This window comes from Salinisphaera orenii subsp. halophila YIM 95161 (assembly GCF_003732545.1).
Taxonomy (GTDB): domain Bacteria; phylum Pseudomonadota; class Gammaproteobacteria; order Nevskiales; family Salinisphaeraceae; genus Salinisphaera; species Salinisphaera orenii_A.
In genome coordinates, this window is the sequence record NZ_AYKF01000099.1 from 56,341 (window position 1) to 113,328 (window position 56,988).

The window sequence follows — 56,988 nt, forward strand, 5'->3', positions numbered from 1 at the left end:
GGCTCGCCCCAGTAGTGCCCAAGGAAGCCAGAGGCCACACCGCGCGGCGGCCAGCGCGTGGCTTGCCCTGGCTCGCGCCAGCACGTGCGCAGATTCGCCGCCGTGCTGCCGCCTCGCGCATACGTCCGACACCACGCAGCCAGCGCTCGGGAGTCGAGAAGGGCAATAATCAGAGCAAGTTGGCGCGGCCATTGACCACTCGCAACCGTTACGGGGTGGCAAGTGTTGCGAGGTCTTGTCGCGGCGTGTTCCCTGCTAACTTCAAATCGGAAAAATAGAGGAAGACACGCCATGGCAGCAGACACCATCATCGACCGCGACACGTTCGAAGCAGAAGACGGCGTCCAGTTCAGCGGCACCATTGACGAAGACGGCCACGTCGTCATCGACGTAGACGACCCCGACAACGAGGTCGACAACCGGGTCCGGCTATTCGCTGACGACCTCGGCGGACTCGTGGCGATGCTGCAGCGGTTCCAGCAGACAAGCCAACGCGATGCGGGCTGACAACCAGCGTGGGCCTACCGTGCCCCAACTTTGGGGACATCGCGCCTTCGTGCTCGGCTAGGTCGCTGCGCCTAAATCCCGGCACGGCCACCGGCCCGAGCTTGAGCCGTCCGGCCGCTGGTGGTCCAACGGGCGCGCATGCGCTGGTCGACAGCAGGTTGGCGGGTGGCGTGCTAGGGCGGGGCGGACACCGGCGAGGTGTCTCCCCCTGCTGCGGTGAGAACTCAGGCAGATACCAAGGTCCAGCCTGCAGACATCTGCAGGTGTGCTGTGGTCTGTCCCTTGGCTGGCCTGAGTGTTCGGCCATGGTGGTGGGTCTCCCTGTCGGGGTGACCCCCTCGACAGCGTGAAGACTGCAGGCCGGCCACGGCTCGCCATAGGTTCAGCCAAGGTATAACCATTGGTATAAACCTAGGTTGAAACCCTAGGGAGAAGTCTGCGGTGCCCCCCAAACCCCCCACGGCTCGCGGCCATGAGACGCTTGGGAGACACCGACAGCGATAAGTCTGTCTGCGTCTGCCCCCCCAGCAGTGGTGTCGGGATTGCTAGCCCGCGCTGGCATACGCGAGGCGCGTTGGGTTGTCGCCTCTGTATACCTAATGGGTGGGTTTCAAGTGCCGGCGGCAGATTCGGCGTACGGGCGCCGCGAACAAAGGCCCCGAAACGGCCGACCCGGTAGGGAACCCCATCCCCGGCCATTCGCGGCGATTGTGGCGCGCATGCAGCTCGCCTGTGCCTGTCTACGAGCTGGTCTCCGGCTGGGTCTCGGCCTCGACACGGCCGACCGTACCGACACCACATCCCAGTTCCCGGGCTACTTTTTTCTTGCCCCAGCCTTTAGCCCTCAGTTCGCGTATCCGCTCTTTCGTGTCCTCGGCGACGGCCGGCCGGCCTAGCTGCTTGCCTTTCGCCCGGGCACGGTCTAGGCCGGCGTTGACGCGCTCTCGAATCATCGAACGCTCGAACTCGGCGAACAACCCGAACATCTGGAACATTGCGCGACCTGCCGGCGTCGTGGTGTCGACGCCTTGGCGGTGGAGATAGAGGCCGCACCCGGTCGCGTGAAGTTCGGCCATGAAGTTGCTGAGGTCTTGCGTGGAGCGGCCGAGCCGGTCGACAGACCATGCGGCAACCATGCTTATCTTGCGCCGCACCGCATCCTTAAGCATCCGGTCGAACTCGGGGCGTTCGTCGCGCCCTTTGCCGCCGCTAATCCCGGCGTCGACATACTCGCCCACCACCGTCCAGCCTGCAGCGTCGGCGACCTCTCGCAACTCGTCCAGCTGATTCTCGCAGCTCTGGCCGTCCGTACTGACGCGAGCGTAGAGCGCAACCTTTTGCGTCTTGTTCGTCATGGCGTGGTGTCTCCCTTCCGTCGATGCAAAGGGGACGGTACGGGCGGAACCGGTACCGAGTCAAGTGGTTTCGGAACCTCTCCAAATGGCTGGTACCGGTCCAGATGAATCAGTGACCTATGGAGCTCGTCGACAGAGGGTTTTCGGTACCCAGGTTCAAAGAGCCCGCAGAGCGTGAGTACTCGGAGACAGCTGGCCGGGGTTCTCGCTGGCCAACAGCGGCATGCCCACCATCGCAGTGCGGCTTGCTACCGGATTACGGGTACACACGCAGCAGGCAGTAGGGATACCGCTGGCCACTCACAGCATCGGCGCGGACCAGACCTCGCAGGGCACCCGATTGCTCCCCAGCCAGCCACGCCGCAGCAACATCGGCATCGACTATGAACCGACGCGAATGTGGCGGGCAGTGGGGGTGCCCGGGGTCGGCGTCGGTCGCCGCCAAAGCATCGGCGAGGGATGACACGCGGGCCGAACCCCCACCCCCGTTAGCCGATCGACATAACCGGGGGTGCGGATATGGATTCGCCCGGGGCGCACGGGGGAACGCGCGCAATCCCTATATATTAAATACCCGCGCGGAAATCTGCGGTATACATTTCCGGGCTAATTCTCCGCGTCCGACCGGCCGATACCGGCCCGCTCGTACTGCTCCGCCCAGGCTCGAGCTGCCTCGGCCGGGTTGGAGAAGTCGGGCAGCTCCGGCTGCTCGGCCTTGGCCGCGTCCTGCTGTTCATGCCACGGCGTGGCCTCGCCGGACTCCAGAGCCCGAAGCCGCCGGATGACAGCCATGCGGAGCTGAACCTTGTAACCGGTAACCAGACACATGACGTGGTCGTGGTCGAGGATGAAGTGTGGCTGCTCTTTGTTCTGGGTGTTTCGGTGGACTGCTGAAAAATCAGCACTCCGTTTCCCAAGTCCTGTCAGCATCTTACGAATGTCGGCCATGACGTGCTTGTGTTCCTTACCAGTCAGCTCGGCAATCTCCAAGCTGGACATGGTCAGGTCTTCGGTCGCGTTGTTGAGGGTCTCGGGATTGCTCAGCTGGCAAAGCCCGATTTAGTCCAGACGTCGTCGACCGCAGACGCGATATCGTGAAATATTGATCCGCTCATAGGCGGGCAGCCTTCGGAATAGCCCGAACCGTTTACGTTCAACAAGGTTTGATTCTCTCGCGTATCCACAAGATCGGCCGAGATATGGTCGAACTTATACCCGCCACCGAAACAACGCTCAGACCAGTTCAGAGGCGCCGAGCCTTCGATAACCAGCACATATCTAGTCGATGCAGCATGGAACTGCTCGACACTCCCGGGCCGCTTAGCCCGTGTCACATCCGACGTGGACGCCCATCGCTTCACCGTGAACCCGCGCTTCGCTAATAGCTGCTGAATCTCGACGACCCAAGGCGCGTCCGGCGCGTCTAACGACAGCACCTTCGGCTGGCTAATTGGGTCATTGGTTAGGCGTGTCACTTGCCCGCTCGCACAGGCAGTCAACGCGGCGAGTGCCGTAAGCGCTAAGAGGAGCGTGCCCCTATGAATCCCCATGTCATCCCCCTGTTATTCGAGGGCGCACGATGACCGCTCAAGACATATCTGACAACAGCCACGCTCGGCAGCTGTGCCTACGTTGTAACGTTCGTGATGTTTACTTTGGCACAGTTGCTTGGTACAAAACCGTGGTACATCACCGATAACCTACTTGTCACGTCAGACACTTATGGCTTGTTGGTGCCAAGGAAACCGAGTCCCTCCGGCGGCACCAAATGGAATCCCGCTCGACCCCGCAATCGGCCTAAAGCCCTTAGCCCGGGCTCCAGTCCTTTTCGGCGCTTCCGTATACCGATGAGAATTCCCGTGATGTTTCCCGTCGTCCGGGTTCATCACGTCGACGGATCACGTCATCGCACGGATCGATGATCTCGATGTCACTGGATCGCGCTCGGCCGGCGGCGAGGGTGCCCGAACCGACCGTGACAAAGACACCGGACGGTTCGGGCATACGCCATGCCATGGCCGGAGCTCGCTACTCCGACGCGCGCCAGGCCGAGATCAGTTCGCGCTCGTCATCCGTCATCTTCGTCGCGTTGCCGAGCGGCATGTTGCCGCTGTCCACGGCCTTTTTGATCTGGGACGCGTGTTTCAGGATACCGCGCCTGTCTTCGAGCACGATGCCCGCCGGCGGGGCACTGAACCCGGCGTAGGAGGGCGACTCCGCGTGGCAGGCGGTGCAGCGCGTCTGAACCACCTGCTTCACCGCCTCGAACGAAGGCTCGGCCGCGTCGTCGGACGCCGTCTGCTCGCTGTTGTCGGTGCGGTCGTCTTCAGGGGCGTGCCACGAACCGGCCGGAGCGGCCAGAGCGAACGCGAGCGCGACGAGCACGACGCCCGCCACCGGGTAGAGCGGCTGCACGTGACCGGCGTGCATGGAAACGAAGAACTGCCGGATGAGCGCACCCGCCACGATGAACACGGCGATGATCACCCAGGAATAGGCATGGGTGTAGAGAAAGGCGTAGTGGTTGCTGAGCATGAGCAGCACCACGGGCAGCGTGAAATAGGTGTTGTGGACCGAGCGCTGCTTGCCGCGCTTGCCGTCGAGTGGATCAGGGGTCTCACCGGCGGTCATGGCCGCGACCATGCGACGCTGGCCGGGGATGATCCAGAAATAGACGTTCGCGGCCATCGCGGTCGCCATGACCGCGCCGACGAGCAGAAACGCGGCGCGCCCCGCGAAGATGTGTGTCGCCAGATAGGCCACAATCAGCATGAGCACGGCCACGGCGGCGCCCAGCAGCCCGTCGCGGTTCATCGTTGGACTGATGCGCTTGCAGAGTTCGTTGTAGACGACCCATCCGAGCAGCAGGAAGACGAGTGCGGCAAGGTTGGCCTGCCAGCCGCTCATCTGTGCGGCCCAGCCCCAGGCGCTGTCGTCGTTGACGAGATAGATCTCGGGCCGTGTCAGGTAGAGCAGGCCGAACAGGGCGAAACCCGACAGCCAGGTTGTATACGCCTTCAGATAGGACCAGTGCAGCTCGTCCGGCAGCTTCGCCAGTGCCGTGGCGTATTTCTGGTTGTGGTAGAAGCCGCCGCCGTGCACGGCCCACATCTCGCCGAAGACGCCCTGGTGCCGGTCGTCCGCGGCGGCCGGTTTCTTCAGGCCGTTGTCCAGCATGACGAAATAGAAGGACTCGCCGATCCACGCGATCGCGGCGATCACGTGAAGCCAGCGCAGCAGCATGTTTCCGAATTCGATCAGATACGCGTCCATGACATCTCTTTCTGATGCCGCGGCACGGTGATCGCCCGGATCGGGATGCCGCGGCAATTGTTGGTTGGTTTCAACTTGGAGAAAGACCGGGTCGACTGGGGGTCGATCCGGTGGCCTGGCTGCGTCACCGCGTACCGCTCGTGGTGCGACTTACGTGCCAGTTGGATGGGTCGGATCCCGGCCCGGCGTCCTCGCGCCGGTGCCGTGTCGGGATACTAAATGGTCTTTGGTTTGGATACAAACCGGCCGAATTGCTGTTGTAACTTTACGACTGAGGCCGTTCGGCACAGGGGCCGGCATCGGCCTGAGCCGGCAACCGCGCCGCCGTTTGGTCAGAACGAGTAGCTCAGTTTCAGCCGGTTTTCCCAGAAGTCGTGTGGCTGCCCGGGCTGGCTCTGGTAGGCCATGAAGTCGGCGATGCTGAGCCCCGAAAGCGCACCGTCGAACTGGTAGATGCCGTAGATCAGATACTCGGACTGATCGATCGAGCCGGCGCCCGCGGCCGGCGTGAGATCCATGTACGAGTAGCGCGCGCCGAGTACGGTATCGGCCAGCGGCGCCCCCTTGATTTCGGCGGCGTAGGCGTCACCCGAGCCGAGATCCTGCGTGCTGGTCAGAAACGGCTGGGCGAACAGGGGGCCGGAGGCTTCGTTATGCGCGTAGGGCGTCACCAGCGCACCGTTGAGATAGGTATCCGGTTCGCTGGGGATCGCGTCGTAGTTCAGTGTCGCGGTCAGCGAGCCGTGTTCGAGGCCGAGCTGAGCGCCGTAGGTGCGATGATCGACCTCGCCGACCAGGGCGCGCCCGTCCTCGGTCTCGCGGATGTACTGGAGGCCGAGAAACGGCCTCCAGTCACCCTCGGCTTCGGAAATCCGGCCTTCGGTGTAGAACATCCGGGCGTAGTCCTTGTACTCGAAGTACCAGGCCTGCCCGGCGAACTCGGCGGGCCCCGCCGTCACGGTGTCGCCTGCACCCACGGCCCAGAAGCCGTCGGTGCGGGCCTCGGTATTCGGTGCGAAGGGTTCGAACTCGCGGTTGTAGTTGGTGGTCTTGCCGAAGGAGTCGCTGATCCGGGACTTGTAGCGAAACATGCGCATCGCGGTCAGAAACCGCGTGTCATCGCCCCAGCGCGCGGACACGCCCTGATAGAGCTGGGGAATGATCCGGTAATCGTAGGTCGCCGTGAACGGCGCATCGAGGGCCTGGTTGCCGGCGCGGACACGAAAGTCACGGCCCCGCCACTGAACATAGGCTTCGCCCAGCGTCGACAGATCCGGCCCGAGGTCGCGGTTGCGCTCCGCGGGGTCGCCGGCGTGGTCGATGCCGCGCTGGGCATAGGCGCTCACACGCAGGGAAAAGCCGTGCAGCGACGCGCTGGTGAATCCCAGGTGGCCGCCGACCGTGGCGGTCTTCCGGTCCACGTCCTCGGCGAAGAAGGCGTTGCGATTGGTGAAGTAAAGCAGGCGAAGTTCGCCGTCAAAATCCCCCTGCGTGAACATCTTGCGCAGCGACTGCGGATCGTCGGTGTGCTCGGTCGAGGCCTCTTTCGCCGGCGCCGTCTCGTCGGCTCTCGCATTCTGTGCGGGCTTGTCGGCCCGCGTCGAGTTGGCGGTCTCCGCCGCATGTGCCGCGCCGAGCGTGCCCGTCGCGATCAGGAGCGCGAGCGTATACGCCAGCTCGCGCAGCGGCATGCCGGCGTTGCATCGGGCTCGATCGCCGCCGCGGCGATACACGGGTGTTCGTTCAAGAATCATGGCGCCCTCAATGGCCGAAATGAATGTGCTGGCCACGGCCCGCCTCGAGGGCCCGTGCCGCGACGCGTCGGGCCACCGCCAGGTCCTGCAGACCGACGCCCGTGCCGTCGAATACGGTGATGTCGCCGGCGGCGGTTCGGCCCGCGCACTGGCCGGTGACCACGTCGCCCAACGCCTGGATGCGCTCCACGGCAAGCTGGCCGGCATCCACCGCGTGCTGGCATTCACCCAGGCCTACCGCCTGGGCGACCTCGTCGGTGAAGACCCGGGCCTGCTGGAGGATCAGCGGATCGATCTCCTGCTTGCCCGCCGTGTCGGTGCCCATGCAGGCCAGGTGCGTGCCCGGGCCGACGTGCTCGGCCATCAGCAGCGGCTCGTGACACGATGTGATGGTCACGATCACGTCCGCCTCGTGGCCGAGGCGATGCAGCGGCGGTGTCTCGAAAGCCAGGCCGAGCGCCTCGGCCACCGCGGCCAGCTCGGTGAGCCGGCCCGGGGTACGATTCCAGGCCACAACCCGCTCGAAACGGCGCTGGGCTGCGGCCGCGCGCAGTTGATAGACGGCCTGATGGCCGGCCCCCACGATGCCGAGGGTGTCGGCGTCCGTCCGGGCCAGATGCCGTATGGAAACGGCGCAGGCGGCGGCGGTGCGCATCGCGGTCAGATGGTTGCCCGACACCATCGCGGTCGGGCGGCCGGTATCCGGATCGAAGAGAAACACGCTCGACTGATGGTTGGTCAGCCCGTGTTCGGCGTTGTGCGGCCAGTAGCCGCCGGCCTTGAGTCCGAGCGTCGCGCCCGCGCTGTCGAACCCGGACTTGAAGCCGTAGAGCGCGTCCGCATGGCCCAGCGCCTCCCGCACCACGGGGAAGTTGCGCGCCTGGCCACGCGCCATGGCGGCGAACGTCTCCTCGACGGCGTGAAACGCCTGTTGTGCGTCCAGCAGGTCGCCGGCGGTCTGTTCATCGATGATCAGCATGATCTACGGCTCCGCTCAGAGGCACATGCCGCGGGCGGTGACCGGCAGCAGGCGTTCCACCACGCGGCCGCGCACCCCGACATACCAGTCGTGAATATTCACCGTCGGGTCGCAGTGGCCCGGCACCAGGCGCAGCTTGTCGCCCAGCCGCAGCACGTTGTCCGGGTCCCGGATCACGCCGTGCTCGTCGGAGGCGCCGATGTATTCGATATCGTCGCGACCGAAAACCACGGCCGGCCCGGAATCCACGCTCTGGGCCTTCAGGCCGGCGTCGCAGATGGCCTTGTCGGCCTTGGTCTTGCTCATGACCGTGGTGTAGAGGAACAGACTGTTCTCGAAGTCGTCGATCGGCCGGCCGTCGGCCATGGCGATGCGCTGGTAGTCGGCGTCCATGAAGATGTACGAGCCGCACTGGAGTTCGTTATAGACGCCGCTGCCGCCTTCGAATGCGTAGGTGCCGGTACCGGCGCCGCCGACGATGTCGCAGGCGAGTCCGGCCTGCTCCAGGCGCTCGACGGTGTCCCGCGTCCGCGCGATCGCCTCGTCGATGCGCGCCCGCCGTTCGTTGAAGTCGTGCACGTGCTGCGCCTTGCCCTCGTAGGCTTGCAGGCCGGCGAATGCCAGATGCGGTGCGGCATCGATCCGCTCGGCCAGGGCCGCGGCCGGCGCCCCCGGGGCGACACCGCAGCGACCGGCGCCGACATCGATCTCCACCAGCACTTCCAGCCTCGCGTCGTAGCGTGCGGCGGCGGCTGCCAGCGCGTCGACGTTCGCGGGGTCATCGGCACAGACCAGTACGCGCGCCTGCCGGGCCATGGCCGCCAGGCGTTCGATCATGTGCGGATTGACCACTTCGTTGGATACGAGCACGTCGCGTACGCCGCCGTGCACGAGGGCCTCGGCCTCGCTGACTTTCTGACAGCACACGCCGACGGCACCCGCCGCCATCTGGTCGTGGGCGATATCGGCGGATTTATGGGTCTTGGCGTGCGCCCGGTGGCGCAGGTCGTGGTCGCGAATGAAGCGCGCCATGCGCTGGATGTTGCGTTCGTAGGCGTCGAGATCGATGAGCAGGCAGGGCGTATCGATAGCCTCGATGCCTGCGCCGACGTCGGCGGGGATGTTCACGGGCATGAGATCTCCTCGTATGCAGTGGTTTTTCTTGTGATGGAAGCGGGTGCTAGACGGGCTGCGTCCACGGCAGCTTGTCGAGATCGACGTTGCCGCCGGTCAGCACCACGCCGACACGCCGGCCGGCGAATACGCTCGGGTTGTTGAGGATGGCGGCCACCGCCACCGCGCTGGACGGTTCGACGACGATCTTCATGCGCTGCCAGATCAGACGCATGGCGTCCACGATGTCGGTCTCGCTGGCGAGGAGGATGTCGGCGACATGGCGATGGACGAAGTGCCAGGTCAGCGGTCGCAGCGATACCCGTAATCCGTCGGCGACGGTATCCGGCGCGTCGTCCTCGATGATTCGGCCCGCCCGTAGCGAGCGCCAGGCGTCGTCGGCCTGTTCGGGCTCGGCGGCGAAGACCCGCGTCTCCGGGGTGAGGGCGGCGCAGGTCAGTGACGTACCGCTGATCATGCCGCCACCGCCGATCGGTGCGACCACGGCGTCGAGCTCGCCGGCCTGCTCGAGCAGTTCGCGGGCACAGGTGCCCTGGCCGGCGATCACGCGGGCATCGTTGTAGGGATGCACGAAACTCGCGCCCGATCGCGATACGATCGATTCCAGGGTGCGCTCGCGTGCCTCGAGGCTTGGTTCGCAGATCACGATTTCGCCGCCGTAGCCACGGACGGCATCCATCTTGGCTTTCGGCGCCGTGCGTGGCATGACCACGGTGCAGGGAATGCCCCGGCAGGCCGCCGCACGCGACAGCGACAGGGCGTGATTGCCGCTCGAATGCGTCGCCACGCCTCGGGCGGCCGCGGCCTCATCGAGGCTGAACACGGCGTTGGTCGCCCCGCGCGCCTTGAAGGCACCGGCCTTCTGAAAGTTCTCGCATTTGAAGAACAGCTCGGCGCCGCTCATGCGATCGAGCGTCGCGCTGGTCAGCACCGGCGTCCGGTGAATCCAGTCAGCGATCCGCCTGTGTGCGGCCTGGACATCGTCATGGGTCGGTGCGGCGTCGGCGTTGGCGGCGCCGCGGGCCAGAGGCGAATCCATCACGCCACCTCCCGCTTCCAGCGATTGCGGGTCGCGCTGTAGTAGCGCTGGGCCGCGGCGACGCCCGAGCCGAGCGTCACCGGGTAGCCGAGATTGACCATCGCCATTTCCGCGGTGGCCAGCCCCGACAGCGCCATGACGTCGGTCATGTCGCCCAGGTGGCCGATGCGAAAGACCTTGCCCGCGACTTCGCCCAGGCCCGCGCCGAACGACACGCCGTAGTGCTCGTAGGCGTGGTGCACGAGCGCGTTCGAATCGAAGCCGCGCGGCACCCGAATCGCCGTGACGGTGTCGGAGTAGAGCGCGGGGCGCCGGGCGCACAGGCTCAGGCCCCAGGCGTCGACCGCCCGGCGTACGCCCTCGGCGATGCGATGGTGCCGCGAGAACACGCGCGGCAGCCCCTCGTCCAGCAGCAGCGAGACGCTCTCCGCCAGCCCGTTGATCAGGCCCACCGGCGGGGTATAGGGGAAACTGCCGGCGCGGTTGGCCTCGCGCATCGCCTCCACGTCGAAATAGGCCCGCGGACAGCGGGCGTCGCGGCAGGCGGCGATCGCGCGCGGGCTGAACGCCAGGATCGCGAGCCCTGCACCGAGCATGAAGCCTTTCTGCGACCCCGTGACGGCGACGTCCACGCCCCACTCATCCATGCGGAAGTCCATGCTCGCGATCGAGCTCACGCCGTCGACGAACAGCAGGGCCGGGTGGTCGGCCTTCTCCAGCGCGGCCCGCACGGCGGCGATGTCGCTGGTGACGCCGGTGGCGGTCTCGTTGTGGCAGGCCAGAACGGCCTTGATCCGATGATCGCTATCCGCAGCCAGAATCCGTGCGTATTCGTCGACGGGCACGCCTTCACCCCACTGGCCCTCGACGGCGTGGACATACAGGCCCTGCCGGCGGCACAGGTCGATCCATCGCTGCGAGAACATCCCGTGCCGGGCCGCGAGCACCTCGTCACCCGGCGACAGCGTGTTCGTCACCGCCGTCTCCCAGCCGCCGGTCCCGGTGGCGGGGAATAGCAGCACCTCGCCGAGCTGCGTGCCGAACACCGTCTTCAGATCCTCCAGCAACGGCAGGAAGCGACGGGCGAAATCCGGGGCCCGATGGTCCACGGTCTGCGTGTCCATCGCGTGTCGAAGGCGATCCGGCATGTTCGTCGGCCCCGGGATGAATACGGGATTCTGGGTGCGCATCGGTTCTCCTCGCGTTGTTTTGTTCAACTCTAGAGCCGATGCGATATGTATTCAATCAAATGCTACAATTTGGTACAAATCGAGCGGAAAAATACAAATGTCTGATTTCATGGAAAAACCGCCGACACATGCCGTGCTCGGGCCACGCGCGCGAAAAATTCGGCGGACCAAGACAGGCATCGAACGGCAGCGGCATGAGTGATAGGCCTCCAGCGCGCGCCCGCGGTCGCCCCCGTGCGCAACCCGCGAGCGATACGGGGGCTGTCCGGATCAAGGCCCTGGATCGAGGACTGGCCCTGTTAGAGCGGGTGGCCGAAGAGGGCGCGGCGACGTTGAAGGTGCTCGCGGCGGCCTCGGACATGGCACCGTCGACGGCGCATCGCGTTCTGGAAACGCTGCGCGGCCGTGGCCTGGTCGATTTCGACGCCGCAGCACAGACATGGTCGATCGGGGTCGAGGCCTTCTGCATCGGCCATGCCTATGCGCGCCGCAGCGACTACCTCGAGGCCGGCCGTCAGGCCATGCGGGAACTGACCGACCAGACGGGTGAGACCAGCAACATCGCGGTGATAGAACGGCACGACGTCGTCCACGTCTCGCAGGTCGAGACGCGGGCCCCGATCCGCGCCTTTCTCCCGCCCGGTACACGGGGGCTGCCCCAGGCGTCCGGCATCGGCAAGGCGCTGCTGGCCCATATGCCACCGGAACGTGCGGAACGGATGCTCGGCGACCAACCCTGGCCGCGTTTCACGGCCAACACGATCACCAGCGCTTCAGCGCTTCACGCCGCGCTGGACGGCATCCGCAGGCGGGGTTGGGCCGTCGACGACGAGGAACGGCATCCGGGCATGCGATGCATTGCCGCGCCGATCTTCAATGTCTTCGAAGAGGCGATCGCGGGGCTATCGGTCTCCGGACCGACGGCGCGCATCGACGATGCGGCCATCGAACCGCTGGGCCACGCCGTACATGCGGCGGCCGCGCGCGTCACCGCGCATATCGGCGGCCGGCGCCCGTCTTCTGGTTGATGCGCGTCCCGTCGTTTCATTGATAGGATACAAAAAAGCGCTTTTATTGATACAACGTGGCCGCTTCCGTAATCTGAACCGCGTGGACGCGTAACAGGAGCATCGCAGATGGCAGGAACGAAACGAACCCGTGCCGCGCCGGTCGATCACGCCGCAGCGCTGGAGGGCGAGAGCGGCGGCTCGACCGATCAGGGCATCTATCGCGCCATTGCGGATGCGATATTCGAGCAGCGACTGCCTTCCGGCACCAAGCTCCCGGAAGACAATCTCGGCGAGATCTTTTCCGTGAGCCGGACGGTGGTGCGCAAGGCGCTCTTCCGTCTGGCCAGCGAGAAGCTCGTGGATATTCGCCCCAACCGCGGCGCGATGGTCGCGAGCCCCAGCGTCGAAGAGGCGCGTGAAGTCTTCGCCGCCCGGCGCGTCATCGAGGCCGCCAGCGTCGAGGCCGCGGTGCCGCGCATGACGCCGGAGCATCGCGATCGCCTGGCGCGTCTGGTGGACAAGGATCACGCCGCGCATCAGGACAGCGCGCGCCGCAACTGGATCCGCTATTCCGGCGCCTTTCATCTCGAGATCGCCGACATCGCGGGCAATCAGGTGCTCAAGTCGTTCCTCAAGGAGCTGATCGGACGCACCTCGTTGATCATCGGGCTGTACGAGCCGATGCAGCGCACGGCCTGCACGCACGACGAACACGCCGAGTTGCTGGATATTCTCACCGGCAGCGATGTGGAGGCCGCGGTGACCGCGATGGTCGATCATCTGCGCGCCTGCGAACAGCGGCTGGGGCTGGAGCAGCGCAATCGCGAGATCGATCTGCGCGAGATCTTTTCCACGGATCTCGACAGCACCGCCTGAGGCATGCCGACGGGCGGTTCGCCCCGCATCGGCTTGCCTTTTTTCGTCGCGCGGCGCTCGGAATGCGGCCTAGAGGACGCCTCTGCCGGAACCGCGCGATCCGATGGGCCGGAAACGCCATCGGCCCGGGGTCGTTGCCGATCCCGCGGCCGGCCTGCGAGCGGTCCCGCACTGACACGATTTTTCACGACACATGAGTACGTCCGAAACCTGTGCGAGCGCCGCGCGTCGGGGCGGACTATCGACGAGGAGCACCAGCGATGAATACCGACGACAGGATTTCGCCCGACTACCCGCGCGACATGGTCGGTTACGGCGCGCATCCGCCGGACCCGCGATGGCCGGGCGGGGCGCGCCTGGCCGTCCAGTTCGTGATCAACTACGAGGAGGGCGCGGAGAACAACATCCTCCACGGCGACGCCGCCTCCGAGAGCTTCCTGTCCGAGATGGTCGGAACCGACGCCCGCGAGGGCGTGCGCCACATGAGCATGGAATGGCTCTATGAATACGGCAGCCGTGCGGGGTTCTGGCGGCTGTACCGGCTGTTCACCGAGCGCGGCCTGCCCGCCACCGTGTTCGCGGTCGGCATGGCGCTGGAGCGCAACCCGGAGGCCGCACGCGCCATGGTGGCGGCGGATTTCGAGATCGCCGCGCACGGCTGGCGCTGGATCGACTACCAGTATGTCGACGAAGCGACCGAGCGCGACCATGTCCGGCTGGCGGTCGAATCGATCGAGCGCATGACCGGGCAGCGGCCGGTCGGCTGGTACACCGGCCGTTGCGGCCCGAACACGCGGCGGCTCGTCGCCGAGCACGGCGGCTTTCTCTACGACGCCGACTCCTACGCCGACGATCTGCCGTACTGGGAGCGGGTCGACGGCGCGCCGCAACTGATCGTGCCCTATACGCTCGACGTCAACGACATGCGCTTCGTCGCGCCCCAGGGATTCAACTCGGGCGACCAGTTCTACGCTTATCTGAAGGACACGTTCGACACGCTCTATGCCGAGGGCGAGACCGCGCCCAAGATGATGTCGGTCGGGCTGCACGGGCGCGTGGCCGGCCATCCCGGCCGAGCCGCCGCGCTCGCGCGTTTTCTCGATTACGTGCGGTCACACGCGGGCGTGTGGATCGCCCGACGCGACCAGATCGCGCGCCATTGGCGCGCGGAGCATCCCTACGCCGGTTGATCGAGGGGAAACGCCGGGCCGGCGAGGGCCTCCAGCCGGAAACGGGCGATGCGGTGGATTTCGTCCAGCGCGCGCCGGCGCTCGACCTCGGGTGTGTTTTCGAGACGCTGGGCCATCGCCTGGAGGATGTCCTCCCGCGTCAGTCCCTTGACCGCGACGACGAAAGGAAAGCCGAAGGTCTCGGTATAGGCCGTATTCAGCGACTGCAGTCGATCGTATTCGGCCGGAGTGCAGGCATCGAGCCCGGCGCCGGCCTGTTCGCGAGCCGACTCGGGGGTCAGCTCGCCCGCGAGTCCGGCACGCCCGCCGAGATCGGGATGGGCGCGAATCAGGCGCAGCTGGGCCTCGGTATCCGCGGCTTCGACTTCAGCGGCCAGTGCACCGGCAAGGGCGTCGACGGCGTCGTGCTCGCGGCCCAGGCCGCGCTGCCATGTGCGGCGCGCCACCCAGGGTGAATGTTCGTAGATCGCGCCGAAATGCGCGACGAAACACGCTTCATCCATGGTGCTGGGCGCCTGAATGGCGCCGGGCGTCGGCTGCGTCATGCGAAATCTCCCTGGTTTTGCGGATCGGCGACACAGTGTGTGCCGCCAATATGTATCCAATTTGATATACGATTGTATCTCATCGATCGTTTGACGTGTATTCATAAACGCGATACGACTTGTAACGAATATTCCGCTCCCGTTGTGCGAATCCGTGTCGGGCGGATCCAACACGAGCATCGACGGACGCGCAGAAGAGACCTCAACAATGAACAGCCGGGCCGAAACGCATGTAATCGAGGCGGAGCCGCTCACGGCATCGGCATTCGCGCCCTATGGCGACGTGATCGAGACGGCCGGCCACGAGGCGGTGCCGATGAATCAGGGCTGGGCGCGGCGGTATCACGATCTGGCGGATGTCGATGTCACCGATCGACAGGGCCGGGTTCAGATCAGCCTCGCGCATGTGCAGGCGGAAGAGTCACCGGTGGCACTACGCCTGCTGGAGCGGCATCCGCTGGGCAGTCAGATCTTCATGCCGCTGTCGGGCCACCCGTTTCTGGTCGTGGTCGCGGGTGGACGGGAGGCGCCGCCGCGCGATGCCCTGCGCGCTTTCGTGGGCGGCTACGGCCAGGGCGTGAACTACCACAAGGGCATCTGGCATCACCCCATGATCGCGCTCGAAGCCGACGCCGACTTTCTGATCGTGGATCGTCAGGGCCCCGGCGCGAACTGCGAGGAGATCCCCATCCCGGACGGCCCCGTCGAGATCCATCGGGCGGTACGGCCGTGACCCGCGGCCCGCGCGCAATGGGCCTGGTTTTCAGACCGCGAGGTCGTTCGGACCGGCGGATCGGCCGCCTGGCGGCGGGCCGCGCGGCGACTCGCAGCCGTCGCCCCCCGCCCGCCGGCGCATGCCCCCGGTGGATTGTCCGGAGCCACGCATGCGCATTCTCGTAGTCAACGTGAACACCACCGAGTCGATGACCGGCGCGATCGGACGGCAGGCGGCCGCGGTCGCGGCCCCCGGCACCGACATCGTGCCGCTCACCCCGGATTTCGGCGCGGAGTCGGTGGAAGGCAACTACGAAAGCCACCTGGCGGCGGTCGCGGTCATGGAGGCGGTGCGGGCCTTTCGCGAACCGTTCGATGCGGTGATCCAGGCGGGTTACGGCGAACACGGTCGAGAAGGGCTGCAGGAACTGCTCGACGTGCCGGTGGTGGATATCACCGAAGCGGCCGCCAGCACGGCCCAGTTTCTCGGCCGTCGCTATTCGGTCGTGACCACCCTGGAACGCGCGGTGCCGCTGATCGAGGATCGCCTCACGCTCGCGGGCCTGGCGGCCCGCTGTGCCTCGGTACGCGCGACCGGCCTGGGGGTGCTCGAACTGGAACGCGATCCCGCCGCGGCGCTCGAGGCCATTGTCGCCTGCTGCGAGGACGTCGTCGCTCGGGATCGTGCCGAGGTGGTCTGTCTCGGCTGCGCCGGCATGGCGGATCTGCAGGCGCGGGTGGTCGCGCGCGTCGGCGTCCCCGTGGTCGACGGCGTCGCCGCCGCGGTGACCGTGGCGGAGTCGCTTGTCCGGCTGGGTCTGCGCACGTCCAAGGCAGGCGCCTTTGCGCCGCCGCGCCCAAAACACTTCAAGAATTGGCCGCCGGGACGTCCGGCGTCCAGGAACTGACCGCCACGTGCCCGTACACGAAGAAATAGAGGGCCTGCGGTCCCGACGATCGGCCGCGTGTATGGCGGTCGATCACGACAAGACACGCGAGGAGGAGAGCTGATGTCATCGAAGCGATCGGACGCACCGCCGAACGAGGCCGCCTGCGCCGCCGACCAGAAACTGCCCCTGCACGAACTCGTTCTGACGGGGCTGCAGCATGTGCTCGTCATGTACGCCGGCTCGGTTGCCGTGGCGCTCATCGTCGGCTATGCCCTGGAACTGCCGCGCAGCGAGATCTCCTATCTGATCATGGCGGATCTGCTCTGCGCGGGCGTGGGCACGCTGATCCAGTCGCTCGGTGTCTCGATGGTCGGTATCCGCATGCCGGTGGTCATGGGCTCGAGCTTCGTGACCGTTGGGCCGATGGTGGCCATGGCCTCGGGCGGCCAGATCGGCATCGCCGGCATCTTCGGCGCCACGTTCGCTTCGGGGGTGTTCGGCCTGCTGCTGGTGCCTTACTTCACGCGTCTGCTGAAGTTCTTCCCGCCGCTGGTCACGGGCACGGTCATCACCTCGATCGGTCTGTCGCTGCTGCCGGTCGGGATCAAGTGGGCGGGCGGCGGCGCCAATGCCGAGAACTTCGGGGCGCCGATCCATCTCGGCCTGGCGCTGTTCGTGCTCGCCGTGATCCTGCTGATCAACCGCTTCGGTCGCGGCATGTGGGTCAATGTCTCCGTGCTGCTCGGGCTCGGCATCGGCTATATCGCCGCGGCGCTGCTGGGGCAGGTGGATCTCGCGGGGCTCGATGGCCGCAACTGGATGGAGGTGGTGACACCGCTGCATTTCGGCATGCTCGAATTCCCGATCTCCGGCGTGCTGGCCATGTGCATCATCATGGTGGTGACGCTGGTGGAATCCACCGGCATGTTCCTGGCGCTCGGCGAAATGGTGGGCAAACCGGTCGATCGACGCCGGCTCAGCCGCGGCCTCTACGGCGACGGGGCGGCCACGCTCATATCCGGCGTGTTCAACGGCTTTCCGCATACGTCGTTCTCGCAGAACATCGGGCTCGTCGGCATGACCGGCGTCACCAGCCGCTATGTCACCGTCGTCTCGGGTGTCATCCTGCTGCTGCTGAGCCTGTTCCCCAAGGCGGCGTTCGTCGTCGCCTCGATACCCAAGCCCGTGCTGGGCGGCGCCGGCCTGGTGATGTTCGGCATGGTGGCCGCGGCCGGTCTGAACATCCTCAGCAAGACCGATCTGTCGCAGCGGAACAACCAGCTCGTGATCGCGGTGTCGCTCGGTTGCGGGATGATCCCGCTGGCGGCCCCCGACTTCTTCGCCGCGCTGCCGCAGTGGACCGCGCCGATCGTGCACAGCGGCATCCTTCTGACATCCGTGGCGGCCGTGATCACCAACCGCGCGCTCAACGGCCGCACCGACGACATCGACGCGGCCGCGGAACGCGCCGAACTCGAATCCGCGGCCGAGGACCAGGCCGAAGCCACGACGCCGGAACACGGCTCGCCGGGCCCCCGTTGATGCCGCCAAACACTGCACAGGAGTCTTGATCGATGGGTTATCTCACGACGCACGTACTCGATACCGCCAACGGCTGCCCGGGGGCGGGTATCGACCTCACGCTGCGGCGTCTCGCGCCCGGCGACGCCGCCGTGCTCGTCGAACGCACGACCAACGCCGACGGCCGTTGCGACGCGCCCCTGCTCGAGGGCGCCGAATTCACCGCCGGCCGCTACGAACTGATCTTGCGGGTCGGCGCCTACTTCGCGCAGCGGCGGGAGGCGCTCGACGATCCCGCGTTTCTCGACGAGATCGTCATTCGTTTCGGCATCGCCCACGAAGATGAGCATTACCACGTGCCGCTGCTGGTCTCGCCCTACGGCTACAGCACCTATCGTGGCAGCTAGTATTTCCGACCGCGAGAACGACTTATGGCAACGACGCTGATCCGCAACGCCTCGGTGATCGCCACCTGCGACCACGCCGACCGGCTGTTCCATGACGCCGACATCCGCATCCGCGACAATCGCATCGAGGCGATCGGTGCGGATGTCGCGGGCGAGGGCCCGTTCGACGAGGTGATCGACGCGAGCGGCCATATCCTGATTCCGGGCATGGTCAACACGCATCATCATTTCTATCAGACGCTGACCCGCAATCTGCCGGCGGGCCAGGACAGCAATCTCTTCAACTGGCTGGTCGCCCATTACCCGATCTGGGCACGCATGGACGGGCGCGCGATCGAGATCGCGACCCGTGTGGCGATCGCCGAACTGATGCTCTCGGGATGCACCACGGCCGCGGATCACACCTATATCTGGCCCAACGGCGCACGCATCGACGATCAGATCGCCGCCGCGGCGGAGATGGGGTTTCGCTTTCATGCCTCGCGCGGGTCGATGTCGGTGGGCGAGAGCGCCGGCGGGCTGCCTCCGGACCACGCGGTCGAGGATGAACACTTCATTCTCGAGGACTCGCAGCGCGTGATCGAGACCCATCACGACGACCGCGACGGCGCGATGACGCGGATCGTGCTGGCGCCGTGCTCGCCGTTCTCGGTGTCGACGGATCTCATGCGCGAGACCGCGCGTCTGGGCCGCTCCTACGGCGTGCACATGCACACCCACCTGGCCGAAACCCGCGACGAGGAAGACTACTGCCGCGCCCAGTTCGGGCAGACGCCGGTGGAATACGCGGAGGCCAACGACTGGGTCGGCGACGACGTCTGGTTCGCGCACATGGTGCATCCGCATGCCGCCGAGATCGATCGGCTGGGGGCCCATCGCTGCGGCGTCGCCCATTGCCCGAGCTCCAACATGCGTCTGGCCTCCGGCATCGCACCGATCAAGGCCCTGCAGCAGGCCGGTGCCCGGGTCGGGCTGGGCGTCGACGGCTCGGCGTCCAACGATTCCTCGCACATGCTCAGCGAAGCGCGCCAGGCGATGCTGCTGCAGCGCCTGGCCAATGGCCCGGACGCGCTCTCGGCCCGCGATACGCTGCGGCTGGCCACGCGCGGCGGCGCCGAAGTGCTCGGACGCGGCGATATCGGGCAGCTCGCGCCGGGCATGGCCGCCGACATCGTCGGCTATCGGCTGGACAGTCTGCCGCTGGCCGGCGGCGCCGTTCACGATCCGTTGGCCGCGCTTGTCTTCTGCCTGCCGCCGCGCGTGGATCTCAGTCTCATCAACGGCCGGCTGCGCGTGCATCGGGGTGAACTGCTGGGCGTGGATCTGCCGGCGCTCGTACGCGAACACAACGCCATCGCGACACGGCTGGTCGACGGCTAGACGCAAGCGCAGGAGATGTTTTCAGTGAATCAGGACAGACAGCCCGCAACGACCATCGGAGGGCCGAACCGATGACGACCTTCGACGCTTCCCGCAGACGATTCCTCAAGCGATCGGTGATCGCCGGGGTGAGTGTCTACGTGGCCAACCTCGGCAGTCCGGCGTTCGCCTCTCTGTTCGAGGACAAGGTGCTGGCGCCGACCGACGACGTCTGGCGCGCGGGCGAGGGCATGCGGTTCCGCCTGGACGGCATCGCCAAGGTGACCGGCTCCAAGGTATTCGCGCGCGACATTCGCGCCCGCGACATGCCGCACTGGCCCGATCAGCAGTCCCACGCCTTCATTCTGCGCGCGACGCGCTGCGACGCCCGCTTCACGGGCATCGACCTGTCGGCCCTGGAAGACGCCGGCCTCGAACCCGACCGCGTGGTCACGGCACAGGACATGGCGCGCGACGGCATCGAGGTGCCGGTGTTCTACGGCGCGCCGTTCTTCCTTTCGGAAGGCGAGACGGCCGACTATCTGGGCTATCCGGTCGCGATGCTGATCTACCACGATTTCGTGCGCTACCGCCTGGCCAAGAACCGCATTCGCGCCGCCGATGAGGCGGTCGTCTACGGCGAGGCCACCGGCTACCCGGAAAAATCGCCCTACGGTGCCTTCCGCTATATCCGCGTGGGCGGCGAGGACGGCTATGCGCCGGACGTGTTCTCGGCCCTGCAGGAGACGGTGCTGTACCCGGACTTTCGCAAGCGTCACCCGGTATGGCCCGAGGCGCTGGAGAACGGCAAGGACGGCGAGCGCGCCATGCATCATGCGCAGCAGCTGGCCGATCAGCTCGATTCGCCGGACGAGGACATCTTCGTCTTTGACGGTGAGTATCAAACGCCCTACATCGACCATTTCGCCATGGAGGCGGACAACACCAACGCCTGGCACGACCCGGACACGCACGACGTACATCTGGTCTGCGGCAGCCAGTCCCCGGCGGACATGGTCAAGCGCATGACGCCGATGCTGTCGGATTCCGGCTTCGAGTCGCCACGCTTTTTCCTGCACCCGACCTACACGGTCGGTTACGGCTCGAAGGACAACACGATCTTTCCCTACTACGGCCTGATCGCCGCGCTCTACGGCGACGGCCGCCCGGTGCGGCTGGCCAACGACCGTTTCGAACAGTTCCAGTCCACGATGAAGCGACATCCGTTCACGATCCGCAATCGGCTGGCGGTCGAGCGCGACAGCGGCCGGTTCCGCGTCTTCAAGCAGGAACTGACCGCCAACGGCGGCGGCCGGGCGAATTTCTCCAACTCGGTGGCGTTCGTCGGCACCACGGCCGCGCAGGGCATCTACTACATGCCGAGCAGCGATCTCATCGCCAAGGCGGCGTATTCGCGCATGCCCGAGGCCGGCTCCATGCGCGGCTACGGCACGATCCAGACCATGGCGGCGACCGAACTCATGGTCGACGAGATCGCGGCCGCCATCGGCAAGGATCCGATGGCGCTGCGGCGCGCGAACGTCTTCAAGTCGGGCATGAAGAACACCCAGGGGGCGATTCCCGCCGGTCACCTGCGCGGCGACGAGATTCTCGAGCGCGCCGAAAAGCACCCGATCTGGCGTGAGCGTGAGACGCGCAAGCGCGAATACGAGGCCGCCCACCCGCAGCATCGTTACGGCGTGGGCTTCGCCTGCGTTCAGAAGGACTTCGGACACGGCGCCGAGGGCGTGTTCTCGGAGGTGCGGCTGCGGCCCGACGGCCGAATCGAGATCCGCAACACCGGTGCGGAAATGGGCACCGGCTATTCCACCAGTCAGGCGGCCGTGGTTTCGGCCTGGCTGGGTCGCGCGGCGGACGTAGTGCAGACGGCCCAGACCGACTGGTCCGATCTCGCGATGTTCGAGACCGCCAGTCCGTACACGATCAGTCAGTCAGAGCAGGACGAGGCGGCCCGGGATCCGCGCTGGACGCCGCAGCTGATCCAGGCGTCGAGCGCGAGCAACTCCGCCTATTATCTGTCGTTTCCGACCATCGAAGCCGCGCGGGTGATATTCCGCCACGCGCTCTGGCCGGAAGCCGAGGCCTACTGGCGCCGCGGCATCGGCGGCGGCCAGGCGCGACCCTATGTCCTGCGCGAGGCCGACGCGCGCTGGGAGAACGGCAAGCTGACGGCCAACGGCATGGAACCGCTGTCACTGGCGTTTCTGGCCGAGCGCGCCCACGCCGCCGGCCGCGTGACCGGCGTGATGGCGCACGCCTTCAACCGCTGGGCCTGGTCGCGAGCGGATTTCGATATCGACGGCACGAGCGACAATCTGCCGCTCGACGGACTGGCGGTGCAGTACGGCCGCGGCGCCGGACCCGACAAGAAAGCCGCGATGGACACCGCGCGCGGCTTTCATCGGCTCGAGCGGCGCAACGTCGACTATCCGTCGACCCAGCGCAACAACGCCGGGGTGACCTATTACAGCGCCTGCGGAACGCTGGTCGAACTGGCGGTTCACACCGGCACCGGCGAGGTGAGCCTGCTCGACCACCACTCGTTTCTCGAGTGCGGCAATCCGATCGTGGAGGAGCTGGTCCACGGCCAGCTCGAAGGCGGGCTGGCCATGGGTATCGGCCACGCGCTGTACGAGGACATGCCGCTCTACGAGGACGGGCCGGGCAACGGCACCTGGAACATCAATCGCTACCACATCCCGCGCGCCAGCGAAGTCGCGGTATGGAAGCAGACGGCCGAGATTCTGCCGGCGCTGTCGCGTACCGACCCGCCGAAGGGCATCGCGGAGGTGGTGATGATCCCCGTCGCCGGCGCCATCGGCAACGCCGTGGCGCACGCCATCAATCATCATTTTCATCGGCTGCCGATCACGCCCGAGCGTATCCGGGAGGTTCTGTGAGCGAACGCGATCGTATTCCCAGCACACCGCTGCACGTCACCATCAACGGCCGCCGCCAACCCGTGGAGGACGTGCCCAACGAACTGATGATGCTCGATTACCTGCACGAGTATCGCAACCTCACGGGGACACGCTATGGCTGCGGCATCGGCCTGTGCCGCGCCTGCACGGTGATCGTCGATCATGAGGACGGCACCAGCGAGGAACGGCGCACCTGCATCACGGGCGCGCATTTCTTCGAAGGCAAGTCCATCCGCACGGTCGAGGGCCACGCCGAGCGCGATGAGGACGGCGAAATCGCTTCGCTGTCGGAAGTCCAGCAGCAGTTTCTCGAGCATTTCTCGTTTCAGTGCAGCTATTGCGCTCCGGGTTTCGTCAACGCCGCGACCGTGCTCGTGGAACGGCTGCAGCGCGAACCCGTCGCGCGCGAGGCGCTCGAAGACACGATCAGCGACGCGCTCGAGGATCACCTGTGCCGCTGTACCGGCTATGTGCGCTACTACCGCGCCGTGCGCGACGCCGTGCTCGCCACCCCCGGTACCATCAAGGAGGGCTAATCATGCGACGCGTACTGCTTATGGCCGGGTTGCTGGTCGCCGCCACGGGCGTCGCGCGAGCCGCCGACCCCGGTGCCGACACGGACCGCGTCGAGCGCGGACGCTATCTCGCCCGGGCCGCCGACTGCGCGGCCTGCCACACGAGCGAGGGCGGCACGCCCTATGCGGGCGGGCATCCGATCGAGACGCCCTTCGGCACGGTCTACGGCACCAACATCACGCCCGACGACGACTATGGCATCGGCGATTATTCCGCCGACGATTTCCATCGCGCGCTCACCGAGGGCGAGCTCCCGGACGGCACCCAGCTCTATCCGGCCATGCCGTACACCGATTACCACGGGATCAGCCGCGCCGACTCGGACGCGCTCTACGCCTATTTCATGAGTCTCGACCCGGTGCACCAGCAGTCCACGCAGACGGATCTTGCCTGGCCGTTCTCCATGCGCTGGACGCTCAATGCCTGGAACTGGCTGTTCGCCCCGGACGATTCGGATGACTCGGACGAGTCGACCGCCGATCGCGGGCGATATCTCGTCGACACCCTCGGCCACTGCGGCGCCTGCCATACGCCGCGCAACGCCTTCGGCGCGGTCGAATCCGACCACCGACTCGAGGGCGCGGTGATCGGCGGCTACGAAGCGCCCGCGCTCACCCCGGATGCGCTGGCCGGCCGCGGCTGGACGGCGTCCGATCTGACGCGTTTTCTGCGCGATGGCCGCAGCCCGCAGGGCAGCATGTACAGCGAGATGTATCCGGTGTTCCACCACAGCACCCGCTACCTCCGCGAGGACGACCTGAGCGCCATGACCCATGCGCTGCTGGGCGACGACCCGCCGGAGCCCACGCCGCTGGCCGCCAAGTCGTCGACCACGGACGGGCAGGGCGCGCAGCTCTATCTCGACAACTGCGCCGGCTGCCACGGCAGCGACGGGCGCGGCGTGGCCCGGGTGGCCAGCGCCATGCCCGGCAACACCACGCTGCGACTGGACAGCCCGCGCAATCTGGTCAAGGTCATCCACGAGGGCATCGAGGCGCGTTCCTTCGGCACCTTCGAACGCGTACAGGCCATGCCGGGCTTCGCGGACGACATGGATGCCGATCAGATCGCCGCGCTGGCCACCTGGCTGCGGCAGCGATGGGGCGGACACGACGACACGGTCGATACGGCCGCGGTGGAGGACATCATCGGCGCGAGCAGCGACTGAAGCGATTCGGAGAAGACCGTGCCCGGGATCGCAGAACACTGCGGCGTCCGCCGGCCCGGGCCACCCGGCGCGCGATGTTCGGTCGAGCGGAAGCGGCGCGGGGCGGCCGGACGTCCCCGCTACAGGGTGCCTAGTCGTCCGCCCCCTTGGCCGCTCTCGGCCCGAGCGGGGTCGTCGCTGCCACCGGCGGCCTCCCACGGCGGCACCGGGGTGAACACATCGACCAGGAAGTCCACGAAGGCACGCACCTTGGTCGACAGATGCCGCCGGTGCGGATAGAGAATATAAAAGGCGGAATAGTCGTGGCGATAGTCCGGTAGCACGGGCACCAGTCGTCCGGCTTCGATGTCCGGTGCGACCAGCCAGGTCGACAGCCGCGCCACGCCCAGGCCGGCCAGCGCCGCGCCGTAGAGCCCATCCACCGTATTCGCTCGGAAATTACCGTGCACGCGCAGCACGCGGTGCCCCTGGTCGGCGTCCTCGAACGCCCAGTCGTTGAACTCGTCGAGCGCGGACAGAGTAAGGCAGTTGTGCGCGCGCAGATCCTCCGGCCGCTGCGGCATGCCGTGATGCCGGATGTAACGCGGTGCCGCACAGATGATGCGTCGGTTGACGCACAGCTTGCGCGCGACGATATCGGGATCGTCCACCTGTTCCCGCCACTGGACGGCGACATCGATGCCGTCCTCGACCAGGTCGACGTGGCGGTCCGTCAGCTCGCATTCGATCGACAGTGCTGGATGACGGCGCATGAAGGCGTCGATGCGCGGCAGGATCTCCACGCGTCCGAACGACACCGTGGCGGCAATCCGCAACGTGCCGCGCGGCTCGGCGTTGAGCGCGGTGGTGGCCGCTTCGGCGTCGGCGATCTCGTCGAGTATCCGTATGCAGCGCTCGTGATAGGCGCGGCCGGCTTCGGTGAGCGTGACCCGACGCGTCGAGCGATAGAACAGCTGCACGCCCAGCGATTCCTCCAGTCGCGCGATCTGCTTGCTCACGGCCGACGGCGACATTTCAAGCGCCCGGGCACCGGCCGAAAAACCACGCGCCTCGACCACGCGCGCGAACACGGTCATCGCGATCAGCTTATCCAACCGATTCTCTCCGCTTGTGCCGTGCGCGCAAAAGCGCGTTTCCCGCCAGCCCGATGATGGCGCGCGCCTTTCGTCCTATCGTAACGGCGTCAGATACGTCGTTCACGATTCAAGAGGAGACAGCGCATGTTGTTCAATAACGCCTTCGACCCGGCACGGGACACGACTCGGCCGGAGCGCACACCCCCGGTCCGCGGTGTGCCGACGATATTCGATCCCGCGGGCGCGACCCGCGAGCCGTCCCGGACCGCGTCGCGCGCCGATACCGAGCTCGCACGCTTTGTCGGCCGGTACGGCCCGTTCGCGCGCTATATTCCGTAGGACACGACGCATCGGCGGATGCGGCTCAGCGGTGGAGCGTCATGTGTCGGTTCACATCCTTGTACAGGAGATAGCGAAACGGGCCGGGGCCGCCGGCGTAGCAGGCCTGGGGGCAGAAGGCGCGTAGCCAGAGATAGTCGCCGGCCTCGACTTCCACCCAGTCCTGATTGAGGTGGTAGACGGCCTTGCCCTCCAGTACATAGAGGCCGTGCTCCATGACGTGCGTTTCGGCGAAGGGAATGACGCCGCCGGGCCGGAGCGTGACGATGTTCACGTGCATGTCGTGGCGCAGATCCTGGGGATCAACGAAGCGCGTGGTGGCCCAGACGCCACCGCAGTCCGGCATCTCGATGGGTTCGATATCGTTCTCGTTGGTCACGAACGCCGGCGGCGTATCGATGCCCGGAACGGCCTCGTAGGCCTTTCGTATCCAGTGGAAGCGCACCGCCGCATCACCGCGGTTGGACGCCCGCCACGGGCTGCCCGGCGGGATGAAGGCGTAGCCGCCTGCCGCCATCGTATGCGTGCCGTCCGCCAGTTCGAGCGTGAGCGTCCCGTCGACGACGAACAGCACGGCTTCCGCCGTCGGGTCGGGCTCTGGGTGGTCGCTGCCGCCGCCGGGGGCGACCTCCATGAGGTACTGCGAGAACGTCTCGGAGAAGCCGGACATCGGCCGTGAGAGCACCCAGAGGCGGGTGTCGCGCCAGAAGGGTAGCGCGCTCGTGACGATGTCGGTGAGCACCCCGCCGGGAATGACCGCGTAGGCGGGGGTGAACACGGCTCGGTCCGTGAGCTTGTTCGTCTGCGGTGGCAGCCCACCGGGTGCGGCGTAGTAGCGGGACGTACTCATAATCGACAAGGCCAAAGAGATCTACGCGTGATTGTATCCAATATAGGCTCCGAATGTGCCGGAAAATGGCTGTCGGGGGTGATTTTCGGATGTGGTCAGTAGCTCGCTCGATGACAACGCCCGGGGCTGTGGCCGGGAAGCGCCGCGATCGATAGAGTGGCTGCAGTAATCAGATCGCCTGCGAGACCACGACGATGGCTCTTCAATTAACGCGCTTGGCGCTGCTCGCCTTCCTCGTTCTGGGCGCGAGTGCGGCGAACGCCCAGCCGCAACGCGACCACTACGATCGCGTCGCACCGGCCGACAAGCAGTTCGCCGACGTCGTGCTGGATCTCGAACAGGCCATTGGCGACGAGAATTTCGCGATCGTCGGGCGTAACGATATCGGGGACGCCGTTCGCCGGCGCGGCCATGCCGATTTTCCGGATGCCGTGATCGTACAGTTCTGCAATCTCGAATACGCACGCCAAGTGATCGAGATCGACCCGTCGTACATGCTTTACATGCCGTGTCGCGTGGTCGCCTTCGAACAGGACGGTCGGGTTCATGCCGCGAGCCTGCTGCTGCCGACGGAAACCGAACGCGCGGCATTCAACGAGCTGGCCACAACGATCAATGCCGCTATCCGGCGTATCGTCGATTTCGCCGTTGTACCGCTCGTGCCCTCCAAGTAGTGTCATGCTCCGGCTGCGGTAAGCGCGATCCTATTCGACCTGCCGGCCGCATGCAGCGGGGACCGCGGGCGATGCGGCCCAGACGTGCGGGTCCGCTATCGGTCCGGTTTCGAAACATTTTCAGTCGGCACGGTTCACGATCACGGCGATAACGTCATGCAGGCTGTCGGCCGTTCAGTAGACCGACGTGCGTTCAGCGTGCGTCGGTCTGCTCGCCGGTTTGCGATGTCGCCGTCGTCTCGGCGGCGGCCCGGGCCCGCTGTCGTGAGTGATAGTTCTCGAGCAGGGCGTGCTCGACGAGATACAGGCCGGAAGCGCGCCAGGACTTGTCGGTATTGCTGCGCATGTCGACCGAGCCGCCGCCGACGGATTCACCGGTTTCGACATCGTAGAGGGTGGCGTTGATGTTGAGAATGAGGTTGCTGACCTTCTGTACCCAGCCGGTCATCACGAGATCCGCGTCCGCCGCCTTGCCCAGATCGATCTGACAGCCGTTGCATTCGTACAGATATCGATAGGAGCTAGCAGCCTCCTTGATCTTCTCCGAGATGGAATCCGGGTCGACGAGCTCGAACTCGTCGCGATCGCCGAGCGAGCGACGCAGAATGTCTGCGGTGCGCCGCAGGCGTGCGACGTCGGCATCGAGCGGGCCATGATTCATTTCGCCCTGGAGACTGCTGTCGACCATGTCGAAGGGCAGGATCAGCAGTCGCTCGGGCGGCTGATCCGCGCCTTCATCACCGGACGCCGCCGAGGCGAACGGGGCGGCCATCACTGCGACCAGAAGCAAGACGGCTGCCACGCCGTTCATGCGGTGACGGTCAGCGACGCGCCGACGGAGACGATCACTGAGCGCTGTCGTCATCCTTCTGCCCCCGGTTCTCGTCATGCGACACGGAGGCAAGCGAGAGCCGTTCCACCAGCGGCCCGCCATTCTCGGTGGGCGAGGGCATCTCGCTGCGCATCTCGAGCACGCCGCCGGGCACCGCATCGGAGAGCGTGAACACATAAAGCTTCTGGACCTGGTCGTCGAGTTGGCCACGATGTTCCTCCTCGCCGGCGAAGGGCTTGAGGCGGATGCGCTCCACGGCGATCTTCTGGCCGTCGTACTCGGCCTGTTCCTCGGTCACCTGGGCGCTGTTCTCCAGCGCCGTCTTGACCCGACGCTGCAGGTAGCGCCAGCTCCCGCCGCTGCGTTCGGCGATGGACGAGACGTCGTTCTGGAGGAACATCATGATGACGGGGTTGCCGGTTGCGGCGTCGACGTTCGGCGTATAGCGATGGCGGTCGCCCGTCAGAAAGCTGGTTTCGACCTTCTTGCCATGCTCGTCGCCTTCAGCGACCTTCAATTCGACCTCATCAGTGAAGTCGTTTTCCGGACTGCCGGTGCGCTCGAACGTGTACTCGAGTCGCGCCGGCGTCTGCAGACCGACGAAGTGGTCCGTCATGAACAGCAGTTGGTTGGCCTTGGAGAACTCGTCCTTGTTCGTATCCGCTGCGGCCAGCGGTGCGCCCGCCGCCAGCACGGCGGAGGCGATACACAGACACAGCAGGCGGCCGTTGCCACGCATCAGGCGTTCAATCATCGTCGTCCTCCATGGGTTGGCGATCCTCCTCGCGGAGCGGGACCAGCGGCACGCCGTAGTCCTCGAGGATCGAAATGATTTCTTCCCGGTTGTCGTCGATCAGGCTCTGGACCTTTTCGAGCCAGGCATCGTTGCCGTAGCGCACGCCCATGGATACGGGGAAATCGAACTGGCTGCCGTCCGCCCGGGTAAAGGGCACCACGGTGATATCGGCATCCACCTGTTTGGCGTAGTAGCCGGCAATCGGCCCCCAGATCACGGCGATGTCGATATCGTCACCGACGAGATCGTCGGTGATCATGTCGCCGGGATCGGAATCGTAGCCGCCGGACTGTGCCCGGTAACTCACGATCTGGTCGATAAAGCCGTTCTCGATAAGCCAGTTGGCGGCCGGCGAGCCGGTGAACGCGCCGATGCGCAGCGACTCGAGCTGGTCCTCGGGCAGGTCGAGAAGATCGTCCGGCGCCTCGACGGAATCGAGACCGTGATCCTCGCGGAAGGCCATGACGTAGGTGGAACGGTAGTAGGGCCGCGTGGCCTTACCCACGTCGAAACCGCTGCCGATGCTGATGACCAGATCACAGGCGTAACGATTCTCCTCGGAGATCCAGCGCTTGAGCGTATTGCGGCCGAAGCCCATCTGCTCGGCGGCCCAGGCATATTCGACCGGCACATCGAGCTTTTCGCCGAATAGGGCGGCGATCTTGTTCTCGAAGCCTTCGCGTTCTTCGTTCGAGAACGGCATGTTGCTGGGATCCGCACAGACCCGCAGCGTCTCGCTGGCCGGATTCTGGGCGTCATCGTTCTGCGCGAAAGCGTGGGTGGCGACCAGGAGGCCGGCCACCCCCACGCTGGTGGCCAGTACGGCGCGTAGCCTTCGCGAGATGTTTGTCTTGGGGCGTGTCATGTGTCGGTTTCCTCCTCGTGCGCGGCCTGCGCGGTCTGCGGCTGCCACGTCTTGTCGAACGTATTGTCCTTGTTGTCGTGCACCCGGACACTAATGGGACCGGATGCGCCGCGTCGGGCATCGAATTCCAGCGCGGGGTTTTCGCTGAGCGAGAACGTCATCGAAGCGTCAAGCACCAACGCGTCGCCTTTCCGGATGGTGATGGCATCGACGAAATGGGCGGGCCAGACATGGCGTGTGAGCTGATCCATCTGCAAGCCGGTGATGTTCGGATGCCGGATCAGCAGCTGCGAGCGGGCGGCATCGCCGGCGTTCCGGCGGACCTGCCGGAGCCGCATCTCACCCATGTGCTTGAGCGCCTCCGTGGGGTCGGAGCCGATCGGTGCGGAGCAGCCGCCGGCGGCCCGCACGTAGTGCTTGACCATGTAGAGCGAGTCCTCTCCGGTATCCACGAGCACGCGCACATAGGTGTAGGTATTGACCCGAACGCGCGTGCCGATCGTCGCGGACGCCGCGGCGGGCCCGAAACGAAATTCCGCCGACATGGGCACGGGGTTGTTATCGATCACCAGCCAGAGCCGTTCGATGGATGGCCGGTCCGTATCGGCCCGCTTGTCGGTGATGGTGATGGGCACCACCGCAGCATCCTCGGCCTGATCCGGCGCATCGAGCGCGATCACGTCGCTGCCGTCCACGATTGGACGATCGCCGAAATGCTCGTCGCGGAGCGCTTTCCAGGCGACCTCCGCGCGGTCGGTCGAACGAATATTGGATTGCGCCGTGCTCGGGCCGGCATGCAGCGTCAGGGCGGCTGCGAGACAGGTGGCCATGATGCCGATCGTCAGCATCAGCCGATTCCTTCCGTGCCGATCTCGAGAGTTCATCACTGCCACTCCAGTTCGGTATAGGCGGCGGTCACGTTGCGCGGGTGGTACTGGTCGAACAGCCGCCAGTCGTCACGTTCCTCACGAGCCGCGTTTGCGACCGCATAGTCAATGCCGTAACCGTCGTCGATCGCTTTGCGAACATCGCGACGCAGATGACTCAGGTAGCGTTTTTCGGGGCCGAGCATCCGTTTCAGATCGTGACCGAGCGGGCCATGGCCGGGTATTATCGTGTCGACGTTCTCGCGATCCTCGAGCGCGGCGATGACATCGAGCCAGCCGGTGAGGCTGCCGTCGATGGACGGTACACGATCCACGAACAGCAGGTCACCGAGCCACAGCGTACCGGTCTTCGAGTCGAATACGGTCAGATCGTTGTCAGTGTGGGCACGCTGATGCGCCGTGAGGGTGAGCGTTCGGTCACCGAGCCGGATCGTTGCCTGGTCCGCAATCATTCGGTCGGGTTCGACGATCCAGCTCTCGTCCGCGTCGACGCCGATGTGATTGGCCGCGGAATCGAGATAGGACGACGCGCGTGCGGACAGAGCCCGCCAGTAGCCCTCGGCTGCGATGAACCGCGTGTCGCCGTCGGCGAAGGCACGATTGCCGAGCACGTGATCCGGGTGCATGTGCGTGTTGATCACATAGCACACCGGGCGATTCGTCTCCCGCTCTACCGCCGCTTTGAGACGACGGCCGATCGTGGGCGTGCCGCCGGTATCGATCACGGCAACACATCGCGTGCCCACGACGAAACCGATGTTGGCGATATCGCCGCGATTGTGTCGATCCGCATCGGCCTGTGCGCCCTCATGCACGTAGACGCCGGAAGCCCGCTCGCTTACGGCGAGGGCGGCCTTGGCGCTGTCATCGGCAAAGGCCGCCGACAGCGCCACCACAGCGCCCGAAAGCACTACGACGGCCAGTCGCCAGACCCGCATCTCGCACTAACCGTTGCCTTCCAGCGGCTCGGGACGCCCGGCCGGAAGTTCGCCGTCGGAGCGCGCGCGCAGAAATGCCCAGATCTGCTGGAGATTGTTCATCACATCCTTGTTCTCGGACCAGGCGGGCATGACGCTGTACTGGCCCGTCGTGGAATCCATACGGGTCACGCCGCCGGCCACCGCCGCAGTGAAACGACCCTGGTTCATGTCCTTGAGGCGCTGGACGAGACTGGGCGCGAAGGTGCTGCCCTCGGCGTTCTGGCCGTGGCACTGCGAACAGTGGCTGCCGAACTTCTCGTAACCCGTCATGACATCCTCGCCGACCTTGCAGTCCCTGCCGTCGGCACATTCGACGACATAGAGCTGGCCGTCGTCCTTTCCGGATTCGGATGCGTTGTCGGCGGATGAGTCGTCAGTCGAAGCGCTTTTCTCGTCGGAGTCCGACGACGTGCTCGTGTCCTCGCCCGAGGCATCGTCGCCCGAATCGTCTGACGGGTTGTACTCCGCACCCATGTTGCTGTAATCGTTGACGACCGGCTCGTCATCCTGTGCAAGCACGATGGTCGTGGCGAACGGCAGCGCCATTGCAAGAGCGATCGCCGCTATCGCCTGGCCATTCTTGATCATTCTCTATCTCCTCTTTGGCACGGGCCGCCTGCAGCAGCCAATAAAAAGCCCGTACCCGCCGACCAGATGGTACGGCGAGTACGGGCTGGTACGACACTTAAGTCATACGACGAGGCGTCTTAATTGGACGCGACCTCGTCGTCGCTGTCGGACTCCGTCTTCTCGACCACGGAATCGGGCAGGGCGAAGACCGTCATCACGCCACCCAGCTGGGTGTAGTTCTTGAGGTCCTTGTAGCCGCCCACGGCACCCAGACCCGCGTTCGGATCGGTCAGGCCGGCGGCCATGCCGATGCCGGCCCAGCCGCCGATACCCGAGAGCACGCCGATGTACTGCTTGCCCTTGTACTTCCAGGTATTGACGTTGCCGATGATGCCCGACGGCGTCTTGAAGCTGTACAGCTCCTCACCCGTCTTGGCGTCGACCGCCTTCAGGTAGCCTTCAAGCGTGCCGTAGAAGACGACGTCGCCCGCCGTGGCCAGGGCACCGCTCCAGACCGAGAAGCGCTCCGGAACGGACCACTTGATCTTGCCGGTGGTGGCGTCATAGGCGATGAATGTGCCCATGCGGTTTTCCATCGGCTCCTTGACGGGGTTCGTGATGTCGTTCGGCCCCGGATACATGGCGACCGTGGCGCCCACGTAGGGCTGGCCCGCGGTGTAGTCGACCTTGGTCGGCTCGTAGTCCATGCACACGTGGTTCGTCGGCACGTAGAACAGACCGGTCTTTGGCGAGTAGGATGCCGGCTGCTGGTCCTTGGAACCCAGCGCGGCCGGGCAGATGTTCTCGACGTTCTCGCCGACCTTGCCGCTCGTGGAGTACTCGTCCACCACCTGCGGGCGGCCCGTCTTCATGTCGACCTTGGTGGCCCAGTTGACCGCCGGATCGTACTTCTCGGCGACAAGCAGCTCGCCGTTGGTGCGGTCCTGCGTGTAGGCGAAACCGTTGCGATCGAAGTGAACAACCAGCTTGCGCATCTCGCCGTCGATCTCCTGGTCGACCAGGATCTTCTCGTTGACGCCGTCATAGTCCCATTCGTCATGGGGCGTCATCTGATAGAGCCACTTGGCCTCGCCGGTGTCCGGATCGCGGGCGAAGATCGTCATCGAGTACTTGTTGTCGCCCGGACGCTGGGTCGGGTTCCAGGTGCCGGGGTTACCGGTGCCGTAGTACACGAGGTCGAGTTCCGGATCGTAGGTCATCCAGCCCCAGGTGGTGCCGCCACCGATCTTCCACTGGTCACCTTCCCAACTCTTGAGGCTTGTGTCCTTGCCGACCGGCTCCTGCGTGATGCCGTTGATCGTGTTTTCGGGGTCGATCATCATCGAGTCGTCGGGGCCGGTGCTGTAGGCGCGCCAGGCCATTTTGCCGTCATCGATGTTGTAGGCCGTCAGGTGGCCCCGAACGCCGAACTCACCACCCGAAATGCCGGTCAGGACCTTGTCCTTGATCACCAGCGGCGCGTTCGTGGCGGTCTCGCCCTTGCTCGGGTCGCCGTTCTTGCTCTTCCACTGAACCTTGCCGTCGTCCGCGTTGAGCGCGACGAGCGTGGTATCGGCCTGCTGCAGGAAGATCTTGCCGTCGCCGTAGGCGAGGCCGCGGTTGACGGTGTCGCAGCACATCACGGGGATGACCTGCGGGTTCTGCGTCGGCTCGTACTTCCACTTGATCGCGTGCGACTCGAGGTCGATCGCGAAGACCTTGTTCGGGAACGGCGTGTGGATATAGAGCGTGTCGCCCTTGACCAGCGGGCCACCTTCATGACCGCGGAGCACGCCCGTGGAGAAGGTCCACGCGGGCGCGAGATCGCCGGCGTTCTCGGCGGTGATCTGGTCCAGCTCGCTGTAGCGTTGGCCGTTGTACTGGCCACTCCACATGAGCCAGTTCGACGAATCCTTCTGCATCTCGACCAGGTTCGTGCTGCCGGAGTCGCTCTTGTCGGAGCTCTCCTTGTCGCCGTTGTCCTGGGCGAGGACTGTTGAGGAAGCCATCAGCGCAGACACGGCGAATGCCGTGGTCGTCGCGCGGAGTGCCCCCTTGACTGGATTAAATTTCACGACGTTTCTCCTCCGTCTCATGTTCGAAGGGCGGATGCCCATCGTTGTCGATGACCGTGGCGGTCATCCCTTTGGGTTTTCGAACGCGATGTCCGGTCAACCCCTCACGCTCTTCGATAGCACGCGTCCTATTTACCGTCAATTGGGAACGACGGCGTCGGTCATGAGACACGTGCCCAGAATGCTGCCGCGAATCCGCTCCAACAACCGGGAAATCTTCCCGATCGCAGCGTGCCTGCGGCTTGCGGGTGACGATCCCAGCTCGGTGTGTCGAGCGGGCGCTGTCGACCGTCACATCGGCGCCGCTCCAGGGTCGCAGTGGCGTCTCCGAAGCGAAATGCGCGTTGCGCTGCAGCAAAAAAATGCCTTCAGAACGAACGCTCTGCCTGCCGGCTCGGCGAGGCGCTACATCGAATCTGCTCGCGTTCACTCACCGTCTCCCGAGCCACTGTCTGTCTGTTCGGTGTCGATGAGACAGCGGTCCGCGGCTTCGCTCTTGATCTTTTCGAAATCCGCTCGACTCCCACGCGCCAGGTCGCCTTCGCGCAGGACTTCCGGCCGCTCGCCACCGGCCTGCGCGCCGCGTGTGTAGGTATCCAGCGTGACGTAGTCGTCGTAGCTCAGGTTGTCCGCGATGTAGTCGATGCTGCAGGAGCATTTGTACAGCGTGTCGTAGTTCTCGCCGCCGAGCTGCTGCATGCAGCCGAAGACGTATTCGACGCGTGCCTGTGTCGGATAATTGTGCTCCGGCAACTCGGCAGTGACACCCACGGCGGGCACGATCAACGCGCCCAGCAGCGCAGCCTTGCGTATCTTCATCTGGTTCTCCTCCGGTGCTCGTTCAACCGATCTACAGGTCGTGATGTCGCCGGTAACAATGCTCGCGACGTCACGTGCGTGCAAAGCGGTCGAAACGCTGCGATCGGCAGTTTTATCGCTTATCGACACTACGCGCCAGTGAAGCCGCGGGATTCGCGCGGACGTGCATTACGACTAAAGTCTATGCAATAAAAATCAGATCATTATCGCTTTCGGCGCGGATTCCACATGAACTGCGCAGTCGATTACGCCCGCCGGCTGGTGATTCGGGAGACGAATCGGTCCGGGTCTGCAGCATCAATTGCTTCGCGGCGCGTTTTCGCCCCGCTCGAAACGATCATCGCGCATGTTCGCCGCCAAACGAGCCCGGTTTCAATAATTTAGATTAAATATAAATATTAACGTTTTGTTTTTGTTATTTATTTCAGTTATGGGTCGTCTTCCCGCCCCATAGACAGCTTGTAGCCGGCGACTTGCACCGTTTGGATCGTCGGCCCATCGACGATCGATTGAAGCGTTTGACGCAGACGGTGAATATGGCCGCGCAGCGCGGCGTCCGACCGGGGCGGATCGTCCTGCCAGACACGGTGCTCGATCTCGTCGCGTGTGACCTTCCGCGGATAGGCACGGGCGAGCATCTCCAGAATACGAAAGCCGATGGGCGAGAGCTCGACCGCTCGGCTTCCGCAATGAACCATTCGGTGGTCGACATCCATGCGAAGCGGGCCGGCAACGACTTCCCGTGACAGCGCACGGCGCCGATACACCAGGGTCTGGAGGGAGCGGCGGAGTTCGCGCAGGGAGAAGGGGGCGTCGAGGCATTCGTCCGCACCGGCCGCAAACCCCTCGTCCGATGCGCGATGCGCATCGGCGTTGCCGTGGCCCAGCTGCAGGATCGGCACCGGGTCGTCGAGACGTGCGTGCAGATCGCGATAGAAATCGACGCGTCGGGCCCGCGACAGCCTGGCATTCAGGACGATGGCGTCGTACTGGTTGATCTCGCAGAGCCTCAGGCCAAGCCGGCCGTCGTAGGCGAAGTCCGGCTCGTCGCCGGCCTGCTCCAGATAGGCGCCGATCCGGACGGCGAGCGCATCGTTGTCTTCGACGATCAGGACATGCATTGCAGGACGCTTTCGACAGACCCTGATTCGGGCATCAGGTTGTCGGACAACGCAAATCCCGACAGGTTTAACGTCTCGCCGTGGTCCTGTATCCGTGGCCAAAAAAAGGCGGCCCGGAGGCCGCCTCGAAGGACGCGTGCAGTGCTGTCGCCTCAGGTCACCATCAGCTTGTCGAGCGTTATCGGCAGCTCCCGGATCCGCTTGCCGGTGGCGTGGTGCACGGCGTTGGCCACCGCGGCGGCGAGGCCGGTGATGCCGATCTCGCCGATGCCGCGGGCACCGAACTCGTTGAAGGCATAGTCCGGATGATCGAGCAGGATCACGTCGACCTCCTCCGGCTGGTCCGCGTGCACCGGCACGAGATACTCGGCGTAGTTGTTGTTCACCGGCCGACCGCTGCGCGAGTCGTACTCGGTGTTCTCGAACAGCGCCATGCCGATGCCCATCGCGATCGCGCCTTCCACCTGGTTGGCCGCGGTGGTCTGGTTGATGACCTGGCCCACGTCGATGGCGCTGACCACGCGCGAGACCCGCAGGTTGGAGATGCCCGGATCCCAGCGGATCTCGACGAAGTGTGCGCCGAACGACCGAAAGGAATACTCGTCGTTGGTCGCGGCCGGGGTGTGCGCCTCACCGTCGGCGTTGGCGAGCTTGAGCTGGTTGAGCACCTCGGCATAGTCCACCGATTTGCCGTTGCCGTCGGAAAGCGTGCCGTCGGCGAAGGTCAGCGTATCGGCCTCACTGCCTGAGAACGCGCCGCCGTCACCCGTGGCGTAGGTCTTGAGGGCATCGATGGCGTTGCGTGCGGCCTGTGCGATCGCCGGCAGGGTCGTTGCGGTGGCCCAGGAGCCGCCGGAGACCGGGCCGGACGGATAGCTCGAGTCGCCCAGTTCGACCTCGATGCGGTCGAGCGGCAGGCCGGTGATGTCGCTGACCGCCTGCGCCACGATGGTATACGTGCCGGTGCCGATGTCCTGGGTGGCACAGGAGGCGAAGGCAGTCCCGTCGGCCCGCAGGGATACGCGGGCGTCGCAATCCATCTTCAGGGCCTCCCAGTTGCAGGCGGCCATGCCCCAGCCGATGATCTCGTCGCTGTCGCGCATCGACCCCGGCTCCGGCGTTCGCTTCGACCAGCCGAATTTCTCGGCGCCGCGGTCGAAGGCTTCCATGAGATGAATGCTCGAGAACGGCAGATCGAGGCTCTCGTCGGTTTCGGTGTAGTTCGCGCGCCGGAATTCCAGCGGGTCCATGTCGATCGCCTCGGCCATCTCGTCCATCGCCGATTCCAGCGCGAACAGACCGGGGGCCGCGCCGGGCGCGCGCATGGAGGTCGGCGTGCCGTGATTGGCCGGGAGCGTGGCGTGGCTCACCCGCAGGTTGGGGCAGGCGTAGAGACTCTTGGTGCAGCTGCCGGTCTTCTCGACGTAAGTGTTGACCATGGAGGTCGTGTTGATGCCGTCGTGGCTCAGCGCCTGCAGCTTGCCGTTGGCGTCGGTGGCCAGCCGCAGCGTCTGGTGCGTGGGCGGCCGGTGGCCGGTCGTGGTGAACATCTCCTCGCGCGGGACGACCAGCTGCACCGGCCGCCCGACTTCGCGGGCCGCGGCCGCGGCGGCGACCGCGTGCGGCCAGATCCAGAGCTTGCTGCCGAAGCCGGAACCGATGAACGGTGACCGCACATCGACACGCTCCGGCGGGATGCCGAATACCTTGGCCATCACGTTGCGGGCGAAAACCACGCCCTGCGAGGCCTCGTAGAGCACGAGGTCGCCCTTGTCCCAGTACGCCGTGCTCGCGTGCATCTCCATGGGATTGTGGGTCTCCATGGGCGTGACGTAGGTGGACTCGATCCGGTGCGGCGCATCGCTCCATGCGCTGTCCGGATCGCCCCGGGTATGGCCGCTGTCGGCGTGCGGTGTCGGCTCGCCGCGTTCCATGGCCTGAGCGAGCGTGGCGATGGCCTCGTCCTCCTCGTAGTCCACCCGAACCCGGTAGGAGGCGTCGCGTGCGTTCGCGAAGGTGTCGGCGACGACCAGCGCCACGAACTGGCCCGGGTAGTGCACCTTGGCGTCCTCGAACGGCAGGCGGGTCTCGTCGACCTTGTTCTCCTGCTTGAACGTGCTGGGCGTCCGGTACAGGCTCGGAAAGTGATCGTGATGAAATATGTCGATGACGCCGGGCATGGCCCGCGCCTCGGACAGGTCGATGCCGGTGATCCGGCCGCTGGCCACGGTGCTGAACACGCCGTAGGCATGGGCCATGTTCGGCAGGTGATGGTCGGCCGCATAGGGCGCATCGCCGCGGAGCTTCTTCGGACCGTCGATACGCGATCTCGACGCGCCGATGATCTTGCCGTGCTTGTAGTCACTCATGTACTGACTCCTTCGCTCAGGCCGTGACCGTGGTCAGGCTGCGTACGATCGCCTGCTGGCCGAGCGGGATCTTGAATGCGTTGTGTTCGTAGGCCTTGGCATCTTCGAAGGCGAGCTCGGCCGCCTGTTGAAAGCTGGCCTGTTCGGCGGATTTGCCGATCAGCGACCGTTCGGCCCGCTGCGCCCGCCACGGCTTGGTGCCCACCCCGCCGAGCGCGATGCGCGCGTCGCGAATGGTGCCGCCTTCTGTTGCGATGACCACACCGCTCGAGGCCAGGGCGAACTGATACGACGCCCGGTCGCGCAGCTTGAGATAGTGCGAGCGATTGCCCTCGATGGGCGCGTCCAGTACGACGTGCGTGATCAGCTCGTCGGCTTCGAGCGCATGCTCCTTGTCCGGCGAATCGCCCGGCAGCAGATGAAAATCGAGGAAATCGATCTCGCGCTCGCCGTTCGGACCCGATACAAGCACGGTTGCGCCGATCGCGGCCATGGCCACGCACATGTCCGAGGGATGACTGGCGATGCACTGGTCGCTGGTGCCGAGCACGGCGTGCACGCTGCGGTTGAGGCCGCCGATCGCGGCACAGCCCGAGCCCGGTTCGCGCTTGTTACAGGCCGACACGCCGTCGCGGAAGTACGGACAGCGCACCCGCTGCATCACGTTGCCGCCGGTGGTCGCCTTGTTGCGCAGCGACGTGGAGGCGCCCGCCAACAGGGCTTCGGAGAGCACGCGATAGTTTTCGGTCACGATCGGGTGATGGGCGAGATCGGTGTTGGTCACCATCGCCCCGATCTTGAGCCGGCCGTCGTCGAGTCTTTCGACGTCGTAGAGCGGTAACGATCGCACGTCGACGATCCGTTCCGGCTGCATGACGTCGAGCTTGACGAGATCGAGCAGAGTGGTGCCGCCGGCCACGAAGGACGACGATTGACCGCTATGGGCGGCCACCGCCGCGTCCACACTGTCCGCGCGTTGGTAGGCAAAATTTCTCATGTCCTGCTCCTAGACCTTGCCGCGGGCCGACTGCACCGCCGACAGGATGTTCTTGTAGGCGCCGCAGCGGCAGATGTTGCCGCTCATGGCTTCGCGCACCGCGGCATCGTCGCTGCCGATGTGCTTGCTCTTGAGCACATAGTCGGCGGTCATCATCTGACCGGAAGTGCAGTAGCCGCACTGATAGGCATCGTGCTCGAGAAAGGCCTGCTGGAGCGGCCCCAACTCGCCGTCGTTACGGGACAGGCCCTCGACCGTGGTGATGTCGTCGCCCTCGTGCATGACCGCCAGGCTCAGGCAGGAATTGATGACGGTGCCGTTAACCTGCACGTTGCAGGCACCGCACTGGCCGTGGTCACAGCCCTTCTTGGTACCGGTCAGCTGCAGCTCGTCCCGAATCGCGTCCAGCAGTATCACGTTCGGTGCGACGTCGATCTGCTTGGCCTGGCCGTTGATCCTGAACGACACGCGGGTGGTGTCTTCAGCCGGGGCGTCGGCGGCCTCGGTTTCGGGCGCGCCCTCGTCGGCCCAGGCGTTCCCCAGGCCGGCGCCGGTGGTCGCCGCGGCCAGACTCGACATTCCGACGCTCTTCATGAAGCGCCGACGGGAGGGGGAGTGCGTCAACTCGTCGCGTTCGGGGCGATCGCCCCCCCGGCCGCGACTGTCGTTATCGTCTGCCATCGTCTTCTCCGTTGCTCGGCCTGCGACCGATGCGTCACTCGGTGGAACGCGCGTTGTCGCCGCGCTGTATGAATAGCCTATACGATCGCCGGCGTGCTTTGTTTTGGCTCTGACTATCGTGACGATTTGTGACCGCGCCGTGACGCCGAAACGAATCGGCGCAGCGCCCCGGGCGTGTCGATATCTCGTACGGCCTCGATGCCGGCTTCGAATGTGCGCCGGCGATGCGCGGGTACCCGTCGAATGATCGGCTGCGCCCCCCGATCGCCCGCAAGATCGGACAATTGGGCCAGCAGACGCTGCGACAGATAGACCGGATGGCCCGGCACGCCATCATGCCGGGGGCGCGCGACATCCACGCCGGGACGGCAATGGGCCAGCAGACGCCGGATCAGCCGCCGATCCAGGCCGGGCGTGTCCGCGAGACAGACCAGGGTGCCACCGCAGTGGGGCGGCAGTGCCGACAGACCCGCGCGCAGCGACGACGCCATGCCCTCGCGGTAGGCCGCGTTCGACACGATGCGCAGCCGCCCCGAATGCGCGACGTGCCGACGCGCGATTCGGGCCACACGCCGACCATCGGCGCCGACCACCACCACGATGGGCCGTACCGGGGCGGCGGCGAGAACGTTGAGGACATGGCCGATCACCGGCCCTGCGGCCGTCGCTTCCAGCAGTTTGTTGGCGCGGCCGTAGCGCTGCGAGCGGCCGGCCGCCAGCACGATCGCTGCGGTCAACAGGTACCGGCGTCTGCGTGCGGACGGTGCGTTGTGAGCTCGGCGAGCACCGAGAGTGCGATCTCCCGGGGCTGCCGGGCGCCGATGTCGAGTCCGGCCGGGCTGTTGAGCCGATCAATGGCCGCGGCGTCGAACCCGGCATCGCGCAGGCGAGCGGCCCGTTCGCGGGTCTTGCGCCGGCTGCCGAGCGCGCCGATGGCAAACGCTGGCGAGGCCAGGGCATGCGCGAGCACGCGGTCGTCGTCATCGAGATCGTGGGTCAGCGTGTAGACGGCGGTATGCGCATCCAGATTCAATTCGGACAGCGCCCGTGCCAGCGGTCGGGTGTCATAGTGCACCAGCGTCGTGCCGGGCGGGGCGCAGCTCGGACCATAGGGCCGCAGCAGGATCGTCTCGAAGCCGAAGGTGGGCGCCAGCTGGCACAACGCCAGTGTGACCGGGTCGCCGCCGGCGACGACCAGCCGGGGTGGCGGCAGATGCTGGCTGCGGAATCCGCGCCGCCCCCGCGGCAGCGCGGTGTCGAACAGATGGCGACCGTCGTCCAGATCGACGGTGACGTCGATCGCACGGCGCGCCTGACGCGCGGCATTCAGCGTGTCCACATACGTGTCGAGATCGGACAGCGCGCGCACGAATATGCCGATGCGCCCGCCGCAGGTCAGCTGCACGTCGAGCACCGGGCTGCCGGCGCCGTAGTCGAGCATGACCGGCGGACCGCCGGCGAGCACACCCGCCGCATGGGCGGCGACGGCGCCTTCGACACAGCCGCCGGAGACATAGCCGGCGACCTCGCCGTGATCGCTGACGGCCATCTCGCTGCCCAATGGCCGCGGCGATGAGCCCTCGATCGTCACGAGCGTGGCCAGCGCCGCGCGTCGTCCGGCGTTGTGCCAGCGCATCAGCACCGGCAGGAGATCCTCGACCAGGCCGTAGGTCGGCCATGCGGGCCAGTCCGCGGCGGCAGCGGCCGGGTCGTCGTCGCGATCCCCCGTGGCGGCGATCGTGTGGGCAGCGGTTTCAATCATGATGGGCGAGACGTTACCCGCGCGATCGCATGCTGCCAAGACGTCGGCATCGGCAGCGGCGGTCGCGACGTCGGGATGACGGCGGCAACGATCCGAAAACGCAGGATCCTTCGATCGTTCTGACAACGTGCGTCGACGCGCCGGTTCGCTCGGCACGTGGCGACGGACGGTCGAGTGCCGCGCGCCCGCGACAGCCGCGTCGAACGCCGGGTCAGGCCAGGGCGGCTTCGCCTGCCGCCCGGATGGCGCGGATGTTGTCGGCGTAGGCCGGGGGTCCGCCGCGGAACACCGCGGAGCCGGCGACGAGCGTGTCGGCGCCGGCGGCCACGATGTCGCCGGCGTTGTCCGCGGTCACACCGCCGTCGACCTCGAGCCGGATGTCACGCTCGCCGATCATGGCCCGCAGGCGTTCGATCTTCGGCAATACCGAGGCAATGAATGTCTGGCCGCCGAAACCCGGATTGACGGACATCACGAGAATCAGATCGACCTCGTCGATCACGTGGGCCACCGCCTCGACCGGCGTCGCCGGGTTGAGCACGACGCCCGCGCGAACGCCGAGGTTGCGCACGTTCTGCAGTGAACGGTGCAGATGCGGTCCGGCTTCGGCCTGCACCGAGAGGATGTCCGCACCGGCCTTGGCGAAGGCCTCCAGATATGGGTCGGCCGGTGCGATCATCAGATGCGTGTCCAGCGTGGCGTCGCCGTGCCGGCGCAGCGCCTCGACGATCAGCGGCCCGATCGTGATGTTGGGCACGAAATGCCCGTCCATGACGTCGACATGGATCCAGTTGGCGCCGGCGGCGAGCACCGCGTCGACCTCGTCGCCCAGGTGGGCGAAGTCCGCCGAGAGGATCGACGGCGCGATGATGAGATCGCGGGCGCTCATGCGCCGGCCTCGCCGTCGACCGGCTCGTCGAACACCCGGCTGGCTCGCACGTCGTCGGCCTGGATGGTGATCAGGTCGGACTTGGTGATCGAGCCACGGGCCTCGAACAGGCGCTTGGCCTGACGCAGGCGCATGCGATCGAGCGCGTTGCGGATCGAGCGGGCGTTGGCGAAGTGGGGCTGGCGCATGCGGCGCTCGATGTACTCGGAAAACGCCTGCCGGGCGTCGTCGCTGAAGTGGTAGTTCTCCTCGTTCATCATCAGCTCGCCGATCGACTCGAGCTCGTCGGCCCGATAGTCGGGGAAGTCGATGTGGTGGGCGATGCGCGAGCGAAACCCCGGATTCGATTCGAAGAAGCGGTCCATGCGGTCCTTGTAGCCGGCCAGGATCACCACGAGGTCGTCGCGGTTGTTCTCCATGACCTGCAGCAGGATCTCGATGGACTCCTGGCCGTAGTCGCGCTCGTTCTCGGGCCGGTAGAGATAGTAGGCCTCGTCGATGAACAGCACGCCGCCCATTGCGCGCTTGATTACCTCCTTGGTCTTGGGCGCGGTGTGGCCGATGTACTGCCCCACGAGATCGTCGCGGGTCACCGAGACCAGATGGCCCTCCCGGATGTAGTCCAGCTTGTGCAGGATGTCGGCCATGCGCTCGGCGACGGTGGTCTTGCCGGTCCCCGGGTTCCCGGTGAAGCACATGTGCAGGGTGGGGCTGTCCGACGCCAGATCGAACTGGCGTCGGACATGGTCGACCAACAGCAGGGCGGCGATCTCGCGAATGCGGGTCTTGACCGGCTTGAGCCCGACGAGATCGTGGTCGAGCTGATCGAAGACCTCCTGAATGCGGGACGCCTCGAAGACCGCATCCAGATCCACCTTCGCATCGGCATCCAGCGTCTTCTCATCCGCCCGGGTCTCTTCCGGCTTGTCGGCAGCACTCATGTCCGTCTCCTGTTGTATCCGTGGTCCACCCCGTCAGCGGCGACTCAGTACCGCTGGCCCTCCGGCTGATCGCTGGCGTAGCTGTCGATGGTGTAGCGGACCTTGCGGCCCTCCTGCTCCTGACGCTTCAGACGGAAGCCCGGCTCCTCGGGCGGGCGGTTGACGATGAACGACAGCCGCGGGGTCTCCCACTGGTGCGTGCTGTCGAACGCGGTGACGCGGATGTAGTGCTTCGGATAGGTCTTGCGGCACTCCTCCAGATCCATCATCAGCCCGGCGGGATCCCGCAGATCGAACATCGGCTGTCCGTACATCTCCCAGTAGGTGTTGCGGGGATGCGGGTCGTCGGTGTACTCGAGGCTCACCGCCCAGCCGTTGTCGAGGCAGTACTTGACCTGCTTCTTGATCTGCTCGTCGGTGAGGTCCGGCAGGAAGGAAAAGGTGCCCTGGGTAATACGCATGGCGTGTCTCCTGTTTCGATCGCGTCTCAGACGCTCGTCGTGGTGCTCGGCACGAAGTCCGGCGTGTCGGTGGAGGTGTAGTCGAAGGTGATGTCCTTCCACGTGTCCAGCGCGTGCTGCAGCGGCTTGCAGTCCTTGGCAGCCTTCTGAAGGATGTCCGGGCCCTCGGCCATGTAGTCGCGGCCCTCGTTGCGGGCCATGATCATCGCCTCCAGCGCCACGCGGTTGGCCGTCGCACCGGCCTGGATGCCGTCCGGGTGGCCGATGGTGCCGCCACCGAACTGAAGCACCGTGTCCTCGCCGAGGTAGTGCAGCAGCTGGTGCATCTGACCGGCGTGGATGCCGCCCGAGGCCACCGGCATGCACTTGTTGAGGCCCGCCCAGTCCTGGTCGAAGAACACGCCGTGCTCGAGGTTCTGCTTGTTGTGCGGTTCACGCAGCACGTCGTAGAAACCGGCGATCTGGTTCGGGTCGCCCTCGAGCTTGCCGACCACCGTACCCGCGTGGATATGGTCCACGCCGGCCATGCGCATCCACTTGGAGATGACACGAAAGGACACGCCGTGATTCTTCTGGCGGGTGTAGGTCGAATGCCCGGCGCGATGCAGATGCAGGATCATGTCGTTCTTGCGCGCCCAGTTCGACATCGACTGGATCGCGGTGTAGCCGATCACCAGATCGATCATGATGATCGCGGAGCCCAGTTCCTTGGCGAATTCGGCCCGCTCGTACATCTCCTCCATGGTCGCGGCGGTCACGTTCAGGTAATGACCCTTGACCTCGCCGGTGGCGGCGGTGGCCTTGTTCACGGCCTCCATCACGTAGAGGAAGCGGTCGCGCCAGTGCATGAACGGCTGCGAGTTGATGTTCTCGTCGTCCTTGACGAAGTCGAGGCCACCCTTGAGCGCTTCGTAGACCACGCGACCGTAGTTGCGGCCGGACAGGCCGAGCTTCGGCTTGGTGGTCGCCCCCAGCAGCGGGCGGCCGAACTTGTCGAGCCGCTCGCGCTCCACGACGATACCGGTGGGCGGCCCCTTGTAGGTGGTCATGTAGGCGGTCGGAATGCGCATGTCCTCGAGACGCAGCGCCTTCACCGCCTTGAAGCCGAACACGTTGCCGATGATCGACGCCGTCAGGTTGGCGATCGAGCCGGGCTCGAACAGCTGGATGTCATAGGCGATGTAGGCGAAGTACTGCTCTTCGTTGCCCGGCACCTGATCCACGCGATAGGCCTTGGCGCGGTACTTCTCGCAGGCAGTCAGGCGATCGGTCCAGACCACGGTCCAGGTCGCCGTGGACGACTCGCCGGCGACCGCCGCGGCCGCTTCTTCCGGGTCGACGCCGGGCTGCGGCGTGATGCGGAACAGCGCGATGATGTCGGTATCGATCGGCTGATAGTCCGGTTCCCAGTAGCCCATCTTCTTGTAGGGGATCACGCCGGCTTCGTAGCGCTTGTCGTTCTGTATTGTCTGTGCCATCTCCATTCTCCGGGTTGACGTTGGGCGCATGCATTGCTCGCGACAGGGTCAGACTAGAGCCGGTCATTGATAAATAAAAGTAAATAGTTATTATTGTTTGGATAAGAAAATATGAGGCCATGCGTTGACCCGGTCACGCGGCCTCGCAAGCCCATCGATTCGGTGCGTTGAATGAACATAACCCTCCGCCAACTCAAGGTTTTCGAGGCCGTGGCCCGGCATGCCAGCTATACGCGGGCGGCGGAGGAGATGCATCTGACGCAGCCGGCGGTCTCGATCCAGGTCAAGAGTCTCGAGGAAGCGGTGGGCCTGGCGCTGTTCGAGCAGTTCGGCAAACAGATCTACCTGACCACGGCGGGCGAGGAGATCCTGCGCTACGCGCGCACGATCGCCGCCCAGATCGACGAGATCGGCGACGTCGTCGCGCGACTCAAGGGGGTGTCGAAGGGCAGCCTCTACGTCGCCGTGGCCACCACGGCCAACTATTTCATCACCCATCTGATCGCGGCCTTCCACCGCGAGTATCCGGAGGTCGCGATCAACCTGTCGGTGACCAACCGGCAGGCGCTGCTCAAGCTGCTCCAGGACAATCGCATCGATCTGGTCGTGATGGGCGAGCCGCCGGCCGACCAGGGGCTGGTGGGCGAGGCCTTCATGGAGAACCCGCTGGTGGTGATCGCCCCTGTCGGCCATCCCCTCGGGGACCGGAAGCGGATCCCGCTCAAGGCGCTCGCGGCCGAGCGTTTCGTGGTGCGCGAGGAGGGGTCCGGCACGCGGGCGGCGATGACACGCTTCGCCCGCCGTCACCAGGTCGAGTTGCAGCCCGCCATGGTCATGACCAGCAACGAGGCGATCAAGCAGGCCGTCAGTGCCGGTCTGGGGCTGGGGCTGGTATCGGCGCACACGCTGGAGCTGGACCTCTATGCGAACCGGCTCCAGATACTGGATGTGGCCCATTTCCCGATCGTGCGCCACTGGTACATGGTGCATCGGGACGGCAAGCGACTGTCGCCCGCCGCCGAGGCGTTCCGGGCGTTTATGGCCGACCATGCGGACACGGTCTGGCCGACGACCGCAAAGGCCGCCGGCCTGGTGACCGGTCAGGCGTAGGAACGGGCTTCAGCGATAGCGCACCACGCCGGTCGTGACCATCGACTCGATCAGCGGCTGCATGATGATCTCCATCGCGAAGCTCATCTTGCCGCCGGGCACGACGAGCGTGTTGCGGCGGGACATGAAGGAGTCGTGGATCATCGACTGCAGATACTGAAAGTCGACGTTGATCTTCTTCGGATCGCGGAAGCGGATCACGATGAGGCTTTCGTCGAGGCTCGGAATCCAGCGGCTGATGAACGGATTGGAGGTATCGACCGTCGGCACGCGCTGGAAGTTGATGTGCGTGCGGGAGAACTGCGGGGTGATGTAATGCACGTAGTCGTGCATGCGCCGCAGGATCACGTCCATGACCGCTTCGGTACTGTAGCCGCGGGCGAGCTTGTCTCGGTGCAGCTTCTGGATCCACTCCAGGTTGATGATCGGCACCACGCCCACGAGCAGGTCCACATAGCGGGCGACATCCACCTCATCGGTGGTCACGCCGCCGTGCAGGCCCTCGTAGAACAGCAGATCGCAGTCCTGCGGCACCTCCTCCCAGGGGGTGAAGGTGCCGGGCTCCTGATCCCATGCCTTCGCCTCATCGGCGTTGTGCAGGTAGTGGCGACGCTTGCCGCCGCCGCTCTCGCCGTGCTCGCGGAACAGCGCCTCGAGCTTGTCGAAGTGGTTGGCCTCCGGGCCGAAATGGCTGAAGTGGCGACCCTCCTCCTCGGCCAGCTTGACCTGGCGCTTCATCTCCGTGCGTTCGTACTTGTGGAAGCAGTCGCCCTCCACCGTGGCGGCCTTGAAGCCGTCGCGGCGGAAGATATGCTCCATCGCCTCGCGAACGGTCGATGTGCCGGCGCCGGACGAACCGGTCACCGCGAACACCGGGTGCTTGATCGACATCGTGTGTCTCCCGATTGCTGCAGTCGCGCGATCGCGCGTTGACGTCCGTAGGGTCTCGATCAGGCGACCTGCTTCTCCTGCGCCGGATCGTAGCGCCCCTGCGCGGCGGCTCGATTGCAGCGGGCGCGATGGGCCAGGGCGGCCTGGGCCTTGTCGACGTTCCCGGCCTCGCCGCGCCAGATATCCAGTGCCGGCTGCTGCAGCGCGCGGGCGTAGGAGAATGTCAGCTTCCAGGGTGCGCGGCCGCCGTCGAGCCGGTTCATCGCGTCCAGATGCGCGGTGGCGTCCTCATTGCTCTGGCCGCCGGAAAGGAACGCCACCCCGGGCACCGAGGCCGGCACCGTGGCGTAGAGACAGCGCAGCGTCGCCGCCGCGACTTCGCGCATGTCGGCCTGCTGGGCGGCGTTCTTGCCGGGCAGCACCATGCTCGCCTTCAGAATGAGCCCCGGCAGATGCACGTTCTGATCGCGCAGTTCCGCGAACAGACGGGTGAGTGTCTCCTCGGTCACCGCGTAGCAGCGATCGATGTCGTGGTCGCCGTCAAGCAGCACCTCGGGCTCGACGATCGGCACGATGCCGGCCTCCTGGCACAGCGCGGCGTAGCGCGCCAAAGCGTGCGCGTTCGCGGCGTAGCAGCCGCGGCTGGGCAGGCCATCGCCGATCGTGATGACCGCCCGCCACTTGGCGAAGCGCGCGCCCATGTCGTGGTACTCGGCCAGCCGTTCGCGCAGGCCGTCCAGGCCTTCGGTGACCTTTTCGCCCGGGTGACCGGCCAGATCCTTCGCGCCCGTATCCACCTTGATGCCGGGGATGATGCCGTGGTCCTGCATCATGCGGGCGAAGGCGACACCCTCGGCCGTGGTCATCCGCAGCGTCTCGTCGTACAGGATGGCGCCGCTGACGTTCTCGCCGAGGCCCGGGGTGCTCAGCAGCAGCGCCCGATAGTCGCGGCGGTTGTCCTCGGTGTTGTCGATGCCGTAGTCGGCGAAGCGCTTGCCACAGGTCGGCGTGCTCTCGTCGATGGCCAGCAGGCCCTTGCCGTCGGCGATCATCGCCCGGGCGGTCTGTTCGAGTGCTTGGGTATCCATGCGGCTCCTCCTGTTCGCGATGAGCGAATGCGTTGGTGTTCTGTTATGCGGTTCCGGATTCGAGCAGCGCTTCGACCGCGCTGCCGATGTCGGCGCGGGTCAGGCCGAAGTGCCGGTAGAGCTCCGGGCCCGGGGCCGATTCGCCGAACCGGTCGATTCCGAGCACGCGACCGTACGGACCGACGTAGTGGCGCCAGAGCGCGCTGACGCCGGCCTCGACCGCGACCCGTACCCGAATGCGGCCGGGCAGCACCGACGCGCGATAGGCGGCTTCCTGTGTTTCGAAGACGTCGAGACAGGGCATGGAAACCACGCGCACGGCGCGACCGCGCGTGGCCAGGTCGCCCGCCGCCGCGATGGCGGGCGCGACCTCCGAGCCGGTGGCGATGATCAGCGCCTCCGGTTCGCCGGCCGGCTCGTGGATGACGTAGCCGCCGCGGAAGATGTTCTCCGCCGTGGGTACGTCGCGCTCCAGATGCGGCAGGTCCTGGCGCGAGAGGGCCAGCGCGCTCGGCCCGTCGGCGCGCTCGATGGCGGCGGTCCAGGCCGCGATCGTCTCGACGTCGTCGGCCGGTCGCCACACGTCGAGGTTCGGGATCAGCCGGAGGCTGGACACATGCTCGACCGATTGATGTGTGGCGCCATCCTCGCCGAGGCCGATCGAGTCGTGGGTGTAGACCAGAATCTGGCGCACGCCCATGAGCGCGGCCATGCGTACCGCATTGCGGGCATAGTCGGAAAACGTCAGGAAGGTCGCCGTGAAGGGGATATAGCCGCCGTGCAGGGCCAGGCCGTTGGCCATGGCGGTCATGGCGAATTCGCGTACGCCGTAGTGCAGGTAGTTGCCGCGATACGCCGGCGCACCGATGGCGATGTGACCGCCCCAGTCGGTCCCGTTCGAACCGGACAGGTCGGCCGAGCCGCCGAACAGTTCCGGCAGACGTGGGGCGAAGAACTCGATCATCGCCTTGGACGACTTGCGGCTCGCGGTGTCGCTACCGGCCTCGGCCTGCACGTGGTGCAGGTGCCGCATCAGATGCTTGTGCCAATCCTCCGGCAGAGCACCCTCCTGGCGCCGGGTGAATTCGCTCGCCAGTTCCGGATGCGCCTGAGCGTAGCGTTCGTAGCGCTCGCGCCAGGTCGTTTCGACCGCGGTGCCGCGGGCGCGATGGTCCCAGGCGTCGTAGATCGCCGTCGGAATGGCGAACGGCGTCTCGTCGGACCACTCGAGCCGGGCGCGTGCCGCGGCGATCTCGGCCGCGCCGAGGGCGGCGCCGTGGACCCCCTCCGTGCCCTGCTTGTTGGGCGCGCCCCAGCCGATGACCGTGCGGCAGCAGATCAGGGTGGGGCGCGTGGTGTCGCCCCGTGCGGTCTCGATCGCGGCGACGATCGCGTCGGCGTCGTGGCCGTCGACATCGCGCACGACCTGCCAGCCGTAGGCCTCGAACCGTGCCGGCGTATCGTCCGAGAACCAGCCGGCGACCTCGCCGTCGATCGAGATGCCGTTGTCGTCATAGAACACGACCAGCTTGCCCAGACCGAGATGACCGGCCAGCGAGCAGGCCTCGTGCGAGATGCCCTCCATGAGACAGCCGTCGCCGGCGAAGCACCAGGTCCAGTGATCGACGATGGCGCCGTCGTCACGGTTGAACTCCGCAGCGAGCGCGGCCTCGGCTAGGGCGAAGCCCACCGCGTTGGCCAGCCCCTGGCCGAGCGGGCCGGTGGTGGTTTCCACGCCGGGGGTCAGGCCGTACTCCGGATGCCCCGGGGTCGCCGAATGCAGCTGCCGGAAGTTGCGGATCTCGTCCAGCGGCAGATCGTAGCCGGTCAGGTGCAGCAGCGCGTACTGCAGCATGCAGCCGTGCCCGTTCGACACGATCAGCCGGTCACGGTCGACCCAGTGCGGATTCGCGGGATTGAAACGAAGATAATCGTTGACCAGCACCTCCGCGATATCGGCCATGCCCATCGGCATGCCCGGATGCCCGGAGTTGGCGGCCTCGACGGCATCCATGGCCAGAATGCGGATGGCGTTCGCCAGACTCCGGCGGCTCGGATACGGTGCCGTATCGGTGCCGGCATGCCGGGCCTGGGCTTCGGTCGCTTCCATATCGATCTCCTCGCTGCCTTTGCGCCCTGTCCCGAGACATCACGCGCGGCTGCGGCTCTGTCGGCCGCGGTTTGACTTCAATATGGACGAGCATTTTGATAAGTGAAAATAAATCTTTATTGGGATTCGAATAATAAAAGATTATTGCTTGACCGATTGACCCGATACTTATTTCGCGGCCGCACGACGGGCGTGCGGGGCCGGCCGTCCGCGCCTTTTCGTTGCGCGGGCAGGCCCGGCATGTGCTACTTTTGATGAATGATCACCGGCCGCCCGCCACTGCTGAAGCTCATCAGCGTGCTGCTCATCGCAGTCGTGGCCTTCAGCGCCCAGGCCTGGGCCAGCCACGTGGACTGGCCGGCGGCCGATGGCGGCGCCCACGTTGAGACCACCGCGCTCGACGGGGCGTCCACCGCCTCTTCAGCCGATGCGGATGAGATCGAGCACGGCGACCACTGCGGCCACGCCAGTGCCCATCTCGTCGGCCTGCACGCCTGCCACGCCGTGCTCGCCACGGACGCGGCCGCAGCGCACGACGATGCCCGCGGCACGCGCTACGAGAGCGTCATCCACACCCCGCTGATCGATCCGCCCATCGCCTGAATCCATCTCCGCTGCCGCCCGTCGGGCGGCCTGTCATCAAGCGTTGAGGATTCAGCATGCGTATTCATGCACGCCAGCAGGCGGCGGCGCTGGCCGCCGTGTGCCTGCTCGTGGCCGCCGGTCCATCGCCCGCGGCCACTCAGATACCCCAGCCGCTCCGGCTGGACGACGCGCTCGAGTGGGCGCAGCAGTACAACCCCGCGGTGCGGGCCGCCCGCATCCGTATCGAACGCCGCAGCGGCGAAGTCACGGACGCCGATGTACCCGTGCCGTCCAATCCGCGCCTGGAGCTCGAGGCCGGTCGTCGGCGGCAGCCGCAGCGATCGAGCACCGACATCGGCATCCGCATCAGCCAGGAATTCTGGATCGCGGGCCAGGGCGGGCTGCGTGAGCGTGCCGCACGCGACACGCTTGAGGCGGCGCGCCGCGACTACGATTTTCTGGCCGCCAGCGTCCGGGCGCGCACGCGGGCCGCGTTTCTCTCGGTACTGGTCGCGGAAGAGGCGGTCGCCACCGCCGAGCGTGTGGTAGAGGTCAACCGCCGGCTGCGGGCCTACGCCCGCGAACGGCTCGAGGCCGGCGCGGGCACCCGGATCGAGGCCAATGCCGCCGACATCGGCCACCAGCGCGCCCGGGCCCTGCTTGCCGAAGCCCGCGATCAGGCGACCCGGGCACGGCTGCAGCTCAAGGACCGACTGGCGATCGATCCGTCACGACGGCTGGCGATCGCCGGGGATATCGGCTTCGAGAACCTCACGCTGCCCGATCGCGACACGCTGCTGGCCCGTGCCATCAGCCGCCGCGGCGATCTCGATGCCGCAGCCGCGCGGGTCGCGGCCGCCGGCGAGCAGCTGTCGCTCGCGCGTCGTCGACTCGTGCCCAATCTCACCGTGTTCGGCTTCTACCGCGAGGAGGCCGGCGGCCGCGGTGACGGCGGCGCCGACATCACCGGCGGCGGCGTGGGCTTCGAGTTGCCGCTGCTGGATCGCCACGCCGGCGATCGCGAGATCGCCTCGGCCGAACTGGCTGCGGCCCGGCTCGATCAGGACACGCTGCAGCGCGAGGTGCGCCTGCAGGTGCTGTCGGGCATCAGCGCATATCGGGGCGCCCGCGAAAGCGCCGACGCCCTCGGCAGCGCGGTGCTCGAGGCCGCGGAACAGACGCTCGAACTGACCCGGCGCTCGTTCGCCGCGGGCAAGGTCGGCGCACCGGCCATCACTTCGGCACAGAACAACCTGATCGACGTGCGCCGCGACTATCTCGACGCGCTCAACGCGCTGATCGCCGCCGGCACCGATCTGGAGCGCGCCACCGGCGGTCTCGTGGTCGTGGCGGCCGGGGAGAACGACGATGAATAAACGTTATTCACGACCGGCACGATGGCGCGTGCTGCTGGTCGCCTGCGGCGTGGCGATCGGGCTGATCGGCTGCGGCAGCGACGCCGCGCTCGAGGCGCCGTCATCCACACACGATCAGCCGAGCCAGGACAGCGCGTCGCATGGCCACCCCCGGGGCAAGGACGCGAGCGATCACGACGCGCACGAAGGCCATGGCGAAACGCCCGACCGTGTCGAACTCGACGCCGACCAGCGCGCCGCGCTCGATCTCGAGATCGGCACCGCCCTCGCGGGCAGCGCCGAGGCCGTGGTCACCGCGCCCGCAACGTTGCGCTTCGACGCCGATCGCGTGGCACGCGTCGGCCCGCGGCTGCGGGCCAAGGTGCGCACGGTCGAGGCCGATCTCGGCGATACGGTGGCCGCGGGCGATGTGCTCGCGGTGCTTGATAGCGTCGAGCTGGGTCAAGCCAAGGCGGCGTATCTCACTGCGGCGGCGCGCTATCGCACCCGCGCGGCCGCCTACGAGCGCGATCGCGGTTTGGCCGAAGATCAGATCGTGAGCGAATCCGACGTCGCGGAGTCGCGCGCCGACTATCGTCAAGCCAAGGCCGAGCGGCGCGCCGCCCGCGCCGAGCTTGCCCTGTACGGGATGGACGAGGCCGCGATCGATGCCGTCGACGACGACAGCGACGCGCCGTTGTCGCGCCTGGCGCTCACCGCACCACGGGCCGGGCGTATCGCCCGTCGCGATCTGGTGGCCGGCGAGACGGTCGGGCCCGACGAAACGCCGATCCATGTGGTCGATAACAGCCGCATGTGGCTGTTGATCAAGGCTGCGGAAAAGGCGCTGCCCCGAATCGCCGTGGGCCAGACCGTGCGCTTCGACGTGCGGCCGTTGCCCGGCGAGACGTTCACCGGCCGTATCGACTGGATCGCGCCCGAACTCGACCCCGAGTCGCGCAGCGTGCGCGTACGGGCGGTCGTCGACAATCCGAACGACCGTCTGAAAGCCGGCATGTTTGCGACCGCGCGGATCGAGACCGGAAAAGCCCGCGACAGCGGGGCGGCCCATGCGCTGGTGCCGATCGATGCGGTCCAGCAGATCGGTGAGCGGGCGGGCGTGTTGGTGCCCGGCGAGCACGCGGGCGCGTTCATGTTCACGCCGGTGAGCACAGGCGCGGAGAGCGGCGATGTCGTCGAGATCACGCAGGGGCTGTCGCCCGGCGATGCGCTGGTCACGGCCGGCGCCTTCGATCTCAAGGCGGCACTGACCGCGGGTGGCCGTAGTGCCGCCCACAGCCACTGACCCCGGAGCGCTCTCATGATCAATAAACTGATCCGCCTGGCGATGGCGAACCGGCTGATGGTGCTCGTGGTCGTCGCCGCGCTCGCCGTGGCCGGGGCGCTGTCCTGGCGCGCATTACCCCTGGACGCGTTTCCCGACGCCACGCCGCCGCTGGTACAGGTCTATACCGCCAGTCCCGGACTGTCGCCGGTGGATGTGGAAACGCTGATTTCTTATCCGATCGAAATCAGCATGTATGGCCTGCCGCAACTCGAGCGCGTGCAGTCCACCTCGATTTTCGGCCTGTCGCGGGTCGATATCTATTTCGAGGACGGTACCGATATCTACTTCGCGCGCCGGCTGGTCAACGAGCGGCTGGCCGACGCCCGGCGCGAGATGCCGGAAGGGCTGGGCGAACCCCAGCTCGGCCCGCTGACCACCGGGCTCGGACGTATTCTGATGTATTCGGTGGAGAACGAGGCGGGTGGCGATCATTCGCTCACCGAGCTGCGCACCGCGCAGGACTGGATCGTCAAACCGCAGCTACGCACGGTCGACGGCGTGACCGGCGTGCTCTCGATCGGCGGCTTCGAAAAGCAGTACCAGGTCGCGCTCGACATGGCCGCGCTGACCGCGCGCAGCCTTACCCCGGCGGACGTGCGCGATGCCCTACGGCGCAACAACCGCAACGTGGGCGCGTCCTATATCGAACGCGGCGGGGAAGAGGCAATCATCCGCGGGTATGGCTGGGTTTCGCCCGGCGATGCGGGGCTCGAAAACCTGCGTCAAACCCGAGTCACGACCACGGACAGCGGCACGCCGGTCACCTTGGGCGACGTGGCGAGCGTCGACTACGGCCGCGGGATCCGGCGTGGCGCAGAGCTTGCCAACGGCGAGGAATCGGTGGCCGGTTACGTGCTCAAGCTCATTGGCGCCGACACCCAGCGCGTGCTCGAGGACGTGAACGCGAAGCTGGCCGAGATCAACGACTCTCTCCCCGAGGGCATGACGACGTCCGTGTATTACTCACAGGCCGAACTCGTCGACAAGGCCACAGGCACGGTAATCGAGGCGCTGTCGATCGGTGCCGTGCTGGTACTGGTGTTGCTGTATCTGTTTCTCGGCAACCTGCGCTCTACGCTGATCGTAATTTCCAGCGTGCCCTTGTCACTGCTAATCGCGTTCGTGGCCATGCGCGCGGCCGGGCTGTCGGCCAATCTCATGAGCCTGGGCGGGCTGGCGATCGGTATCGGCATGATGGTCGACGGCTCGGTGGTGATGATCGAGAACATCTTTCGTCATTTCGAAAGCGACTCCGTAGACGACCGGCCGATGGCCGCGCGTATCGGCGCGGCCGCACAGGAAGTCGGGCGCCCCATCGTGTTCGCGGTGGCGATCGTGATCATCGTGTTCATCCCGTTGTTCTCGCTCGAGGGCGCCGAGGGCAAGCTGTTCTCGCCCATGGCCTACACGATCAGCTTTGCGCTGGCCGGCGCGCTGGCGCTATCGCTCACGCTCGTGCCGGTACTTGCGCTGTTGTCCTTCAAGCGGGCCGAGATCGTGAGCGAACCCAGGCTGGTGGCCTGGCTCAAGGCCGGCTATCGGCCGTTGCGCGATGCCGTGCTGCGCGCGCCGGCGGTAGTGTTCGGCGTGACGCTCGCATTGTTTGCGGCGAGCCTCGCCGTGTTTCCACAGCTGGGTACCGAGTTTCTGCCCACGCTGCGCGAGGGCACGTTCATGGTCCGCTCGACGCTGCCGCCGGGGGCGAGTCTCGACTCGGCGATTGGCTACGGCAAGCGGATCCAGAATACGGTCACCGAGTTCGACGACGTCACCGGCGCCTATTCGCGCGTGGGCCGGGCCGAGGTGGGCGGCGACCCGGAGCCGGTCAACGTGGTCGCGACCACGATCAATCTCAAACCGCTCGCCGACTGGACATCCGGCTATTCCTACGAAGGGCTGCAGAATGCGATGAGCCAGCGCCTCGGCGAGACGGTGCCGGGGCTGGCCAACAACTTCTCGCAGCCGATCCAGCTGCGCACCGACGAACTGCTCTCCGGCGTACAGGCCCAGCTTGTGGTGAGCATCTTCGGCGACGATCTCGACCGGCTGTCGGAGCTCGGCGGCGAGGTCGCCGGGCTCGCACGCAACACCGAAGGTGCCGTCGACGTGCGTGTACAGCAGCAGGGCGGCAAACAACAGGTCGTGATCCACCCCGATCGCGGGGCGCTGGCGCGCTACGGGCTCAGCGTCGATGCGGTATTACAGACCGTGTCGCTCGGCGTCGGCGGCGAGGCGGTGGGCCAGGTGTTCGACGGGGTGCGTCGTTTCGATATCTTCATGCGCCTGCAGGCCGATCAGCGTGAACGCGTGGCGAATCTGCGCGAGCTGTCGTTGCGCACGCCCGACGGAGCGCTCGTGCCGCTGTCACGGGTGGCCGATATCGAGGTCTATACCGGCCCGAAGAAGATATCGCGCTCGAACGCCAGTCGGCGGCTCTACGTACAGATGAACGTACGCGGGCGCGACATGGGTGGCGTGGTCGACGATCTGCGGGTGGCGATCGATCGCCAGATCGACATGCCGGCCGGCTATTTCGTGGACTTCGGCGGCCAGTTCGAGAATCAGCAGCGCGCGATGCAGCGGCTGTATCTGGTCGTGCCGGTCACTCTC

52 protein-coding genes (1 of these 52 only partly in view) are annotated in these 56,988 nt (G+C 66.1%); 19 read left to right on the forward strand and 33 right to left on the reverse strand.

Features of this window, described 5'->3' with window-relative positions:
- Positions 1-291: 291 nt before the first annotated feature.
- Positions 292-507: a hypothetical protein gene (locus SAHL_RS12420; RefSeq protein WP_123591734.1), complete on the forward strand. Its 216-nt coding sequence runs from the start codon at positions 292-294 to the stop codon at positions 505-507.
- A gap of 740 nt (positions 508-1,247) precedes the next feature.
- Here SAHL_RS12420 and SAHL_RS12425 read toward each other — a convergent pair.
- From SAHL_RS12425 to bhcA, 9 genes are all read right to left on the reverse strand, one after another.
- A complete protein-coding gene (locus SAHL_RS12425; protein ID WP_123591735.1) occupies positions 1,248-1,862 on the reverse strand; it encodes a recombinase family protein in 615 nt (204 codons plus the stop codon).
- Positions 1,863-2,468: 606 nt separating this feature from the next.
- Positions 2,469-2,861, reverse strand: coding sequence for a Rha family transcriptional regulator (locus SAHL_RS12430; protein ID WP_123591736.1), 393 nt, complete (start codon positions 2,859-2,861; stop codon positions 2,469-2,471).
- 41 nt (positions 2,862-2,902) lie between these two features.
- Entirely contained in the window at positions 2,903-3,412 is a 510-nt protein-coding gene (locus SAHL_RS12435) for a hypothetical protein (protein WP_123591737.1), read from the reverse strand.
- A 478-nt stretch (positions 3,413-3,890) separates the two neighbouring features.
- On the reverse strand, positions 3,891-5,135 hold the full coding sequence (locus SAHL_RS12440) for a urate hydroxylase PuuD (protein ID WP_123591738.1): 1,245 nt from the start codon (positions 5,133-5,135) through the stop codon (positions 3,891-3,893).
- Between the two features lie 332 nt (positions 5,136-5,467).
- Positions 5,468-6,889, reverse strand: a complete 1,422-nt coding sequence (locus tag SAHL_RS12445) for an OprD family outer membrane porin (RefSeq protein ID WP_123591739.1) — start codon at positions 6,887-6,889, stop codon at positions 5,468-5,470.
- 7 nt (positions 6,890-6,896) lie between these two features.
- Positions 6,897-7,868 (reverse strand): iminosuccinate reductase BhcD, encoded by a 972-nt coding sequence (bhcD, locus tag SAHL_RS12450; protein ID WP_123591740.1) that lies wholly within the window; start codon positions 7,866-7,868, stop codon positions 6,897-6,899.
- A 15-nt stretch (positions 7,869-7,883) separates the two neighbouring features.
- Positions 7,884-9,002 carry a DSD1 family PLP-dependent enzyme gene (locus SAHL_RS12455; protein WP_123591741.1) on the reverse strand — a complete coding sequence of 373 codons (1,119 nt, stop codon included), beginning with the start codon at positions 9,000-9,002 and terminating at the stop codon, positions 7,884-7,886.
- Positions 9,003-9,048: 46 nt separating this feature from the next.
- Positions 9,049-10,041 carry a beta-hydroxyaspartate dehydratase BhcB gene (gene bhcB / locus SAHL_RS12460; protein WP_123591742.1) on the reverse strand — a complete coding sequence of 331 codons (993 nt, stop codon included), beginning with the start codon at positions 10,039-10,041 and terminating at the stop codon, positions 9,049-9,051.
- Positions 10,041-11,231 (reverse strand): L-aspartate--glyoxylate aminotransferase BhcA, encoded by a 1,191-nt coding sequence (gene bhcA, locus SAHL_RS12465; protein WP_123591743.1) that lies wholly within the window; start codon positions 11,229-11,231, stop codon positions 10,041-10,043. The genes bhcB and bhcA overlap by 1 nt, the downstream gene beginning before the upstream one ends.
- Positions 11,232-11,269: 38 nt before the next feature.
- Between bhcA and SAHL_RS12470 the strand changes: the two genes are divergently transcribed.
- The 3 genes from SAHL_RS12470 (at position 11,270) to puuE (ending at position 14,307) form a co-directional block, all read left to right on the forward strand.
- Positions 11,270-12,259 carry an IclR family transcriptional regulator gene (locus tag SAHL_RS12470; protein ID WP_221177951.1) on the forward strand — a complete coding sequence of 330 codons (990 nt, stop codon included), beginning with the start codon at positions 11,270-11,272 and terminating at the stop codon, positions 12,257-12,259.
- A 108-nt stretch (positions 12,260-12,367) separates the two neighbouring features.
- Positions 12,368-13,117, forward strand: coding sequence for a GntR family transcriptional regulator (locus SAHL_RS12475; protein ID WP_123591745.1), 750 nt, complete (start codon positions 12,368-12,370; stop codon positions 13,115-13,117).
- 260 nt (positions 13,118-13,377) lie between these two features.
- The gene (gene puuE / locus SAHL_RS12480) at positions 13,378-14,307 is read left to right on the forward strand and encodes an allantoinase PuuE (protein WP_184947668.1); all 930 of its coding nucleotides are present in this window, start codon (positions 13,378-13,380) and stop codon (positions 14,305-14,307) included.
- Here the strand turns inward: puuE and uraD are convergent.
- Entirely contained in the window at positions 14,295-14,852 is a 558-nt protein-coding gene (uraD, locus tag SAHL_RS12485) for a 2-oxo-4-hydroxy-4-carboxy-5-ureidoimidazoline decarboxylase (RefSeq protein WP_123591746.1), read from the reverse strand. The genes puuE and uraD overlap by 13 nt on opposite strands.
- Positions 14,853-15,060: 208 nt before the next feature.
- Here uraD and SAHL_RS12490 point away from each other — a divergent pair, with 208 nt between their 5' ends.
- From SAHL_RS12490 to SAHL_RS12525, 8 genes are all read left to right on the forward strand, one after another.
- A complete protein-coding gene (locus tag SAHL_RS12490; RefSeq protein ID WP_123591747.1) occupies positions 15,061-15,585 on the forward strand; it encodes an ureidoglycolate lyase in 525 nt (174 codons plus the stop codon).
- A 151-nt stretch (positions 15,586-15,736) separates the two neighbouring features.
- A complete protein-coding gene (locus SAHL_RS12495) occupies positions 15,737-16,474 on the forward strand; it encodes an aspartate/glutamate racemase family protein (RefSeq protein WP_123591748.1) in 738 nt (245 codons plus the stop codon).
- Positions 16,475-16,576: 102 nt separating this feature from the next.
- Positions 16,577-17,998 carry a nucleobase:cation symporter-2 family protein gene (locus SAHL_RS12500; RefSeq protein WP_123591749.1) on the forward strand — a complete coding sequence of 474 codons (1,422 nt, stop codon included), beginning with the start codon at positions 16,577-16,579 and terminating at the stop codon, positions 17,996-17,998.
- A 32-nt stretch (positions 17,999-18,030) separates the two neighbouring features.
- Complete coding sequence (gene uraH, locus SAHL_RS12505) at positions 18,031-18,384, forward strand: hydroxyisourate hydrolase (RefSeq protein ID WP_123591750.1); 354 nt, start codon at positions 18,031-18,033, stop codon at positions 18,382-18,384.
- A gap of 24 nt (positions 18,385-18,408) precedes the next feature.
- Entirely contained in the window at positions 18,409-19,764 is a 1,356-nt protein-coding gene (locus SAHL_RS12510; protein WP_123591751.1) for an 8-oxoguanine deaminase, read from the forward strand.
- A gap of 71 nt (positions 19,765-19,835) precedes the next feature.
- On the forward strand, positions 19,836-22,664 hold the full coding sequence (locus SAHL_RS12515) for a xanthine dehydrogenase family protein molybdopterin-binding subunit (protein WP_123591752.1): 2,829 nt from the start codon (positions 19,836-19,838) through the stop codon (positions 22,662-22,664).
- Positions 22,661-23,221, forward strand: coding sequence for a (2Fe-2S)-binding protein (locus tag SAHL_RS12520; RefSeq protein WP_184947673.1), 561 nt, complete (start codon positions 22,661-22,663; stop codon positions 23,219-23,221). The genes SAHL_RS12515 and SAHL_RS12520 overlap by 4 nt, the downstream gene beginning before the upstream one ends.
- Positions 23,222-23,223: 2 nt before the next feature.
- Positions 23,224-24,429, forward strand: a complete 1,206-nt coding sequence (locus SAHL_RS12525) for a cytochrome c (protein ID WP_123591754.1) — start codon at positions 23,224-23,226, stop codon at positions 24,427-24,429.
- A gap of 119 nt (positions 24,430-24,548) precedes the next feature.
- Here SAHL_RS12525 and SAHL_RS12530 read toward each other — a convergent pair whose 3' ends face one another.
- A complete protein-coding gene (locus SAHL_RS12530; protein WP_123591755.1) occupies positions 24,549-25,523 on the reverse strand; it encodes a LysR family transcriptional regulator in 975 nt (324 codons plus the stop codon).
- A 126-nt stretch (positions 25,524-25,649) separates the two neighbouring features.
- Here SAHL_RS12530 and SAHL_RS12535 point away from each other — a divergent pair, with 126 nt between their 5' ends.
- Positions 25,650-25,844, forward strand: a complete 195-nt coding sequence (locus SAHL_RS12535) for a hypothetical protein (protein ID WP_123591756.1) — start codon at positions 25,650-25,652, stop codon at positions 25,842-25,844.
- Between the two features lie 25 nt (positions 25,845-25,869).
- Here the strand turns inward: SAHL_RS12535 and SAHL_RS12540 are convergent, their stop codons facing one another.
- The gene (locus tag SAHL_RS12540; protein WP_123591757.1) at positions 25,870-26,694 is read right to left on the reverse strand and encodes a bifunctional allantoicase/(S)-ureidoglycine aminohydrolase; all 825 of its coding nucleotides are present in this window, start codon (positions 26,692-26,694) and stop codon (positions 25,870-25,872) included.
- Positions 26,695-26,888: 194 nt separating this feature from the next.
- Between SAHL_RS12540 and SAHL_RS12545 the strand changes: the two genes are divergently transcribed.
- Positions 26,889-27,368 carry a DUF302 domain-containing protein gene (locus SAHL_RS12545; RefSeq protein ID WP_123591758.1) on the forward strand — a complete coding sequence of 160 codons (480 nt, stop codon included), beginning with the start codon at positions 26,889-26,891 and terminating at the stop codon, positions 27,366-27,368.
- Between the two features lie 193 nt (positions 27,369-27,561).
- Here the strand turns inward: SAHL_RS12545 and SAHL_RS12550 are convergent, their stop codons facing one another.
- The 18 genes from SAHL_RS12550 to SAHL_RS12635 form a co-directional block, all read right to left on the reverse strand.
- The gene (locus SAHL_RS12550) at positions 27,562-28,158 is read right to left on the reverse strand and encodes a DUF3280 domain-containing protein (RefSeq protein WP_245968521.1); all 597 of its coding nucleotides are present in this window, start codon (positions 28,156-28,158) and stop codon (positions 27,562-27,564) included.
- A 55-nt stretch (positions 28,159-28,213) separates the two neighbouring features.
- The gene (locus SAHL_RS12555) at positions 28,214-28,954 is read right to left on the reverse strand and encodes a hypothetical protein (RefSeq protein ID WP_123591759.1); all 741 of its coding nucleotides are present in this window, start codon (positions 28,952-28,954) and stop codon (positions 28,214-28,216) included.
- On the reverse strand, positions 28,947-29,861 hold the full coding sequence (locus tag SAHL_RS12560) for a quinoprotein dehydrogenase-associated putative ABC transporter substrate-binding protein (protein WP_123591760.1): 915 nt from the start codon (positions 29,859-29,861) through the stop codon (positions 28,947-28,949). The genes SAHL_RS12555 and SAHL_RS12560 overlap by 8 nt, the downstream gene beginning before the upstream one ends.
- Positions 29,858-30,745 carry a quinoprotein dehydrogenase-associated SoxYZ-like carrier gene (locus tag SAHL_RS12565; protein WP_342782265.1) on the reverse strand — a complete coding sequence of 296 codons (888 nt, stop codon included), beginning with the start codon at positions 30,743-30,745 and terminating at the stop codon, positions 29,858-29,860. Before SAHL_RS12565 ends, SAHL_RS12560 begins: the two co-directional genes overlap by 4 nt.
- On the reverse strand, positions 30,745-31,686 hold the full coding sequence (locus SAHL_RS12570) for a quinoprotein relay system zinc metallohydrolase 2 (RefSeq protein WP_123591762.1): 942 nt from the start codon (positions 31,684-31,686) through the stop codon (positions 30,745-30,747). The genes SAHL_RS12565 and SAHL_RS12570 overlap by 1 nt, the downstream gene beginning before the upstream one ends.
- 6 nt (positions 31,687-31,692) lie before the next feature.
- Positions 31,693-32,316: a c-type cytochrome gene (locus SAHL_RS12575; protein ID WP_123591763.1), complete on the reverse strand. Its 624-nt coding sequence runs from the start codon at positions 32,314-32,316 to the stop codon at positions 31,693-31,695.
- A gap of 119 nt (positions 32,317-32,435) precedes the next feature.
- On the reverse strand, positions 32,436-34,307 hold the full coding sequence (locus SAHL_RS12580; RefSeq protein ID WP_123591764.1) for a methanol/ethanol family PQQ-dependent dehydrogenase: 1,872 nt from the start codon (positions 34,305-34,307) through the stop codon (positions 32,436-32,438).
- A 492-nt stretch (positions 34,308-34,799) separates the two neighbouring features.
- Complete coding sequence (locus SAHL_RS12585) at positions 34,800-35,192, reverse strand: hypothetical protein (protein ID WP_123591765.1); 393 nt, start codon at positions 35,190-35,192, stop codon at positions 34,800-34,802.
- 428 nt (positions 35,193-35,620) lie between these two features.
- Complete coding sequence (locus SAHL_RS12590) at positions 35,621-36,313, reverse strand: response regulator transcription factor (RefSeq protein WP_123591766.1); 693 nt, start codon at positions 36,311-36,313, stop codon at positions 35,621-35,623.
- Positions 36,314-36,465: 152 nt separating this feature from the next.
- A complete protein-coding gene (locus tag SAHL_RS12595) occupies positions 36,466-38,682 on the reverse strand; it encodes a xanthine dehydrogenase family protein molybdopterin-binding subunit (RefSeq protein ID WP_123591767.1) in 2,217 nt (738 codons plus the stop codon).
- 16 nt (positions 38,683-38,698) lie between these two features.
- Positions 38,699-39,679, reverse strand: coding sequence for an FAD binding domain-containing protein (locus tag SAHL_RS12600; RefSeq protein ID WP_123591768.1), 981 nt, complete (start codon positions 39,677-39,679; stop codon positions 38,699-38,701).
- 9 nt (positions 39,680-39,688) lie between these two features.
- The gene (locus SAHL_RS12605; protein WP_123591769.1) at positions 39,689-40,360 is read right to left on the reverse strand and encodes a (2Fe-2S)-binding protein; all 672 of its coding nucleotides are present in this window, start codon (positions 40,358-40,360) and stop codon (positions 39,689-39,691) included.
- Between the two features lie 113 nt (positions 40,361-40,473).
- A complete protein-coding gene (locus tag SAHL_RS12610) occupies positions 40,474-41,097 on the reverse strand; it encodes a nucleotidyltransferase family protein (protein WP_184947671.1) in 624 nt (207 codons plus the stop codon).
- Positions 41,094-42,122 carry an XdhC family protein gene (locus SAHL_RS12615; protein ID WP_123591771.1) on the reverse strand — a complete coding sequence of 343 codons (1,029 nt, stop codon included), beginning with the start codon at positions 42,120-42,122 and terminating at the stop codon, positions 41,094-41,096. Before SAHL_RS12615 ends, SAHL_RS12610 begins: the two co-directional genes overlap by 4 nt.
- A gap of 211 nt (positions 42,123-42,333) precedes the next feature.
- Entirely contained in the window at positions 42,334-43,011 is a 678-nt protein-coding gene (gene rpe, locus SAHL_RS12620) for a ribulose-phosphate 3-epimerase (protein ID WP_123591772.1), read from the reverse strand.
- On the reverse strand, positions 43,008-43,952 hold the full coding sequence (gene cbbX, locus SAHL_RS12625) for a CbbX protein (RefSeq protein WP_123591773.1): 945 nt from the start codon (positions 43,950-43,952) through the stop codon (positions 43,008-43,010). The genes rpe and cbbX overlap by 4 nt, the downstream gene beginning before the upstream one ends.
- Positions 43,953-43,996: 44 nt before the next feature.
- On the reverse strand, positions 43,997-44,413 hold the full coding sequence (locus SAHL_RS12630; protein ID WP_123591774.1) for a ribulose bisphosphate carboxylase small subunit: 417 nt from the start codon (positions 44,411-44,413) through the stop codon (positions 43,997-43,999).
- 26 nt (positions 44,414-44,439) lie between these two features.
- Positions 44,440-45,891 carry a ribulose-bisphosphate carboxylase large subunit gene (locus SAHL_RS12635; protein ID WP_221177952.1) on the reverse strand — a complete coding sequence of 484 codons (1,452 nt, stop codon included), beginning with the start codon at positions 45,889-45,891 and terminating at the stop codon, positions 44,440-44,442.
- Positions 45,892-46,062: 171 nt separating this feature from the next.
- On the opposite strand from SAHL_RS12635, the gene SAHL_RS12640 reads away from it, so the two are divergent.
- Positions 46,063-47,001: a LysR family transcriptional regulator gene (locus SAHL_RS12640; protein ID WP_123591776.1), complete on the forward strand. Its 939-nt coding sequence runs from the start codon at positions 46,063-46,065 to the stop codon at positions 46,999-47,001.
- A gap of 9 nt (positions 47,002-47,010) precedes the next feature.
- On the opposite strand, the gene SAHL_RS12645 is transcribed toward SAHL_RS12640, so the two are convergent.
- Genes SAHL_RS12645 through tkt form a run of 3 tightly spaced genes read right to left on the reverse strand, consistent with a single transcriptional unit; the run spans position 47,011 to position 51,090 of the window.
- A complete protein-coding gene (locus SAHL_RS12645; RefSeq protein ID WP_123591777.1) occupies positions 47,011-47,892 on the reverse strand; it encodes a phosphoribulokinase in 882 nt (293 codons plus the stop codon).
- Between the two features lie 59 nt (positions 47,893-47,951).
- Complete coding sequence (locus SAHL_RS12650; RefSeq protein ID WP_123591778.1) at positions 47,952-48,980, reverse strand: class I fructose-bisphosphate aldolase; 1,029 nt, start codon at positions 48,978-48,980, stop codon at positions 47,952-47,954.
- A gap of 43 nt (positions 48,981-49,023) precedes the next feature.
- A complete protein-coding gene (tkt, locus tag SAHL_RS12655; protein ID WP_123591779.1) occupies positions 49,024-51,090 on the reverse strand; it encodes a transketolase in 2,067 nt (688 codons plus the stop codon).
- A gap of 258 nt (positions 51,091-51,348) precedes the next feature.
- Between tkt and SAHL_RS12660 the strand changes: the two genes are divergently transcribed.
- The 4 genes in view from SAHL_RS12660 to SAHL_RS12675 are tightly spaced (at most 56 nt apart) and all read left to right on the forward strand, a layout consistent with a single transcriptional unit that may run on beyond the window.
- Complete coding sequence (locus tag SAHL_RS12660; protein WP_123591780.1) at positions 51,349-51,693, forward strand: hypothetical protein; 345 nt, start codon at positions 51,349-51,351, stop codon at positions 51,691-51,693.
- 56 nt (positions 51,694-51,749) lie between these two features.
- Entirely contained in the window at positions 51,750-53,051 is a 1,302-nt protein-coding gene (locus tag SAHL_RS12665; protein ID WP_123591781.1) for a TolC family protein, read from the forward strand.
- The gene (locus tag SAHL_RS12670) at positions 53,044-54,336 is read left to right on the forward strand and encodes an efflux RND transporter periplasmic adaptor subunit (RefSeq protein ID WP_123591782.1); all 1,293 of its coding nucleotides are present in this window, start codon (positions 53,044-53,046) and stop codon (positions 54,334-54,336) included. The genes SAHL_RS12665 and SAHL_RS12670 overlap by 8 nt, the downstream gene beginning before the upstream one ends.
- A gap of 15 nt (positions 54,337-54,351) precedes the next feature.
- Positions 54,352-56,988, forward strand: partial view of an efflux RND transporter permease subunit gene (locus tag SAHL_RS12675; RefSeq protein ID WP_123591783.1) — the 5' portion only. 468 nt of this gene lie beyond the right edge of the window; only the first 2,637 of its 3,105 coding nucleotides appear in the window; its start codon is at positions 54,352-54,354; the stop codon falls past the right edge of the window.

Excerpts from the sequence above, each read along its gene's own strand:
- SAHL_RS12430 (WP_123591736.1), bottom strand. The coding sequence starts at position 2,861 with ATGTCCAGCTTGGAGATTGCCGAGCTGACTGGTAAGGAACACAAGCAC.
- SAHL_RS12580 (WP_123591764.1), bottom strand. The coding sequence starts at position 34,307 with ATGGCTTCCTCAACAGTCCTCGCCCAGGACAACGGCGACAAGGAGAGC.
- SAHL_RS12670 (WP_123591782.1), top strand. The coding sequence starts at position 53,044 with ATGAATAAACGTTATTCACGACCGGCACGATGGCGCGTGCTGCTGGTC.
- SAHL_RS12545 (WP_123591758.1), top strand. The coding sequence starts at position 26,889 with ATGGCTCTTCAATTAACGCGCTTGGCGCTGCTCGCCTTCCTCGTTCTG.
- uraH (WP_123591750.1), top strand. The coding sequence starts at position 18,031 with ATGGGTTATCTCACGACGCACGTACTCGATACCGCCAACGGCTGCCCG.
- SAHL_RS12540 (WP_123591757.1), bottom strand. The coding sequence starts at position 26,694 with ATGAGTACGTCCCGCTACTACGCCGCACCCGGTGGGCTGCCACCGCAG.
- rpe (WP_123591772.1), bottom strand. The coding sequence starts at position 43,011 with ATGAGCGCCCGCGATCTCATCATCGCGCCGTCGATCCTCTCGGCGGAC.
- SAHL_RS12640 (WP_123591776.1), top strand. The coding sequence starts at position 46,063 with ATGAACATAACCCTCCGCCAACTCAAGGTTTTCGAGGCCGTGGCCCGG.
- SAHL_RS12510 (WP_123591751.1), top strand. The coding sequence starts at position 18,409 with ATGGCAACGACGCTGATCCGCAACGCCTCGGTGATCGCCACCTGCGAC.
- SAHL_RS12635 (WP_221177952.1), bottom strand. The coding sequence starts at position 45,891 with ATGGCACAGACAATACAGAACGACAAGCGCTACGAAGCCGGCGTGATC.
- SAHL_RS12650 (WP_123591778.1), bottom strand. The coding sequence starts at position 48,980 with ATGGATACCCAAGCACTCGAACAGACCGCCCGGGCGATGATCGCCGAC.
- SAHL_RS12585 (WP_123591765.1), bottom strand. The coding sequence starts at position 35,192 with ATGAAGATACGCAAGGCTGCGCTGCTGGGCGCGTTGATCGTGCCCGCC.
- SAHL_RS12525 (WP_123591754.1), top strand. The coding sequence starts at position 23,224 with ATGCGACGCGTACTGCTTATGGCCGGGTTGCTGGTCGCCGCCACGGGC.
- uraD (WP_123591746.1), bottom strand. The coding sequence starts at position 14,852 with ATGACGCAGCCGACGCCCGGCGCCATTCAGGCGCCCAGCACCATGGAT.
- SAHL_RS12575 (WP_123591763.1), bottom strand. The coding sequence starts at position 32,316 with ATGATCAAGAATGGCCAGGCGATAGCGGCGATCGCTCTTGCAATGGCG.
- SAHL_RS12660 (WP_123591780.1), top strand. The coding sequence starts at position 51,349 with ATGATCACCGGCCGCCCGCCACTGCTGAAGCTCATCAGCGTGCTGCTC.
- SAHL_RS12630 (WP_123591774.1), bottom strand. The coding sequence starts at position 44,413 with ATGCGTATTACCCAGGGCACCTTTTCCTTCCTGCCGGACCTCACCGAC.
- SAHL_RS12600 (WP_123591768.1), bottom strand. The coding sequence starts at position 39,679 with ATGAGAAATTTTGCCTACCAACGCGCGGACAGTGTGGACGCGGCGGTG.
- SAHL_RS12590 (WP_123591766.1), bottom strand. The coding sequence starts at position 36,313 with ATGCATGTCCTGATCGTCGAAGACAACGATGCGCTCGCCGTCCGGATC.
- SAHL_RS12425 (WP_123591735.1), bottom strand. The coding sequence starts at position 1,862 with ATGACGAACAAGACGCAAAAGGTTGCGCTCTACGCTCGCGTCAGTACG.
- SAHL_RS12515 (WP_123591752.1), top strand. The coding sequence starts at position 19,836 with ATGACGACCTTCGACGCTTCCCGCAGACGATTCCTCAAGCGATCGGTG.
- SAHL_RS12595 (WP_123591767.1), bottom strand. The coding sequence starts at position 38,682 with ATGAGTGACTACAAGCACGGCAAGATCATCGGCGCGTCGAGATCGCGT.
- SAHL_RS12440 (WP_123591738.1), bottom strand. The coding sequence starts at position 5,135 with ATGGACGCGTATCTGATCGAATTCGGAAACATGCTGCTGCGCTGGCTT.
- SAHL_RS12665 (WP_123591781.1), top strand. The coding sequence starts at position 51,750 with ATGCGTATTCATGCACGCCAGCAGGCGGCGGCGCTGGCCGCCGTGTGC.
- SAHL_RS12615 (WP_123591771.1), bottom strand. The coding sequence starts at position 42,122 with ATGATTGAAACCGCTGCCCACACGATCGCCGCCACGGGGGATCGCGAC.
- SAHL_RS12455 (WP_123591741.1), bottom strand. The coding sequence starts at position 9,002 with ATGCCCGTGAACATCCCCGCCGACGTCGGCGCAGGCATCGAGGCTATC.
- SAHL_RS12420 (WP_123591734.1), top strand. The coding sequence starts at position 292 with ATGGCAGCAGACACCATCATCGACCGCGACACGTTCGAAGCAGAAGAC.
- SAHL_RS12605 (WP_123591769.1), bottom strand. The coding sequence starts at position 40,360 with ATGGCAGACGATAACGACAGTCGCGGCCGGGGGGGCGATCGCCCCGAA.
- SAHL_RS12445 (WP_123591739.1), bottom strand. The coding sequence starts at position 6,889 with ATGATTCTTGAACGAACACCCGTGTATCGCCGCGGCGGCGATCGAGCC.
- SAHL_RS12570 (WP_123591762.1), bottom strand. The coding sequence starts at position 31,686 with ATGCGGGTCTGGCGACTGGCCGTCGTAGTGCTTTCGGGCGCTGTGGTG.
- SAHL_RS12500 (WP_123591749.1), top strand. The coding sequence starts at position 16,577 with ATGTCATCGAAGCGATCGGACGCACCGCCGAACGAGGCCGCCTGCGCC.
- SAHL_RS12535 (WP_123591756.1), top strand. The coding sequence starts at position 25,650 with ATGTTGTTCAATAACGCCTTCGACCCGGCACGGGACACGACTCGGCCG.
- tkt (WP_123591779.1), bottom strand. The coding sequence starts at position 51,090 with ATGGAAGCGACCGAAGCCCAGGCCCGGCATGCCGGCACCGATACGGCA.
- SAHL_RS12495 (WP_123591748.1), top strand. The coding sequence starts at position 15,737 with ATGCGCATTCTCGTAGTCAACGTGAACACCACCGAGTCGATGACCGGC.
- SAHL_RS12560 (WP_123591760.1), bottom strand. The coding sequence starts at position 29,861 with ATGACACGCCCCAAGACAAACATCTCGCGAAGGCTACGCGCCGTACTG.
- SAHL_RS12490 (WP_123591747.1), top strand. The coding sequence starts at position 15,061 with ATGAACAGCCGGGCCGAAACGCATGTAATCGAGGCGGAGCCGCTCACG.
- bhcD (WP_123591740.1), bottom strand. The coding sequence starts at position 7,868 with ATGCTGATCATCGATGAACAGACCGCCGGCGACCTGCTGGACGCACAA.
- bhcA (WP_123591743.1), bottom strand. The coding sequence starts at position 11,231 with ATGCGCACCCAGAATCCCGTATTCATCCCGGGGCCGACGAACATGCCG.
- puuE (WP_184947668.1), top strand. The coding sequence starts at position 13,378 with ATGAATACCGACGACAGGATTTCGCCCGACTACCCGCGCGACATGGTC.
- SAHL_RS12435 (WP_123591737.1), bottom strand. The coding sequence starts at position 3,412 with ATGGGGATTCATAGGGGCACGCTCCTCTTAGCGCTTACGGCACTCGCC.
- SAHL_RS12565 (WP_342782265.1), bottom strand. The coding sequence starts at position 30,745 with ATGAACTCTCGAGATCGGCACGGAAGGAATCGGCTGATGCTGACGATC.
- cbbX (WP_123591773.1), bottom strand. The coding sequence starts at position 43,952 with ATGAGTGCTGCCGACAAGCCGGAAGAGACCCGGGCGGATGAGAAGACG.
- bhcB (WP_123591742.1), bottom strand. The coding sequence starts at position 10,041 with ATGGATTCGCCTCTGGCCCGCGGCGCCGCCAACGCCGACGCCGCACCG.
- SAHL_RS12470 (WP_221177951.1), top strand. The coding sequence starts at position 11,270 with ATGCGATATGTATTCAATCAAATGCTACAATTTGGTACAAATCGAGCG.
- SAHL_RS12475 (WP_123591745.1), top strand. The coding sequence starts at position 12,368 with ATGGCAGGAACGAAACGAACCCGTGCCGCGCCGGTCGATCACGCCGCA.
- SAHL_RS12555 (WP_123591759.1), bottom strand. The coding sequence starts at position 28,954 with ATGATTGAACGCCTGATGCGTGGCAACGGCCGCCTGCTGTGTCTGTGT.
- SAHL_RS12645 (WP_123591777.1), bottom strand. The coding sequence starts at position 47,892 with ATGTCGATCAAGCACCCGGTGTTCGCGGTGACCGGTTCGTCCGGCGCC.